The organism is Nitrincola iocasae (assembly GCF_008727795.1).
GTDB lineage: Bacteria > Pseudomonadota > Gammaproteobacteria > Pseudomonadales > Balneatricaceae > Nitrincola > Nitrincola iocasae.
Genome location: NZ_CP044222.1, coordinates 2,359,812 through 2,417,093, shown reverse-complemented (window position 1 = coordinate 2,417,093; position 57,282 = coordinate 2,359,812). Strand labels below are relative to the sequence as shown.

Genomic DNA, 57,282 nt, shown 5'->3' with positions numbered 1-57,282 from the left:
GCTGGAAAATGTTTCGCATGGCTATGGCGATAAGCGCTTAATTAATAATCTAAGCCTGAAAGTTCAACGTGGTGACCGTATTGGGCTGATCGGCCCGAATGGTGCCGGTAAAAGTACGCTGTTACGCATCCTGCTGGGTCAGTTGCAGCCTGATGCCGGTCAGGTGCGTATCGGCACCAAAATGGAAGTGGCCTACTTTGATCAGATGCGCGATACGCTGGATCTGGAAAAAACTGTGATTGATAATGTGTCGGGCGGACGTGAAAGCGTCGATGTACAGGGGCGCTCTCGACACATAATCAGCTATTTATCCGATTTTCTGTTTAGTGCTGAACGAGCCCGTACACCGATCAAAGCGCTATCTGGTGGTGAATGTAATCGCGTATTGCTGGCTCGATTATTCAGTAAGCCGGCGAATATGCTGGTATTAGATGAGCCCACTAATGACCTGGATGTTGAAACTCTGGAGTTACTTGAAGAAATACTGATGGACTTCAATGGCACCGTGCTGCTGGTCAGCCATGACCGTTCGTTTCTGGATAATGTGGTTACCAGCTCTTTGGTATTTGAGGGCAAGGGCCAGGTTAAAGAATATGTGGGTGGCTACAACGATTGGTTGCGTCAGCGTCAGCCAACGACAGCCGTGGTCGCACCTAAAGTAGCAACAGTTGAAACCAATCCCTCGTCAGTCAAGCAAGGTGGTGTTGTCAAGAAAACCGTGGCTCGTAAGCTCAGTTACAAGCTGCAACGCGAGCTGGATGCCTTGCCAGCTGAACTAGAGAATGCAGAAGCGGCATTGGAAACCATTCAACAGACTATTGCTGATCCGGATTTTTACAGCCGTGATAATGCCGAAGTCACCGAAACATTAGGCGCATTGCAGCAGCAGGAAGCCCGCGTTGAGGTGTTAATGGAGCGCTGGCTGGAATTGGAAGCGCTCCAAGAGGAAAGCTAGATCTTAGCTTTCTTTACTTTGAACCCGGATGGCCAGTACATCGCACCGTGCGCCATGCAACACACCATTAGCTGTGGAGCCGAGTAGCAAAGCCAGCCCATGGCGGCCATGACTGCCGACAATGATTAAGTCAGCTTCGGTTTCACTGGCCACGCGATGTATCTCAGATTCTGTGTGGCCAGTAACTATGTGGCGTCGACTGACTGGGTGGTCGATAGTGGCACAGAGATGGTTCAGTTTCTGCTCAGCATGTTCGTCGAGCTGTTCCTGAATTGTGGAAAGATCCATTGGAACGTCACCACCATAAGCGAAGGTGAGTGGTTCAACAACATGGATAATATCCAGGTCAGCCTGATACAAACGCGCCAGTTCAGCAGCTTTAGTGATCAGTTGTTCAGATTCGTCAGAAAGATCAATGGCTAGCAGTATGTGTGAATAGGTACTCATGACGGTGCCCTTTAATAAATTGATTTACATTAAGTATAGGATAACAGGATGGAATGGGTAATCTCTATAGCGGTTATATTGTCACTGATTGGCTCGATTATGTGGGTTCGCCCTAGTCCGCGTGAACATATGCTATCAAAAATTCGCTTGCATGCCCGCAAGTTGGGCTTTTCTGTACAAATTGCTCATCTGGAAACACCACGCGGTAAAGGGCAAATGGAACCGGAAAAAATCCGCGTGCCTGCGTATAGAATTCTACGCAGCGACCTGTCGCGTGATGAGCGTGACCAATGGAAAACCTGGCAGATTTTTAAAACAGAGAATGTATCTAATCAAGGGCTGCCAGCAGGCTGGTCCTGGAAACGAGGCGAATACCAACTAAGTGACATTGCCTGCGAGCAGATTGCCACGTTGATTCAGTCTTTACCAGTTGAGGTCATTGCGTTGGAGTCCACACCGGTTCATTTCAGTGTGTATTGGCGTGAAGCGGGTGGACCCGAACAACTGGATGCCATTCATGCTGCGCTACAGCCTATTTTAGCAGCCAGAATTTAATCAGGATAAAATATGCTATTACCTTCTCCCGGACGCTATCGTCACTACAAAGGGCATGAATATCAAGTGCTGGATTGTGCTCAGCATTCCGAAACTGAAGACTGGATGGTGATTTATCGTCCTTGCTATGGCGAGGGCGGACTTTGGGTCCGGCCAACTGCTATGTTCAATGAATCTGTCAGGACGGCTGACGGTGATGTTCAGCCACGCTTTCAGCGCATTGGGGACTGATACGGCCTAGTTGGGATCATTGAGATAGGCGTCAATAGAGTCTGCCAGCGCGCCTGGACCAAAATCGCGTTTAGGCTGCAGTTGGTCAATTAACTCTTGTACCGGTTTCAGTCTATCCTGTTTCTGACGTTGCGGTACGGCCGCTCTTACCAGAATTGCTTTGGCATGTTTGTAGTGTGACAAGGCGCCCAGTTTGTCACCCTGCTGCATCAGTGTACGTCCTTGAGTGATATGTGCATCGGCAACCATGGAAATATTCAGCCAGTAAAGCTCTTGCTGATAGGTATGGGCCAGTTGTGGCGTCATTTTGCCTTTATTGGCCATATCGATAATCAGTTTTTCAGCAAAATTTATATAAATCTGTGCTTTTCTGACCGCTCTGTCGTTATTGAATGGTTCTTGCTTGGGGCGCGTTCTATCGGTAGTGTCTTTGATTTTACTGACATCTGTCATGAGTTCAGAGTCGGGCGCAAGCACGCCGATCTCTTCAATCAGTGACAGCGCATGCTGGTTGAGCTTGTCAGTAATGTCTCCCCTGCAGTTGATCTCTTTCAGTACCGCCAGCGAATTAAGTGTATGTTCTGATTGCTCTTTTAGCCATTTTAGGCGGGCGTTGCGGGTTTCTTTGTATTTTTCTCTGGAGGTGATGACATAGTTCACCGACAAGGCAGCTAAGCCCAGTGCTGCAATCAGAAAAACGTAAATGAGGTTGTCACTCAGCATCAGCTTTGGCACTCTGGTATAGAGAAATCGTAAAAAAGCGCTTTTACAGAGCGATTTAGCTCTATTATGGCAACTTTTTTGTAAAGATAAACCGTATTGATAAGACAGTTTAACTTGACCCCGCTCAACTCAACACTTATATATGCACGATATTTTCCGGCGCACAGCGACATAAAGGAACAGATTCAATGGGTAAAACCCTCGTTATCGTGGAGTCACCGGCCAAGGCTCGCACTATCAATAAATACCTTGGTAGCCAGTATGTGGTGAAATCCAGTGTGGGTCATATTCGAGACCTGCCGACCAGCGGTAGTGGTGGCACTACCGATCCCAAAGAGCGTGCACGTTTGGCAGCGCAGACGCGCAAACTGTCTGATGAAGCCAAAGCGGCTTACAAGAAAACCAAAGCGCGGGAGCAATTGATCCGGCGTATGGGGATCGACCCTGAACAGGGATGGGCGGCTCGCTACGAAATTTTGCCGGGTAAAGAAAAGGTGGTAGATGAGCTGAAGAAGCTGGCCGCCAATGCTGATGAAATCTATCTGGCAACGGATTTGGACCGCGAAGGGGAAGCGATAGCCTGGCACTTGCGCGAAGCCATAGGTGGTGATGATAGTCGCTTTAAGCGGGTAGTCTTTAATGAAATAACCAAAAAAGCCATCAAGGAAGCTTTCAAAGAGCCAGGTGATCTGGCCATGAGTCGTGTTAATGCACAGCAGGCACGGCGTTTTCTTGATCGGGTGGTGGGTTATATGGTGTCGCCACTCTTGTGGGAAAAGGTGGCCCGGGGCTTGTCGGCTGGCCGTGTTCAGTCAGTTGCGGTACGCCTGGTGGTTGATCGTGAGCGTGAAATTCGTGCGTTTATTCCTGAAGAATACTGGGAAGTGTTCGCCTCTACGATCAGCGAAAGCGGTGAATCCCTGAGGCTGCAGGTGATGCGTCAGGGTGAAAAGGCTTTTCGCCCGACCTCCAAAGATGAAACCGACAAGCTGCTGGCGCTGCTGAAGAGCGCTGATTACCGTATTACCGGTCGGGAAGATCGTGCCACCAGCAGCAAACCGTCTGCACCCTTCATTACCTCGACACTGCAACAGGCCGCCAGTACCCGACTGGGTTTTGGGGTCAAGAAAACCATGATGATGGCGCAGCGCTTGTATGAAGCCGGCTATATCACTTACATGCGAACCGACTCAACCAACTTGAGCGAGGAAGCAGTCGCTACCTGTCGTGACTATATTCTGGATCAATTTGGTGAGCGTTACTTGCCGGAGCAGCCGATACGCTACAGCAGCAAAGAGGGCGCACAGGAAGCGCATGAGGCGATACGTCCCTCAGATGTTAATCAAACCGCCGATACACTGAGCGGTATGGAGTCTGATGCTGAGCGTCTGTATGACCTGATTCGGCGGCAATTCCTGGCCTGTCAGATGACGCCAGCACTCTATACCAGTACCCGGATTACCGTGCGCGCCAGTGATTTCGAGCTGGCTGTGAAAGGTCGAATTTTGCGGTTTGACGGTTATACACGGGTATTGCCAGCGCGCGGCAAAAATGATGAAGATGTGATTCTGCCAGACCTGAAAGAGGGCGATACCTTATCGTTGCAGGGGCTCGAGCCGAAACAGCACTTTACCCGTCCGTCTCCGCGCTATACCGAGGCAAGCCTGGTTAAAGAGTTGGAGAAACGCGGCATTGGTCGGCCTTCAACCTATGCGGCGATTATTTCCACTATTCAGGATCGTGGTTATGTCGAAGTCCAGGGGCGGCGTTTCTATGCCTGTAAAATGGGCGATATTGTGACAGAACGCCTGAGTGAAAGCTTTTCAGATCTAATGGACTATAGCTTCACCGCGCGAATGGAAGAATATCTGGATGAAGTCGCACGTGGCGATCTGGATTGGAAAGCCTTGCTGGACAAATTTTATAAAGACTTTGTCCAGGATCTGGAACAGGCTCAAGACCCGGAAGCGGGTATGCGCCCCAACGCCCCCACGCCGACTGATATCGATTGCCCGGATTGCGGCCGCAAGATGATGATTCGTACCGGTAGTACGGGGGTGTTTTTGGGTTGTTCCGGCTATTCGTTACCGCCTAAGGAGCGCTGCAAATGCACCATCAACCTGATTTCCGGTGATGAGGTGGTCAGTGCAGATGCCGATGAAGAGGCCGAGTCGCGTATACTGCGTAATAAGCACCGTTGTAAACTGTGTGGTACGGCGATGGACTCTTACTTGCTGGATGAAAAGCGCAAGTTGCATATTTGTGGTAACAACCCAGACTGTCCAGGTTATGAAGTGGAGCAGGGTAGCTTCAGGATCAAAGGCTACGATGGGCCTACCATTGAATGTGATAAATGCGGTTCTGATATGCAGTTAAAAACCGGTCGCTTCGGTAAGTTTTTTGGTTGCACCAATTCAGAATGTAAAAATACTCGTAAACTTTTACGTAGTGGTGAAGCGGCCCCGCCTAAAATGGATCCAGTTGCAATGCCTGAACTGCAGTGTGAGAAGGTGGATGACACCTACGTACTGAGAGATGGTGCCAGTGGCTTGTTTTTGGCTGCCAGTCAGTTTCCGAAAAAGCGTGAAACGCGTGCGCCTTTCGTCAGTGAGCTGTTACCGCATAAAGCCGAAATTGATCCAAAGTATCACTTTCTGTTAACCGCACCTGTTCAGGATGAGGAGGGTAACCCGACTATTGTTCGCTATAGCCGCAAAACCAAAGAACAGTATGTAATGACTGAGAAAGAAGGTAAAGCAACCGGTTGGCGTGCTTTTTACGACAGAGGCAATTGGACAGTCGAGCAAGCCAAAAAGCGTGTTTCCAAATCTTGATACAGCGATAGTCTTAAAGCAAATATCCCAGAGCAAACCCTGGAGGGGTTGATATGAGTGAAGTGTACCTGGCCCGTACTAACCAGAAGTTGAATTTTGCCAGATTGCATCTGGATGCGCTGAAGAATGCTCAGAATTCATCGGCCTGGAGTAAACATGCGTTAATTGAATCCTATCAGGAGTCGGTACTGTTTCATTTGTCATCTACTTACAGTGCGTTGTTGCGCGAAGTAGCTGAGCGTTACAGTGTGGAAACTGAGACTATTGTTGGCTTGGCAGATTTAGCTCTGGGGTTTGAAAAGGCTGGGTATGAATCGCCTGAGTTAAATGAATTGCAACAATTGGAAGCGCGTCAGGACAGCTGGCTGCATAAGTTGCTCAGAGCTTATGCTGCTTGCTGGATAGCTATAGATAAACGCGAACAGTCTTCGGCTTCTTCAAGTCTCTCAGAAATTCACGTGATGCAGGTTAATCCGGATCATGCTGAAGATCAGGATGTTTATACTGAGTATCAGGTCTGGCTGGGGAGCATGCGTCAGTTAGTTGATCGACTCAGAGAGGGTATGCAGGAGTGGTGAGCACTCCTGCAGTTTGACGCAAGTTTAGCTCTGTTGGCGAATAACACCCACACCGAGCCCTTCAATGATCAACTCGTCCTGAGTCAGGTCCAGCTCGATTGGACTGAACTCTTCGTTTTCAGCGATCAGGCTGACTTTGCTGCCCTCGCGCTGGAATCGCTTAACTGTCACTTCATCACCGATTCTGGCGACTACAACCTGGCCATTGCGTATCTCCTGGGTTTGGTGCACAGCCAGTAAATCACCGTCCATAATACCGATATTCTTCATGCTCATGCCGCGCACACGAAGCAGGTAGTTAGCCGGGGGATGGAAGAAATCCGGGGCAATATTGCAGCGCTCTTCGATATGCTCCAATGCCAGGATCGGCGAGCCTGCCGCTACAGAACCAACTAAGGGGAGGCCGGTTTCCTCTGGATCATTGATGGGTTCTTCAGGCAAGCGTATCCCTCGAGAGGTGTGCTGAATCATCTCTATCGCACCTTTTCGCTGCAAGGCTTTAAGGTGTTCTTCTGCTGCATTGGCGGACTTGAATCCCAGCTCGCGTGCGATTTCGGCGCGCGTGGGTGGGTAGCCAGTGGATTCGATATGGCGGCGAATACAGTCAAGTACTTGTGATTGACGCGCTGTAAGTTTCATTTTATAACCTGTTTTTGTGTACAGTAACTGCATTTTTGTACAGTATTGTCGCTACGTCAAGTCTGTTGTGTCTGATTGACGTAGATTTTGATAAAATAGATGGCTGAAATAACAGAGGATCTTCGCTTGCTGGAAGCGTCACTAAAAAAAGAGATACAAACAGCCTACAGTCGTTTTCTCGACAGTCGTGGGTTAAAAGCCCGTCCGGCACAGAAGCAGATGATTGCCGCTGTGGCTCGAGTGCTGGGGGCTATCCGTGCGGATGAGAAAGGCAAGCGGTTAGGTGAGTCCCATTTGATCGCTGTCGAGGCGGGTACAGGGACTGGCAAAACCATTGCTTACTTGCTGGCGGTGTTACCCATTGCCAAGCAGCGGGGCCTGAAACTGATTGTATCCACCGCCACTGTGGCGCTGCAGGAGCAACTCACCGACAAGGATCTGCCTGAACTGGAAAGCCATGCCGGATTGAGCTTCAGCTATAGTCTGGCCAAAGGTCGCGGGCGTTACCTCTGCCTCAATAAAGCTGAACAACTCCTGGACGATCAGGGGACGCAGGGTCAAATGGCGCTTTATGAAGACGAACAGGCGCGCGTTATCGAACCTGGCGTGGTGAATGCGGTCAGGGGATTAATGCAACAGTATGCTGAGGGCAAATGGGATGGTGATCGCGACCGACTGGATGCGGCACCCTCCGATGAAACCTGGGGGCATCTGACCAGTGACCATATGCAGTGCAGCAACCGCCGCTGCATCAATTTCAGTGTTTGCCCGTTTTATCGTGCACGTGAACAGATGGGTGATGCGGATCTCATCATTGCCAATCATGATCTGGTGCTGGCCGATCTTTCCCTCGGCGGGGGCGCCATTCTGCCGGAGCCATCCTCATCCTTGTATATTTTTGATGAAGGGCATCATCTTGCCGATAAGGCTGGCGGTCATTTTTCCTACAGTTTGCGCTTGAATGCCGCACTGCGTCTGATCGGCGGCATGGAGAAAAAACTGCAGCAGTTTGCCGGGCAGTGCTCTTCTGCGTATCTGGATGATCTGGTAGTCAAGCTGCATCAACCTGTTGCTGATCTGCTGCTGGCACTGGATGGCATGAAAAATCTGGCAGAAGCCCTACAATTTCAAGATGATCGAGGTCGTACCCCGAGAGTGCGCTTTGCCGGAGGTCGTCAGCCGGAATCCTGGTTGTCGCCTGCAAATGAAACTGCCCAGTGCAGTCAACGTATTCTGATGCAGCTGGAACAGTTGGCGGCGCTGCTTAAGGAAGCGTTGGAAGGCAATCTGGACGATATAGAACGCTCTCAGGCGGAAGCATTCTATCCACAGCTGGGCTTTCTGATCAATCGGTTACAGCAAATGCATTGGCTGGCGGGTAGTTTTGCTCGTCCGGATGAGCCAGGAGTGAGTCCTACTGCGCGCTGGGTAGTCTTGCAAGATACGCTGGCCGGGCGGGACTATGAGTGCTGCAGCAGTCCGGTCTCTGTGGCTGCAACGCTGCAGGAGCATCTTTGGGATGTATGTTTCGGCGCACTGGTTACGTCAGCCACACTGACAGCACTGGGGCGCTTTGATCGCCTGAAGGCCACGCTGGGACTGCCCGAGTCGACGCCCTGCGAACAGTTGGCCAGCCCATTTGATTATTTTAATTCAGCGGTTCTGGAAATACCGGTGATGCGCTCAGATCCCGGGCGGGCAAACGAGCATACCGATGAGGTGGCCGAGTATCTGAATCGCGAATTGCCAGGGATACAGGCTTCATTGATACTGTTCAGTTCGTGGAAGCAGATGCTCAGTGTGTTGGACCAATTAGATGCCTCCCTGAAAACGCGAGTGACGGCGCAGGGCAGCAGCTCCAAATCTGCCATGCTGCAACAACACCGGGAACGCATTGATGCCGGTCAGCCCAGCAGCTTGTTTGGTCTGGCCTCCTTCGCCGAAGGGGTCGATCTTCCCGGGGCGTATCTCACCGATGTGATTATTACCAAATTGCCCTTCAGTGTACCGGATGACCCGGTTGATGCCACTATGTCCGAATGGATTGAGCAGCAGGGTGGCAACCCGTTTGTTGAGTGGACGGTACCGGCAGCGTCGATGCGCTTGACCCAGGCGGTGGGAAGGTTATTGCGCACTGAGCAGGATCGTGGTCGGGTGGTGATTCTGGATCGCCGTTTGACCGGAAAATTTTATGGTCGTCAAATTCTGAATGCCTTGCCACCTTTCCGACAGGTGTTCTGACAGGGTAAGATATAGCAGCAATTGATCAGTAATCAAAAGGTACTCACTTGAATACAGAAGCACAGACACAGACTGAAACCCCAAACGAGCAGCCCTCAAGCGGTAATGCAGAACGCAAGCCGCGCCGCAAGCGTCGGGACAGTCGTGGCAATAGCCGCAAGAAAAGCTGGTCACCCAGTGAGTTTGTTGTGCCTGCTGTTGCCGACAAGAAACGTTTTCATGATTTCAATCTCCCTGATGATCTGATGCATGCTATCGCTGATCTTGGGTTTGAATATTGCACGCCGATACAGGCTGCCACGATTGAACAGGCGCTTGAAGGCAAGGATTTGATTGCCAAAGCGCAGACCGGGACTGGAAAAACTGCTTCCTTCCTGATGGGGATTATTACCGATTTGCTGGATTTCCCCTTGCCTGAGCCGCGTAAGCTGGCTGAACCTCGTGCACTGATTATCGCACCTACGCGAGAACTGGCGTTGCAGATTGCGGCTGATGCCGAAGGTCTGGTGCGTTATGCCGGTATGTCGGTGGTGTCGCTGGTTGGCGGTATGGACTTCGATAAGCAGCGTAAAGCCCTGGCAAAAGCCCCGGTCGATATTCTGGTAGCCACCCCCGGTCGCCTGATCGATTTTGTGCGTTCCAAAGATGTGGATCTTTACCATGTGGAAGTGCTGGTGCTGGATGAAGCCGACCGGATGCTGAGTATGGGCTTTATCCCGGATGTGCGCACAATTATTCGCCATACTCCGCGCAAAGGTCCGGAGCGTCAAACACTGTTATACAGTGCGACTTTCTCTGAAGAAATTATGCAACTGGCCCGGCAGTGGACAGTGGATCCGGTTCAGATCGAGATAGAATCCGAATCACAGGTCACCGATAACATCAGTCAGAAGGTGTTTCTGGTGTCGGCTGCAGACAAGTTCAAACTGTTGCGTAACTATCTGCGCATCAACAATGTTGAGCGGGCAATTGTGTTTTGTAACCGCCGCCATGAAGCCCGTGATCTGGCTGAGAAGCTGCGTCGTGATGGCGTCAAGTCGGCATTGATGTCCGGTGAGATTCCTCAGAACAAGCGGATGAAAACCATGGATGATTTCCGTAGCGGCAAAATTGAAGTGTTGGTCGCTACTGATGTGGCCGGGCGAGGTATTCATATTGATGGTGTCAGCCATGTGATCAACTATCAGTTACCGGAAGATCCGGATGACTATGTGCACCGCATCGGTCGTACGGGGCGCGCTGGTGCAAGTGGTACGTCCATCGCCTTTGCCTGTGAAAACGACTCGTTCATGATTCCGGAAGTTGAAGCTGGAACGGGGGTGAAACTGGAGTGTATTCACCCCGATGCCGCTCTGCTGGAAGATCTGTCTGCGCATCCGCCACAAGCTGAGAGTGCTGTACAGACTCAGGCAGAAATCCAGGATGACGTTGCTGCTGCAGATGAGGTTGAGGAGTCTGCGCAGGAGCTTAAACCTGAACAGCCAGAGCAGAAAGATCTACTCGCTGAAGTTAATATCCAAGGCGTATCAGATACCACTGATACCCAGCAGAAAAAGATGGATTAATGATGGAACAGCAGGATAAGCATCGCACGCGAAAAATCAGGAACCTGCTGGGCATTATTGTCAGTGCTTTATTTGCTGTAGTGGGTGTGGCCGGGTTTCAGCGTACTGGCGATCCGAAATTGTTATTGGCTTTTCTAGTCGTGGCAGTGTTGTCTTTTGGTATAATCAGCCTGGTATTCAGGCTGGTGGATCGCTTGCTTGATAGTCTGGACAAGCAGCATCGGAAATAAGCGTTTTACGGAAATTAGCGTTTTACGGAGAGTCACGTGAGTCAATCGACACATATCGCCGTCCTCGGGGGCGGAAGTTTTGGTACCGTGATCGCCAATATGGTAGCGGAGAAAGGTCTGCCAGTGCGTTTCTGGATGCGAGATGCCGCGCGTGCTGACCAGATTAATGCAGAGCGTTGTAACCCGCGCTATGTGCCTGATTATCCGTTAGCAGAAAGTCTTGAGGCCACCGCTGATCTGCAGTATGCCTTGCAAGGGGCTGAAGTGGTTTTTATCTCCATTCCCAGTCATGCCTTTCGCAGTGTATTGCGTCAGGCTGTAGAATGGTTAAATCCTGAGCAAATACTGGTTAGCACCACCAAGGGTATTGAAATGGAAAGCTTTAGCCTGATGAGTGAAATCATCACTGCTGAGGTACCTGGGGCGCGTATCGGGGTGCTCAGTGGCCCAAATCTGGCTAAAGAAATCGCCAAGCGCCAATTGACGGCTACGGTGATCGCCAGTCAGGATGAAGCCCTGCGTACCCGTATTCAGCAATTACTCCACAGTCCTTACTTTCGGGTATATGCCAGCACGGATACCTATGGTGTCGAACTCGGCGGTACCCTGAAAAATATTTATGCTATTGCTGCCGGTATGAGCGCCGCTCTAGGCATGGGCGAAAATACCAAAAGCATGCTGATGACCCGCTCCCTGGCAGAAATGAGCCGTTTTGCGGTTTCCATGGGTGCTAATCCCATGACGTTTTTAGGGTTGGCGGGTGTGGGTGACCTGATTGTGACCTGCATGTCTCCCCTGAGTCGTAATTACCGCGTGGGTTATGCACTGGGCGAGGGAAAAACTCTTGATGAAGCTGTCTCGGCACTGGGCGAGGTAGCTGAAGGGGTCAATACCCTGCGTCAGGTGCGTGACAAAGCCGCTGAGATGGATATCTATATGCCACTGGTCAGTGGTTTGTATGAGGTGGTTTTTACCGGCGCACCCGTTTCAGAAGTAGCGCGCAACATGATGGTTAATGTACAGAGCAGTGATGTGGAATTTGTCTTGCCCCGGCATGAATGTGCTGTTACCGGCACCCAAAAGACAGAAGTACAGTGATTCCCGCACAATACAGCTTTACCTTGCCTCACATGCAGCTGGCTGGTCAAAGTTGGGGTGACAAGCAAGCTGAGCCGGTTATTGCGCTGCATGGCTGGCTGGATAATGCTGCCAGTTTTAACTGGCTTGCTCCCAAACTCAGCAATTATCATATTGTTGCCCCGGATCTTGCTGGGCATGGCCGCTCTGATCATCGACCTGCAGCAACTCCGTATTACATTTGGGATAACCTGGCCGACCTGCTGGCACTGGCAGATCAGCAGGGCTTTGCCCACTTTCATCTGTTAGGCCATTCTATGGGCGCCGGTATCGCGACGCTGCTGGCGGCTATAGCACCGGATCGGGTGCGCTCACTAGTGTTGCTAGATGGTTTGGCACCTATGACTACAGCCGCAGAGCAAGCGCCGGCCCAGATGGCACAAGCCTTGCGACAGCGCAATCGAATCGGCAGCCGACACGTCAAGCATTATGCATCCTTTAATGATGCCGTAGTGGCCCGGGAGCGAAGTCGTTTCCCGGTTTCCCGAGCTGCTGCCGAAGCGTTAGTGGAGCGTGCTTTATCCCCGTCATCGGCCGGGTGGAAATGGCATACAGATCCCTGTTTGATTCTGCCATCTGTGCTAAGGTTAACAGAAGCACAAGTGTGTGAATTTCTTAAATTAATCAAAGTGCCAGTGCTGTTGTGTCTGGCGGAGCAGGGGATCGCGACCCCACAGACCCATAAACTGGCCGCTTGCATCGATTCTATACAGGTTGAACGTGTGCCCGGCAGCCATCATTTTCATATGGATGAAGAAAGTGTGGAGCCTCTGACCGCTCATATTCTTCGGCACCTGAACGCGTCAGCCAGTGGATACAGCGAAATAAATTAGGAGTTACCATGCACAATTGCTCAATCAGGATATTCGTACTCGTTATTGTGCTTATCAGTGGTTCGGCTATGGCAGCCGATCAGTTACCCGATTGGTTTGAACCCTATCCGCTCTCTACTCTTGAAAATGAGACAGAGCGAAATGTGCCTGACTACCTGCTTCCGCTGAGCCAGATTGCCCGTATTCAAGGTCTACTGAGAACTCAAAATGAGATGCGACTCAGTGGCGAGTTGATACGTCGTACATGGCAATTGGCTACCGGTAACACACCGGAGCAGGGCTTCGACCATGTTCGCGATCAACTGCTGCGTGCTGGTGCCTCGATACTCTACGAGTGCTCATCACGTCAGTGTGGTGCCAGCAATCTATGGGCAAATCAAGTATTTGCTTATGCCAATCTATTGGGTGTAGATAGCACGCAGAACTATCTTGCCGCTGAAATAGCCACAGGCCATATGGCGGTCTATAGCGTCAGGCGGGGTAATGGACGTGTGTACCTGCATGTCGATTATATCCATTCTGAAGAGATGGCTGCTCGCTCTGAGAACGATACGCACTGGCAAGAACGTCTTAAAAATCAGGGCTATGTGATCTTGCCTGACTGGCAGCTGTCCCGAGATGATCGGGTGCTTGAGCTACTGCAGCTTATGAGTGATCGTCCGACATGGCAGTTGCGTTTGGTTCTGCATCAGCGCGTGGCGAGTGGTGATACTGGCCTGACGGAAAGTAATGCTGAGGCACAGCAGTTGGAAGCATTGTTTCTGGATACCGGGGTAGATCGGGATCGAATCTCGGTCTATGGTGTCGGGGCATTGGTACCCTCTGTACTCGGTGAGCATGAATCAGTCCTAACCGTTATCCGTCTGCAGGACTGAAGCATGCCGAGTGTGTCCTTAGTGTTGGGTGCCGGTGGCGCGCGTGGCTACGCGCATATTGGGGTGATAAACCAACTGGTTTCACGCGGCTACGATATTGTTTCAATTTCAGGAAGTTCTATGGGTGCCCTGGTCGGTGGCATCTATGCCGCTGGCGGCTTGCAGGCTTACAGTGATTGGGTTAGCAAATTGCGTTGGATGGATGTGGTCCGTTTGCTGGATCTGCACTTTAGACGCGGTACTATTCGTGGCGATAAGGTGTTTCAGCACATAGAGAGCCTGATTGGCAATCCGGCCATCGAAGATCTGTCACTTCATTATACGGCGGTGGCTACCGATCTACGTGGCCAGAAGGAAGTTTGGTTTCAGAAGGGCTCTTTACTGGATGCTATTCGAGCCTCATCAGCCGTACCCGGGGTGTTTACACCGTTTAAGAAAGCCGGGCAGATCCTGGTTGATGGTGGGGTGTTAAATCCTTTACCCATCATACCCACGGTTGCAGTGAATGCCGATCTGATTCTGGCGGTTGACCTGAATGCCAGTGATGACGAAGTGTCTGATACAGTGATGCCTGGTATCAGACACTTACTCACAGACCGCAGTGCACGCACCATGAGTCGTATGGGTGTAGTCATGAGCTCTATGGAGGTTATGCTGGGGGCTTTGAGTCGTTACAAGGTGGCAGGCTACCCGCCCGACATGGTGATACATATTCCTAAATCATTAGCCGGGTTTCATGAGTTCCACCGTGCGGCGGAGTTGATTGATCTGGGTTGGCGTATCGCTGCCAAGCAGTTAGATCAGTTGGAAGCTCGCAACTATGACGATTTTGGCACAGAAGACAGATACAGTTGAGTCATTTGGGGCGTGCTTTCAGCAGTACATACACAGCCCCGGTACCACCTTCCTTAGGTTGTGCTGAGCAAAACGCTACTACATCACGCATCTGTCGTAACCAGTCATTGACACAAGACTTCAGCGTCGCGGGTTGGCCCGGCTGGGTAAATGCCTTGCCATGCACAATTAATACACAGCGTGCTTTATCTCGGGCGGCATCGCGGATAAAGCGGCTGACTTCGTCGCGCGCCTGATCAACGCTAAAACCGTGCAAGTCCAGCCCTTGTTCCCAGGGTATATGACCTTGACGCAAGCGTTTCAGCCGTCCTATCTGAACTCCAGGTATGGCGAACAACAGATCATCCTCTGATTCGACCAACTCGGTTGCTTCAGCTGACAGTCCGTCGATGAATTGCTCCGGCTCACGCGCTGCCATCAAGCGCCTGTAGGCTACCGATGCGTCACGCTGAGTGGTTTTTGGACCTAAATCTGCGCGTGTTTTTTCCAGGGGAGTAACCCCTTTCATTAATGTGGAAAAATCCAGATCATCTTGGTCATCGGGTGGTGGGGTAAACTCTGTCATGGTGTTTGGGTCATTATTTTATTAAGATTGGCGGCTGCTTGCATGTGAATGCTAAGCGATTAACTTGGCTTATGACAACAGGATATACAATATGTCCGGTAATACCATCGGAAAGCTTTTTACTCTGACTAGCTGTGGCGAAAGCCACGGGCCCGCTCTGGCTGCCATCGTAGATGGTTGTCCGCCGGGTATCCCGCTGACGGAGGCTGATCTGCAGCTGGATCTGGATCGCCGTAAGCCCGGGACTTCGCGCCATACTACACAACGGCGGGAGGCGGATCAGGTGCGCATACTTTCCGGTGTGTTTGAGGGGCGAACAACGGGTACACCTATCGGTTTATTGATCGAGAATACCGATCAGCGTTCCAAAGATTATTCCGATATAAAAGATACCTATCGACCGGCCCATGCTGATTATGTTTATGATCATAAATACGGCTTTCGTGACTACCGTGGTGGTGGTCGTTCGTCAGCGCGTGAGACCGCTATGCGTGTTGCGGCGGGCTCCATTGCCAAGCAGGTATTAGCTCAGCTTGGTGTCTCGGTTAGAGGCTATTTGTCTCAGCTAGGGCCCGTGTGTATTGATCCGGCGCGTTTCAGTTGGGATGAAGTGAGTCGCAATCCGTTTTTTTCGCCGGATGCCGATGCTGCAGAAGCTATGGCTGAATATATGGATGCCCTGCGCAAGGAGGGTAACTCTGTGGGGGCTAGAATTTCGGTTGTAGCGTCTGGCGTACCTGTAGGGCTCGGAGAGCCGGTCTTCGATCGTCTGGATGCCGAACTGGCACACGCGCTGATGAGCATCAACGCGGTTAAGGGGGTCGAAATAGGAGATGGATTTTCCGTTGTTAATCAAAAGGGTACTGAGCATCGGGATGAAATGACACCAGAAGGTTTTCTCTCTAACCACGCAGGTGGTATCCTTGGAGGTATATCAACCGGGCAGGATGTTATCGCCCATATTGCCTTGAAGCCGACTTCCAGCATGCGCTTGCCGGGGCTCAGCATCAATAACCGTGGTGAAGCCGTTGAGGTGGTTACCAAGGGACGGCACGATCCCTGTGTCGGTATTCGGGCAACGCCGATAGCCGAAGCCATGATGGCCATCACCCTGCTGGATCACTTGCTAAGGCATCGTGGCCAGAATGCCGATGTCAGAACGAGTTTGTTGACACTAAAGTAGGCCTATGAGCATTAAAGATATCAATGACACGCAGACGTATTTCAACACGCTGTCACAGCAGCGAAGCTGGCCTGTGGGTTCGGCTGTAACTCATCGCGATCGTAAAGATTTCTTTATTCGTCGTGATGATTATGAATTTGCCGGTAATCACCTGATTATAGACCTGTTTGGTGCGCAGATACTTGATAGCCTGGATCATATGGAAGAGGCTTTGAGAGAGGCTGTTGAAGCGGCGGGGGCAACGTTGCTGCATATTCATTTGCACCACTTTACCCCCAATGGTGGTATTTCCGGCGTGGCCGTATTGGCTGAGTCGCATATCAGCGTGCATACCTGGCCTGAACGGCAGTTTGCGGCGTTTGATGTGTTTATGTGCGGAGATGCCCAACCCGCTAAGACCCTGCCGGTGCTGGAGCGTTTCTTTACTCCGACGGGGGTGGATGTCAAAGAATTCATTCGTGGCCGTATGCCGCTGGATACCGCCGTTACTCCATGAAAGCTTTTACTGAAACCCTTAGTGATGGCTATGGCCAGACTTTAAGTATCGATACCTGTTTGTTTGAATTGCAAACCGACCATCAGCATCTGATTATTTTTCAAAATCGTTTTTTTGGTCGGGTCATGGCTCTTGACGGCATCGTGCAGACCACCGAGCGCGATGAGTTCATCTATCATGAAATGATGGTGCATGTCCCTGTACTCGCGCATGGGCAGGCTACAAGGGTATTGATTATAGGTGGCGGTGATGGCGGTATATTGCGCGAGGTACTCAAGCATCCGCAGGTTGAACAGGTGGTGCAGGTCGAAATAGATCAGGCGGTGATTGATCTATGCCAAGAATACTTGCCTGGACATTCAGCCGGGGCGTTTGATGATCCCCGTGCCGAGATAGTGATTGCCGACGGTGTTGCTTATGTCAATACTGCCACGCCAGCCCCTTTTGATGTAATCATATCCGACTGTACAGATCCGGTGGGCCCGGGTGAGGTGCTGTTTTCCAGTGAGTTCTATGCTGGTTGCAAGCGCTTGCTGAAACCCGGTGGCATTTTTGTGGCACAGAACGGGGTGGTGTTTATGCAGCCTGATGAGTTGCAGATGACCCGTCAGCGTCTGGGGCCTTATTTTACTGATCAGAGCTTTTATACTGTGTCCGTACCCACCTATGTCGGCGGTAATATGGCGTTGGCCTGGGGCTGTGATGATGCCGCTAAACGCTGGGTGGATGAAGCGGCACTGGCTGAGCGTTATCAGCGCGCTGGACTGACTTGCCGTTACTATACGCCAGCACTGCACCGAGCAGCGTTTGCCTTGCCAGCCTTTATGCAGGCCTTACTGTCCCCTGATGCTGCTATTTTTTAGTGCGCCATGTCTGTGTTTGGTGCATTTTATTAATAGATAAAATTTCTAATCATCTGAAAATAAAGACTTTTCAATCTTAACATCTCTGGTATGATTCGTGCTTGATTCTTACTACCCTAAGAATCTGTACCCTGGGCTTTCACAAGAAGCCGGGTACTTGAACCCTTATTGACCACAAGTCAGTATGCAAAAGAGGTTGTATCATGAGTACCACTCACCGCTGGCTCTCCTTGTTTGAGGGCTGTTTGCTCGTTGCACTGGGTGTGCATCTGTTAAATGCTGCCAATCTGCTTATTAGTGGTACGGCTGGGATCGGTATGATTCTTACGCAACTGACACCACTTTCCTTTGGTCAATTGTTCTTCCTGCTCAACCTGCCATTTTATCTACTTGCCTGGAATACACTGGGTATAGACTTCACTGTCAGAACATTTTTCAGTATCTCCATGCTTGCAGGTCTCTCTGAGCTGATGCGACTGTTTATTCATATAGATATAGATCCGCTGTTCTCTGCGCTATTGGGGGGAATGCTGGTTGGTTTTGGCCTGATTCTGCTGTTTCGTCACAATGCGTCACTCGGTGGCCTGAATATTCTTGCGCTTTATCTGGAGCGACGTCTGGGTGTTCATGCTAGTAAAACCACTCTGGCTGGTGATGCGCTGGTGCTACTGTTGGCCGTCATGGTAGTGGATATGACCAGTCTGATGTATTCATTGCTGGCATTTTTGACCTTGTGTTCAGTCGTGGGTCGCTACCATCGACCGCCCGAGTGGGCACGTGTCCAGGCGCACAGCTAAGGCTTATCATTCAGCTTACCTTCAGTCCTCCTCGCTATACTCAAGTGCTAATTCGGCTTGGAGATCTAGGATGAAAACATTACTGATACTGCTGTTGGCTGGTGTGGTGCTACCAGTATGGGCTTCACCACCGGATTTTACACCGGCAGGGCAGGAGCGTGGCCGGTCAGATGGGGCAAGGGAGCAGTCAGCACGCGAGTCTTCTTCACGGGGATCACAAGGTCGCGTGAGTGATAAAAGCAGGGATTCAGAAGGCTTGCTACCGGCCTTAACATCCACCGAAACAGAAGGGTTGATAGGCCGAGTACTGGAAGAGTATTTCGGTCTATCGGCTCCTGAGACACGTCAGGCCTATAATCAGCGTGCACTGCCGCCTGGGTTGCAACGCAAGCTTGACCGCGGTGGTAGCCTGCCACCAGGCTGGCAGAACAAGCTGGCACGAGGTGAGGTGTTGTCTGCGGATATTTACCGGCAGGGGGTGCGTTTACCCAATGATTATGGCCGCTACTCGCAAGATCAGCAGGATGAAACAGAATTGTTGCTGCTGGGGGATAAGATCGTTCGGGTAGTGCAAGGGCAGGGTACAATACTGGATGTGATTGATATCACCAGTGCTATTCTGCAGCCTCGCTAGGGTTGCGTGGGTAGATAGATACAAGGCGTAATTTCATATATCTAAATATTATAAATAAAATTATTGTTATAACCATTGTCTTAATATAATCTCTTCACCCATAGATAAATGCTTTTTATGCGTTTCTAGAATATGTGGAGATATTATGACACTGGTAAAAAACGTTAAGACGCTTGCCGCAGCCCTGACCCTGGGGTTTGCCGCTGCTCAGGCTCAGGCTGCCGATGACTCACTACTGAATTCTTCTTACGACATCGCTCGGGAGCTGTTTGCCAGCTATAACGAGCACTTTGCTGACTACTGGGAAGATAAAACCGGTAACAGCATTGAAATTCGTCAATCGCATGGTGGCTCTTCACGTCAGGCCCAGGCCATTATTCAGGGATTACGTGCCGATGTTGTAACCTACAATCAGGTCACTGATGTCGATATTCTGCATGAGCGCGGCAATTTGTTACCGGCAGATTGGCGCAGTCAGTTGCCCAATGCCAGTTCTCCCTATTACTCCACCATGGCGTATCTGGTGCGTAAAGGTAACCCCAAGGGTATCAGTAACTGGGACGATCTGGCGCGTGATGATGTCAGCACCATATTACCTAATCCCAAAACCTCCGGTAATGGTCGATACACGTATCTGGCAGCCTATGGTTATGCGCAGCAGGAGTTCGGCGATGATCAGGCAAAAATTGACGAATTTATTAAAACTTTTCTAAGCCGTGTGGCGGTATTTGATACCGGTGGCCGTGGCGCAACTACAACCTTTGTTGAGCGTGGCCTGGGTGACGCACTGCTGACCTTTGAGTCTGAAGTGAACAATATTCTGGCGCAATACCCAGAACAGGAATTTGAAGTAGTCGTGCCTAAAGTCAGCTTCTTGGCTGAGTTTCCGGTGGCTGTTGTCGAACAGCATGCTGAGCGCAATGGCAACACTGAACTGGCGCGTGCTTACCTGGAGGAACTCTATTCTGAAGACTCTCAGCGTCTGTTAGCCGGTTTTAACTATCGGGTACACAATGAGGTGGTGAAAGCTGAGTTTGCTGATCGTTTCCCTGAGTTGGAATTGCTGACAATCGAGCAGATCGCTGGTAGCTGGGAAAATGCTATGACAGAACACTTTGCCAGTGGTGGCAAACTGGATCAGCTGCAGCGTCGCTGAGTTGATTAAGGACTGACCGACAATGTCTACAACTGCAGCACCTTTCATCACTTTGACTCCCGGTAAGCGCGTCTTACCGGGCTTCGCGCTGAGTATGGGTATTTCATTACTGTTTATCAGCTTGGTATTGATGTTACCGATTACCGGATTACTGGTACAAACAGCTGGTATGTCCTGGCAAGAGTATTGGGGGGTAATCAGTGATCCACGAGTTGTAGCGTCTTACAAAGTGACACTTTGGGCTGCAGCTATTGCTTCACTGTTCAATGGTATGTTTGGCCTGCTGCTGGCCTGGGTGTTGGTGCGTTATGAGTTTCCGGGCAAGCGAATCGTTGATGCGTTAATGGATCTTCCCTTTGCATTGCCTACGGCTGTGGCCGGTATCACCTTGTCGGCCTTGTTTGCTGAAAATGGTTGGTATGGTTCGATTCTGGCTGAAGCAGGAATCAAGGTGGCCTATACCCCACTGGGTATTATAGTGGCGATGTCGTTTACCAGTCTGCCATTTGTGGTGCGGACGGTTCAGCCTGTGCTGGAAGATCTGGCGCCAGAGGACGAAGAAGCCGGGATTACTATCGGTGGATCTGATCTAACGGTCTTTCGCCGGGTGGTTTTTCCGACGCTCTGGCCAGCTTTGTTGACAGGAGTGGCTTTGTCATTTACGCGCAGCCTGGGAGAGTTCGGCGCGGTTATTTTTATTGCCGGGAATATGCCTTATGTCAGCGAGATCACCAGTCTGATGATCTTTATCCGTCTGCAGGAGTTTGATTATGCTGCAGCCAGTGCGATTGCCTCTGTGGTCTTGTTAGCGTCATTGATCCTGTTGTTTTTGATTAATATCTGGCAGGCGCATTATCTGCGCCGTATACACGGGCGGTAGACCTATGCGTACAGCATCACATCTGCGAGTCGGTGATCATCCTTGGGTTAAATGGTCATTGATACTGCTGGCTTTGAGTCTGGTGGGATTATTATTGGTGGTTCCGCTGGTAGCTATTTTTGCTCAAGCCTTTTCTGGTGGTATGGAAACCTATCTTGCCAACCTGACTGACTATTACACCCTCAGAGCGATAGGTTTAACTCTGTTTGTTGCCGCACTGACCGTGCCGATTAACCTGGTATTCGGGGTCTTTCTGGCCTGGTTGGTAACCCGGTTTGATTTTCCAGGGCGCAAGCTATTGATCACGCTGATTGATATTCCTTTTGCAGTATCACCAGTGGTCGCAGGTTTGCTGTACCTGCTGTTGTACGGTTCCAATGGCTGGTTGGGTGGCTGGTTGATGGATAAGGATATTCAACTGATGTTTTCCTGGCCGGGGATTCTGATGGTCACAGTGTTTGTGACCTGTCCTTTTGTTGCCCGAGAGCTGATTCCACTGATGCAGCAACAGGGGCGCGATGAAGAGGAAGCGGGTGTGACACTGGGTGCATCCGGTTGGCAGTTGTTCCGTCGTGTGACCTTGCCAAATATCCAATGGGCATTGATTTACGGTGTAGTGTTGACTAATGCACGCGCTGTTGGCGAGTTTGGTGCGGTATCCGTGGTGTCTGGCAATATTCGTGGGGAAACTAACACACTGCCTTTGCATGTGGAGTTGTTGTATCAGGATTATAACGCCGTGGGTGCGTTTACCAGCGCGTCTTTATTAGCCGGTATTGCCCTGTTGACCCTGGCTATAAAATCCTTTGTTGAGTGGCGTCAGATGCGTCAGAGAGCATTGCTGAGTGAGGTGGAAGCATGAGTATCCGGGTTGATAATATCAGCAAGCGTTTTGGTAAGTTTCAGGCGTTAGAGCCCTTGTCTCTGGAAATTCCAGATGGTGAGTTGATCGGCCTGCTTGGGCCATCTGGCTCAGGAAAAACAACGTTATTGCGTATTATAGCGGGCCTGGAAACTGCCGATAGCGGTAATATTTATTTTCATGGCGAAGATGTAACCCGTGTGCATGTACGTGATCGTCGTGTTGGTTTTGTGTTTCAGCACTATGCCTTGTTTCGCCATATGACAGTGGCTCAGAATATTGCGTTTGGACTGGAGGTGATGCCGAAAGCGCGTCGACCTGGTGCAGCTGAAATCAACAAGCGTGTGGCTAATCTATTGGAGATGGTGCAACTGGGACATCTGGCATCACGCTATCCGGCGCAATTGTCAGGTGGGCAAAAACAGCGCGTGGCTCTGGCTAGAGCACTGGCCATGCAACCTCAGGTGCTGCTACTGGATGAGCCTTTTGGAGCATTGGATGCAAAGGTGCGTAAGGATCTGCGCCGCTGGCTGCGCAATCTGCATGATGAGCTACATTTTACCAGTGTGTTTGTTACCCACGACCAGGAAGAAGCGCTGGAGCTATCAGACAAGGTGGTGGTGATGAGTGCCGGACGTATTGAGCAAGTAGATTCACCACAGCAGCTTTATGCTCAACCGGATAGTCGCTTTGTGCTGGGTTTTCTGGGGCATATTAATATACTTGAAGGGCGGATTAAATCAGCACGCATGCAGCAGGGCAAAGCCTGGATTGATCTGCCGGAAGCGGTAGCCGATTTACCTGAAGCGCAGTTTTATTTGCGGCCCCATGAGGTGCGTCTGCAAACTGAGCCTGCTGCTCATGCGCATTTACCGCTCAAGGTGAATGCAGTCAGTCTTATCGGTGCGGAAGTGCGGGTAGAGCTGGAAGCTGATGGCTGGAGCAGTCCAGAACCCTGGGAAGTGGGTATCAGTCATGCGCAATACAACAGTTGGCAGCCAATGCGTGGCGATCCGTGCTTCGCCGTGCCAGATGTGGGTCATCTGTTTACCCCAGCCAGCACTGAGCCGAGTCTGGTTCACTGGGATAAAAAAAAAGGTTCACTGGCTGAAGCTCCAGCGAACCTTCTGGTCAGAAGTGCCTGAGGTTAACCTCAGGCAAGCCTGAATCAAGCTATACCACTAGCGTTGGGCACTTGGCCCGGCTGGCGACTCGTTCAGATACACTGCCCATCAGATAGCCCTCAATATCACCATTGGTGCCGCGTGTTCCGACCACGATCAGGTCGACACCTTTTTCTTTGGCAAATTTAACAATGGTTTTTGATGGGCGTCCGCCTTTGACAAATGCGCGCACTTTAGTGGCACCCTTATCCTTGGCATGCTGCTTGGCATGATTGGCTACCTCGGTGGCAAATTCCTTGAGTGCTTCATCAGGAATTTGCACCTGGTCTGGTCGAACCATTGACAGAGATGCTTCAAACAGACTGTGGTGTTTGTAAACACACAACAGGTAGATCTCAGCATCGGTGATTTTTTGTATTTCGACAGCTTTGTCCAGTGCATTCAATGCACCTTCTGAACCATCTACTGCTACCAGTATTCTCTCAAACACAATGGCCTCCTTGGTTATCTAAAGGCAAGATCACGCAGGAAGAGAGCAATCTGCGGAAAGTAAATAATCAGTATTGCTGCCAAAACCAGCATGAATATAAAGGGTGGTGTACCCCGGATAACTTCCCAGTAAGGACGTTTGAAAATGGCGATGGCAGTGAAAATATCACAGCCAAACGGTGGTGTGGCGGAGCCTATGGCCACCATTAGCGTGATCAGTACCCCTACCAGTACCGGATCCAGTCCTGTTGATGCGATGGCTGGCGCAAAAATGGGTGTCAGCACCAGAATGACCACGATCGGGTCAACGAACATACAAGCAATAAAGAAGGCGATGGCGATGGCGAATAGCACGCCAATCGGACCGGCTTCATTAATTCCCAGGCCACCGAGAATGGTTTGAGGAATCTGTGCAAAAGAAATAATCCAGGAAAAGCCGTTACCCACAGCCACCAGAATAAACACGACAGCTGTAATCAGGCCGGTGGATTTGGCAATTTTGTAGATATCCATTGCTTTCAGGGATCTGAACACAATAAATTCCAGAATCACCGCATAGAGTACACAGGCTGCAGCAGCTTCGGTTGGGCTGAAAATACCGCCATAGATCCCCCCGACGATGATGACCGGAAAACCTAGCGGCCACAGGGCTTCCTGGATGGATACCATGCGTTCTTTCCAGGTACATTTGGGCTCAGTTGGTACTTTGTGTATATAGGCGTAGGCGATACAGTACGCCGAGAACATGGCCAGAATCAACAAACCGGGCCCTACGCCTGCGATAAACAGCTCACCGATCGATGTGCCGGAAATGACCCCGTAGATTATCATGCCGATACTCGGTGGAATCAGAAAGGCGATATCACTGGAGTTGATAATCAGTGCAAGGGTAAAAGAATCTTTGTAACCCGCTTTGAGCATTTTCGGACGTAAGGGTGAACCTACCGCAACCACCGTTGCCTGTGTTGAACCGGAAACGGCCCCGAACAAGGTGCAAGAAGCCGCTGTACTGACGGCAAGTCCACCTTTGATATGACCGATAAACGACATTACCATGTTGATCAGTCGGTTTGCTGACTGTCCTCGGGTCATCACATCAGCCGCAAGAATAAACATGGGAACAGCAATTAATGCGGTAGGACGAATCCCCCCCATCATCTGCTGAATCATGATATTCATCTGACCGAAGCCATCAAATGTCATATAAAAACCGACCAGTGCCGCCATAATCAGCGGTATCATCATCGGAAAGCCCAGCATCAACAGAATGATCATTGTTGCCAGCATATAAGTAATCATAACCTTATCCTTCTGTCATGCTGTTTATACTTCAGTTTCAGTTTCTTCGTAACCATCGACGACATGCGTGGACAGATAGACATCACGAGAAAAAATATTCTTGATACCGGTCAAGAAATACTGAATGCCTGTGATAATAAAGCCAACCGGCACCCATACATACATCAGGTAGAGGGGGATACCCATGGTGGGTAATACTCGTCCAGTGCTGTAAATGCTATGGATGTAGGTAAAGGAGAAGTAACACAGAAAAAACATTGTGCCGGAGGTCACAAACGCGATGATAATCATCAGAATGCGCCGGGCCGAGGTCGGCAGAGCATCATAGAGGGCCGACATGCGGATATGTCGACCATGCCGGGCAGCGTATCCGATGCCGGCAAAGGTGATTAATACGATCAGAATGCGGTTTACTTCTTCGGAAAAAAACAGGCTTTCGCCAATTACAACACGTCCGACAATATTGGCAACTGTGTTCAGTGCCATCAACAGTACACCAACCGCTAGAATAATAGCTTCTACACGACTGATGCCTGAATCGATAACACCCAGAAGGCCGGGCAGGCCGGAAGTGTGGTTATCAGGAAGGTCGTCCTTCATGCGGGTATCCTCTTGCTGTGATCAGGTCGGCTGCCTGAGATAAAAGGTGCAGAGGGATGAGAGTGCCCCCTCTGCACCAATTCACATGAAGTCGGATTATTGAGCTTTGTAAGGCTCAAGATCCTCTTTAAACTGCTGCAGCAGTTCCTGTCCACTTTCACCGGTCATTTCGATGAAGCGTTCTTCAACGCTAGGGGCTTTATCCATGAAGGCTTGGCGCTCTTCGTCAGTCAGGCGGGTCACCGTAACTTCAGAGCTGGCTTCAAGGATTTTATCCAGCATCTCTTCACTCAGGCCTGGGACATATTCAGTAATGTGGTCAAAGGCATGCTCAGAGGCATCACGGACCAGCTGTTGATCTTCAGCAGACAAACCATTGAAGAAGTCCTGATTGGCCATCAGTGCTGTGGTGAACTGGCCATGACCGGTAAAGATCAGGTTAGGGGACACCTCATACAGACCGCCGGACTGAATCCAGAAAATCGGGTTTTCCTGACCCTGGATAATGTTGGTTTGCAGGCCGCCATAGACTTCGCCCCACGGCAGGGGTGTCGGTGTTGCACCAAATGCACGATAGGTCTCGGAGAGCAGTGGGTTGGTCATGGTACGGATATTTTTGCCGTGAAAGTCTTCAGGTGTGCGGACGGGGGTGTCAGCAGTGACTACCATTTCACCTTCCGGGTACATCTTCAACAGCTCCAGGCCCTGCTCAGCATAGAGTTCAGGAAACATTTCATTGATGGCTGCGCTGGTGCGGAAGAAGTCGACGATATCTTCATCATTGACAGGCAAGAGGTAAGGAATGAAGAAGATTTGTGCTTCAGGGATCAAAGAGCCTGTGAATCCGGGAGACTGATTGACAAACTGCAGTATACCCATTTGAGTCTGTTCCATGATGTCATCTGACTCACCCAGTTCGCCAAAACGGAAAACTTGAACGGTATTGTCAGAATTCTCTTCTATATATTCCTTGAATTTGTATGCAAAGACATCTTGCACATCACCTTCAAATTCTTCGTGAGCATAGCGCCAGTTAGCGGCTTCAGCTGCTGTACTGAAACCCACCACGCCGGTCATTAATACACCCGCAACAGCGGTACTCAGTATGTTTTTCAGGGTCATCATTTGTTCCTCTTTTGCTTTTTTTGGTGTGATATCCGATCACGCTCAGAAGTGCTGTATTATCCTCATCTTAGGTTGTTACTATTTCAGCGTGGCAAATCAGCGCCCAAACTGCAAGTTGCCTGAGGTTAAAGATATTAGAATGCGAGGAATGAATTCCTTTATTCATTCATAACTTATTGTTGTATATATGAAAATATTTTTTAGATTTTATTTTATGTTATTGATTACTAAGAGTGATAACTCACATTGCTCAGGAAAGCATGTATGAGCCAGTCATTACCTTACTTTCGGCTTTCCGGTTTTTATTTGTTCTATTTTGCTTTATTGGGCACGCTAGTACCCTACTGGAGCCTCTACCTGCAATCCTTCAGTTTGACTTCCCAGACTATTGGGCTGTTGATGGCTATGTTGCACCTGTCCCGAGTTGTCGCACCGAATATTTGGGGATGGATCGCCGATAAAAGCGGTCATCGAATCCGGGTGGTGCGTTACGGGGCTTTTTTAACCTGGGTAATTTTCATTGCTATTTTCTGGCAGACTTCTGCTTTGGGTATTGGGGTGGTCATGCTGCTGTTCAGCTTTTTCTGGAATGCAGTGTTGCCGCAGTTCGAAGTGTTGACACTGCAGCACCTGGCAGCGTCTCGTGATCGTTACAGCCAGATACGTTTATGGGGCTCTGTCGGCTTTATTCTGGCGGTTGTTGGCACGGGGGTGATACTGGATCGGGTGGACATTCGCTGGTTACCCATGGTCGCACTGATGCTGATGATTCTGATCTGGCTCAATACCCTGCTGATTACTGCTCCACTTGTAGAATCCACTCGACGACAAGATGATCGCAGTTTGTGGAGTATCGTGAAAACACCTCAGGTGATGGTGTTCTTGCTGATTTTTTTCCTGGTACAGTTCAGTCATGGGCCTTACTACACCTTCTACAGTGTTATGCTGCAGGATCTGGGATACAGTCGTGGCAGAATTGGCCAGCTATGGGCGGTGGGGGTGATCGCTGAAGTTCTTTTATTCATGTTGATCCCGCGACTTTTTCAGCGCTTTACCCTGCGTCACATTATGCTGTTGAGCTTGTTGCTCTGTTCACTACGCTGGATGTTGATTGCATTTTACCCTGATCAGTCTGGCGTCTTGTGGTTCGCTCAACTGCTACATGCCGCCAGTTTTGGGAGTTTGCATGCGGTTGGCATTGCGTTGGTCTACCATTATTTTAGCCCTGCTACACAGGGACGGGGGCAAGCGTTGTTTGCCAGCGCCGGTTTTGGTGCGGGTGGAGCCGCAGGGGCGATGCTGTCTGGAGTATTCTGGGATGCGTGGGGCGGCCAGGGTACTTTTCTGGCGGCGGCACTGATTAGCATGCTGGCTATAGTCATGGCTCTGGGCTGGATATTTCCCGAGAAGGTCAAGCGGCTGGATTAGCATTGGGCAGTTGTTATATCCTAGGGGCAGTCAACACCTGCCAATCATCCATAGAGGTTAGCCATGAAGTTCAGTATTGATGTTGAAATGACACCGCAGGAACTCCGTGAAAGCCTGGGGCTTCCGGATGTATCCTCTCTTCATGATGAGATGATTGACACCATTCGCGAACGCATGCAACAGGGGGTCGAAGGTTATGACCCAATGACCCTGTTCAAGCCGTTCATGACTTCCGGTATGGGAACGGTTGATGGGTTTCAAAAGCTGATGTTCAGCTTGATGAACCAATATACGCGTTCTAAAAATAAAGACGGATCTGAGGAATGAAAGATTAATGAGCACAAAACAGAAAACTAATGGTGTGCGTATTCTTAGAAAGTATACTAACCGTCGCTTGTACGACACTTCACGCAGTTGCTACGTGACCTTGGAGGATGTTAAAGAGTTAGTGCTCAACTCGGAGCCTTTTCAAGTGCTGGACTCCAAGTCAGGCCAGGATTTGACCCGTAATATTTTAATGCAGATTATCAGTGAACAGGAAGCTGAAGGGCATGGCACCCTGTTAACAAATCAGGTGCTGCAGCAATTGATCCGTTTCTACGGTGATAGCATGCAGGGGATGATGAGTCAGTATCTGGAGCAGAGTATTGGCGCTTTTCTGGAGCATCAGGATCTGATTCGTGACCAGATGCAGAATATGATAGGTGCCGCAAATCCGCTGACTATGATGAATCGAATTGCAGACCAAAATCTGGCTATGTGGAAAATGTTCAGTCCGGGTGTTAATCCCGATGGAACACCGATGCAAAACCCGAAAAGACCAGATGCTAGTACAACTGAAACGGATAAGTCGTCCCGCAGTACGGCGAGTCGTCGGGATGAGCCTAAGACTCGTTAAGCCTATGGTCCAAATCAGATTGCAGCCAGTTGCTGATCGCATCTACCAGCTGGCTGCCGGTTCGACTACTGACAAACAGGCCTATATGGCCTGTTTTTATCTCTTTTTCCCGGTATAGCTGACTGTTGGTTTTGCCTTTGAGCGCTTTTGATGATGAGGGTGGCACCAAGTGATCATGGCTGGCATAAATATTCAGCAGCGGCTGGGTGATGCGACTTAAATCAACGGGCTGATTACCGATCTTAAGGTTGTTGTTGACTAGTTTGTTCTGCTGAAAAAAATCCTTGATGAATTCACTGAAAGCAGCCCCTGCCTGGTCCGGACTGTCGTAAATCCATTTCTCCATACTCAGAAAAGCCCGTGCGCTGGCTTCATCACTGAGTGTCACCGGCAAGTCCAGGTTTTTTTGCAGTCCCAGCCGCATCGGCATGAGTGAGTTGTAGGTTTCATTCAGCAGGGCACCGGGAATATTACCGTAGGTGCTTACGGCCAGATCGGCATCCACATGCCGGGCCAGTTTACTCAGAGTGAAGTCGTCGGTAGCAAAATCAACCGGAGTTACCAGGGTGATTAACCGTGCAATCTTGTCTGGGTGCAAGGCTGTGTAGCAGAGGCTAAACGTGCCACCCTGGCAAATTCCCATCAGGTTAATGCGCTCCTGACTGGCATGCTGGCTGGCCGCATCGATACACTGGTCTAGGTAGTGGTTAATATAATCATCCAGATCCAGAAACCGGTCTGATGCGTCGGGATACCCCCAATCGACCAGGTAGACACCCACACCGCGTTGTAATAGTTTTTGCAGCATGGATCGTTCCGGTGTCAGGTCAATCATGTAAGGCCGGTTTACCAGGGCGTAGCAAATGACTATGGGGGGCAGGTTGGGCTGCACAGTTGCAGGCTGGTAATAGTTCAGCCGTACTTTGTCCAGTTGAAAGATTGTCTCACAGGGAGTCTGTCCGGTTTCAACCGGCGGCATACGCTTTAGCAGTTGGTAGCTGTCTATTAATTGCTGATTAAAGCTGATGATTTCTTGTTTCAGCTGTTTTGGATCCAGCTTGATGCGGCTCATCGGCGCTCTCTCTGCAGGGTATCGATAGCATTTTTAAGCTGATCTAACTCATCCCGGAGTCCGCTGGACTCAGCCTGTGAACGTTCCAGGTACCGAAGTTGTTTACTCAGTCGATGTATCTTCTCAAACGCCAGGTTTAGTGAGGCTTCCGTGGCAATGCCATAGAGTTTCAGTTGCTGGTTGCGTTGTTCCTGAAACCACAGTCGAAGCTGCATCAGCGTGTTGCTGATACGGCCATGGGCCAGTTGGTAGTCGTCTGTCGCCAGTTGCTCTGCATAGCTGGCTTCATAAGCCTCTACCCAGAGGTGGTGTAGCGTCTTCAGGTTGCTGATAACCTCATTTTTGGCTTCGATCTGCTCTGACAGGCGGTTTAGTGCGCGGGTGTTGATCTGGGCATAATGTGCTGAATAGTGTTGCAGAGCTTGCTGGTGTGCGTTGATAAGGTGACTTGATTCACGCAGGGCCTTTTGTTGATTGAACGGCAGCTCTGTCGCTGAGGCTTCCAGAAGACTGCGCATCCCCTTCATCCAGGGGTGGTCTATAAATTGCTCATCATTAAAACTGTGGGTGCGCAGCAAAGCTCCCAACTGTTCTGGCAGTTGCCAGCGTTTGACGACCCAGTCTTCGGTCAGTCGGCTGATGTGCTGGTGAAAATCGGTGAAAAAACTGGCCAGTTCAGGGGGAGTGCCCTGTTGGCTTTGAGAGACCAGGTGACCAGCAAAACGGGTAAATTCAACAGACTCCTGCGTCATTACGGCAAGAAGCTCCGCATGTTGCTCCGGAAGGTGTTGCCAGCCGGTCTGCTGAAGTTGTTGCATCAGCTCAGTCCAGTCGGGCAGTTCAGTACCTTCCACTTGGGTCGGGTACAGCTTAAGCCAGCGCCGGATCGTTGCTTGCAGGTCGTCTGTCACAAAAGGCTCCATCTGCCTGGCGGTGTTTTGAAGGGTGATAGTAATACACCCAGCCTCTATTATGAAACAGCTACGGTGTATTATGAAGTAATCAATCTCAAGCTAATGTGTGTCAGCACACAGTCTGAGTAGAGCTACCATCTGCTGTGCTGCGTTAGAGAGCGTACGGTCGCGATGATAGATATAGCCCAGCGGCCGGTGAACCGGTTCGGCTTCCAGATCCAGACGTTTTAACTGGCTGTCTATCATGGTTTCCGGCAGCAGGCTCCAGCCGAGTCCGATGGATACCATCATTTTGATCGTATCCAGATAATTGGTACTCATCCCCAGGTTAGGCTCCAATTGCCAGGCTGACATCTGCTGACGAACCAGTTGATGGGTAAAGGTATCCGGGCGTGGCAACAGGCCACTGTAGGTATTTAACTCAGCCAGGGTGACGGAGGGTTTATCCGCCAGCGGATGTTGTGCTGATACCACATAAAAAAGTCGATCATCCCAGATTTGTACGCTACAGATGCGCGGATCGGCTTTTGGGGCCAGGGTAATCAGTGCCAGCTCGATATCACCTTTCAATACGCTCTCATAGGCGATTTCAGATTCATCAAAGCGTAAGTCTAACTCGACCAGCGGAAACTGCCGGGTGAAGGCTTTTAGTAGCGGAGGCAAGCGGTGCAAGCTGATATGATGGCTAGCCGCAAATGAGAGGCGGCCGGCTACCTGTAGGGTCAGATTGCTGACCAGTGTTTCAGCATCCTTAAGCGCCATGAGAATTTCATGGGCCTTGGGGAGGAGTTGCCGGCCGGCTTCAGTCAGGCTGATATGCCGTCCTATTCGGTCAAACAGGCGACAGTGTAGTTGCTGTTCCAGCAAGGCGATACGTTTGCTGATGGCCGACTGGGTCAGAAACAGACGATCAGCGGCTTCTGAAAAAGAACCTGCTTCGGCTACCATAACAAAAGCCTTCAGGCTGTGGGTGTCCATAGTGGCTTACTCAAGGCTGAAAAAAATCATTGTATTCCTTTTTGGAATGGAATGAATAAAAAATATGAATTTGTTTATTGTGTTGGACTCTTTTACCATGCTGTCTATTAGATAAAAAACCTGTCCGGAGATTAACGCTATGACTGGCAAAACCCTGTATGACAAATTGTGGGACGACCACCTCGTAAGTGAAAATACGGATGGTAGCGCCTTGTTGTATATCGACCGTCACTTGCTGCATGAGGTGACCTCACCTCAGGCATTTGAAGGTTTGCGTCTGGCTGGGCGTAAACCCTGGCGCCTCGATACCAATTTGGCAACACCAGATCATAACGTCCAGACAACTGATCGCTCAGGAGGGGTGGAGTCTATTGTAGATCCTATTTCACGTATTCAGGTGAAAACCCTGGATGAGAACTGTGACAGTTTTGGCATTACCGAATTTAAAATGAACGATCCGAGACAGGGTATCGTGCATGTAGTCGGGCCGGAGCAGGGCGCAACCCTGCCAGGTATGACTGTGGTCTGTGGGGATTCACACACTGCAACGCACGGTGCTTTTGCAGCCTTGGCACATGGCATAGGCACTTCCGAAGTTGAGCATGTATTAGCCACTCAGTGTCTGATTGCTAAAAAAATGAAAAATATGCTGGTGCGTGTCAATGGCCGTTTGGGCCAGGGCGTCACCGCTAAAGATGTGGTGTTGCATATTATTGGTGTTATCGGCACCGCGGGTGGTACAGGCTACGCGATAGAGTTTGGTGGTGAGGCGATTCGTGGTATCTCCATGGAAGGTCGCATGACTATCTGTAACATGGCCATTGAAGCGGGCGCGCGAGTGGGTTTGATCGCGGTCGATGACATTACTGTGGATTATATTAAAGGCCGACCGTTTGCACCCAAAGACGCGCATTGGCCGATGGCCGTTGAGGCCTGGCGTAATCTGGTGTCTGATGCGGATGCTGAGTTTGATCAGATAGTCGAAATTCAGGCGGCTGATATTGAGCCGCAGGTTACCTGGGGGACCTCACCAGAGATGGTGGCCTCTGTGCGTGCCTTGGTGCCGGATCCCGCCAGTATGAGCGATCCAGTTAAGCGCGAAGGCACTGAACGTGCCTTGCACTACATGGGCTTGAAGGCCAATCAAAAAATTACCGATATTCAATTGGATCGGGTATTTATCGGTTCTTGTACCAACTCGCGTATTGAAGATCTGCGTGAAGCCGCTGCGGTGGTCAAGGGCAAAAAGGTCGCTGCAACTCTGAAACAGGCACTGGTCGTTCCCGGTTCCGGTCTGGTGAAATTGCAGGCTGAGCAAGAGGGTTTGGACCAGGTATTTATTGAGGCGGGATTAGAGTGGCGAGAGCCAGGGTGTTCCATGTGTCTGGCAATGAACCCAGACAAGTTGGGTGCCGGTGAGCATTGTGCGTCAACCTCCAACCGTAATTTTGAAGGCCGTCAGGGCTTCGGGGGGCGGACCCATCTGGTGAGTCCTGCCATGGCTGCGGCGGCCGCGATAGCCGGCCATTTTGTTGATATCCGTGAATTCATCAGTGCCTGATCAGGAGAGAGATAATGAGAAAATTTACTGTACATCAGGGTATCGTGGCTCCGCTTGATCGTGCCAATGTCGATACGGATATGATTATTCCTAAACAATTTCTGAAATCTATCAAACGCTCTGGCTTTGGCCCGAATCTGTTTGATGAGCTACGCTACCTGGATGAAGGGCAGCCAGATCAGGATTGCAGCCAGCGTCCGTTGAATCCGGATTTTGTGTTAAATAAACCTCGTTATCAGGGCTGCAGCATTTTGCTGGCGCGAAAAAACTTTGGCTGTGGTTCCAGTCGTGAGCACGCGCCCTGGGCGCTGGAAGACTTTGGGATACGGGCGATTATTGCACCAAGCTATGCTGATATCTTCTTCAATAACAGCTTTAAAAACGGACTGTTACCGATAATTCTTGAAGAATCACTTATTGATGAGCTGTTTGATGAAGTGGCAGCCAACCAGGGATATCAACTGGAGATAGATCTGGAAAACCAGCGGGTCATCAAGCCTAATGGTGAGGCATTATCCTTTGATATAGATGCGTTTCGTAAACACTGCTTGTTGAATGGTCTGGATGATATAGGTTTGACGCTAGAGCAGGGTGACGCCATCGCATCCTATGAGAAAAAGCGTCGTGAATCGGCACCCTGGCTGTTCTGCTAACCTAGTAATTAATTGATTCAAGGTATTGTTAAATGACAAAAAAAATATTGATTTTGCCAGGTGATGGTATAGGTCCAGAGATTGTTGCTGAAGCTCGTAAAGTATTAGAGAAGGTTAATGAACAGCTTTCTTTAGGGTTGGTGTTAACTGAGGCGCTGGTGGGTGGTGCGGCAATCGATGCGACTGGTTTGCCCTTGCCAGAAGACACACTGACGGCTGCTCGTGAGGCCGATGCTATTTTGCTGGGGGCTGTTGGTGGGCCTCAGTGGGATACCAATCCGGACTTCCAGATACGTCCTGAGAAAGGCTTGTTAGGTATCCGTGCTCAGTTAGGCTTGTTTGGTAATCTACGCCCGGCCATTCTGTATCCGCAATTGGCACATGCGTCCACGCTGAAGCCTGAAGTGGTTTCGGGTCTGGATATTCTGATTGTACGTGAACTGACTGGCGGTATTTATTTTGGTCAGCCGCGAGGCTATCGTACCAAGGAAAATGGCGTGCGCGAAGGCTATAACACCTATGTGTATGACGAAAATGAAATACGTCGCATCGGCCGTGTAGCCTTTGAAGCGGCTCGTGCCCGTAATAAAAAGCTCTGTTCCGTTGATAAAGCCAATGTGCTGGAAGTTACCGTGCTCTGGCGTGAGGTGATGAACGAGCTGGCGGTCGACTATCCGGACGTAGAGCTTAGCCATATGTATGTTGATAATGCCGCCATGCAATTAGTGCGTGCACCTAAACAGTTCGATGTTGTGGTTACTGGTAATATGTTCGGCGATATTCTGTCGGATGCGGCGGCGATGCTGACTGGTTCCATCGGTATGCTGCCATCGGCTTCTTTGGATGCCAACAACAAGGGTATGTATGAGCCTTGCCACGGTTCTGCACCGGATATTGCCGGTCAGGGTATCGCAAACCCGTTGGCAACCATTCTCTCAGCCGCTATGATGTTACGTTACTCTCTTGATTCAGCCGCGGCAGCCGATAAGATCGAAGCGGCTGTCAGTCAGGTGCTGGATCAGTCGTTGCGTACCGCTGACATTATTTCAGAAGGTATGACGCGAGTAAGTACCTCCGAGATGGGTGACGCCGTAGTGGCTGCACTCAGCTGATCAGAGCGTTGCGAGAAGGGAGGCGTCTTAACTGACATCTTCGGTTATTCTGTTGTTTTTTAATTTATATGATATTTGGGGGCACGAATGAGACGTGTAGGGTTTGTTGGCTGGCGTGGTATGGTCGGTTCAGTACTGATGCAAAGAATGCAGGAAGAGCGGGATTTCGATCATATCGCTGAGCCGGTGTTCTTCACCACATCCCAGGCTGGAAAGCCTGGACCGGATATCGGCAAAAGCATTCCTGCACTCAAAGATGCCCGTGATATTACCGAGTTGCAGCAGATGGATGCGATCATCTCCTGCCAGGGGGGGGATTACACCACTGAAGTCTATGCCAAGCTGCGTGAGGCTGGCTGGAAAGGCTACTGGATAGATGCCGCCTCTACGTTACGTATGGCCGATGACAGTATCATCGTGCTTGATCCGGTTAATCAGAACGTCATAGAGCAAGGGCTGACCAAAGGCATTAAAACCTATGTCGGTGGTAACTGCACGGTTTCGCTGATGTTGATGGGGTTAGGCGGACTGTTTCGCGAAAACCTGGTTGAATGGGTCAGCTCCATGACTTATCAGGCGGCGTCTGGCGCTGGCGCACAGAATATGCGTGAGCTAATCAGTCAGATGGGGCAGATTGAGTCTTCGGTGAGTAGCGAGTTGGCTGATCCAGCGTCTGCCATTCTGGATATTGATCGTAAGGTTGTCGAAGCGATGCGTAGCGATGCTTTTAAAACCGATAATTTTGGTGTGCCTTTGGCAGGCTCGTTGATTCCCTGGATCGATAAGGCTGTTGAAGCCGGGCAGAGCAAAGAAGAGTGGAAAGGTTTTGTTGAGACCAATAAAATCCTGGGCTGTTCAGATAACCCGATTGCCATCGATGGTACCTGTGTGCGTATCGGTGCGATGCGTTGTCATAGTCAGGCCTTTACTATCAAGCTGAAGCAGGATGTACCCCTGGATGAGATTGAATCCATCATCGCTTCGGCGAATGATTGGGTTAAACTGGTACCAAATGAGCGTGAAGTGACTATGCGTGAGCTCAGTCCTACCCAGGTGACTGGTACCCTGAGTGTACCTGTTGGTCGCCTGCGTAAGATGAGAATGGGCCCGGATTATCTGAATGCCTTCAGCGTCGGTGATCAGTTGCTCTGGGGTGCAGCCGAGCCGTTGCGTCGTATGCTGAGAATTCTGATGCAGCATCAGTAAGCTTTTCAGGTATGATATCCAGCCCGGCGCCGCAAGGTCTGTCGGGCTGTTTTGTTTCAGATGACAGGTTAAGGTCATGCTGTGCGTTTTAACCGGAGATGAGTGCGTTTATGTCAGTTGTTGTTGCGGTAACCGGTGTCTCTACCCTGTTGGGTGAGAACCTGCTTGAAATTCTTGAAAGTCGGGCCTTCCCCGTCGCGCGTCTGGTACTTACCGATCCTGGCGAGGTTACGGGTCGCAGCGTAATGTTTTCGGGGCATGCCACCCGTGTGGTTTCGGCCGACACAGCTGACTTCTCAGGTGTGGAACTGGTATTTAATTGCCAACCAGATGCCTTGCCTGAGCAATTTTCAGTCAGTCAGTTGTCTGCGAACGTCTGTGTGATAGATCTTTGTCCAGACATTGATGTTGCACAAACGGCCGCCTGTATTGTTCCCGAGGTCAACTCAGAGTTAATCGGCTCTGGTCGCAGTGGCTACTATGTTTCTCCTCTACCTGCAGTGGTGGCCGCCGCCGCTGTGTTAGCCTCGTTACATCAGCGCTTCAAACTCTTGCGCCTGAATATCATTAGTCTGAGCTCCGTGGCCGAGGCGGGTAAAAAAGGTGTTGAAGCCCTGGCGTCAGAAACGGCAAAGCTGCTGAATGGTCGGGATGCTGAAGCGGATTTCTTTGGTCAGCAGATTGCCTTTAACCTGTTACCGCTGACTGGCCAGGTGACGGCATCCGGTGCCACAGATAGTGAAACACAAATCAGCACTCAATTGCGTCGGGTGCTTGATGATGAGCAGTTGGAAGTTGCGGTTAGCAGTCTGCAGTTACCACTTTTTTATGGACAAAATGTCGTTTTACATGCGGAGTGTCAATTTCCTGTAGATTTAAATGAGGCACAATCTCTGTTGAGTCAAGCGCCGGGAGTGAGCTGCATTGCTGATCAGATATGCTCTGCAGTAGCCGATGCTGCAGGCAAGGACGAGGTATTTGTGTCGCGACTGAGAACCGAGCCGGATAATAATTGTGGAGTGATGCTGTTCGCCGTTACAGATAGTATGCGCAAAGGCGGTGCTCTCAATGCGATACAGATTGCCGAGCAGGTGTTTACTCAGCTTGACCATTGAAGGGGTTATACATAATACTTGGTATACTTATTTTGGATAAGCAACTTCCTGTTTTGCTGGAACAATCAGTAAGGTTGCGGATCAAGAGGGAAAACAGATGCTGCGTAAACTTGCCTTAAGCCTCGCGATAGCCGGGGTGCTTGGAGTACCTAATGCAAATGCCCTGGGGCTCGGTGAGATAAATATAAGCTCGGCGCTGAATGAGCCACTTAATGCAGAGATTCGGCTGATGCAGGTGAGGGACCTCTCTCCCTTGCAGATTCAACCACGTATGGCTGATGCAGATGAGTTTTCCATTGCCGGTCTCAGCAAGTCTCGTTTTCTTAATGATGTTCGCTTCCAGGTCCAGGTCGCCCCTGATGGGGCAGGTGTCATCCGGATGACTTCGACTGAGCCAGTCAGAGAGCCTTTCCTCAATTTTTTGGTTGAAGTGAATTGGCCAAACGGTCGCCTGGTCAGAGAATACACGGTACTGCTTGATCCACCCTTATTTGATCCTGCGCCTGTGCAAGGGCAGATGCAGCCGGCCGTTTCTTCAGCTCCAGCCGCCGTTGCCCCTTCCACGCCAGTCAGATCGTCAGCAGCACCCCGTACGCTACCGACTACCGCTAATCAGATCCATGTGGGTGCCAACGATACCCTGTGGGTGCTTGCAAATCGTTACCGCCCAGATAGCTCCATTACACCACAACAGATGATGGTAGCCTTACAGCGCCATAACCCGCAAACCTTCCCAACCGCTAACATTAATGTAATGCGTGCCGGAACGGTTATGGATATTCCTTCGGTTGAGCTCATTCGCGCACTTTCTCCTGCTGAGGCTACCGCCGAGGTAGCTCGCCAGACTGAGGCTTGGCGGCAAGGGCGGAATCAGCCAGCTACACCTCAGCCAACACCGGCGCCAGAGCCAGAAACGGACGAGGTCACTGCAGAGGACGTTGTAGAAGCCCCGGTTGAGAGTGAAGCTGAATCTGAAGCGGAGGCTACTGATGCAGAAGCCTCAACTGAAACGGCTGAGGCGCTTGCGGATGCAGAGCTGCGTATAGTCACGCCGGAAGCGGATGACGTCGATACGGAAGAAGAGTCTCCGGTTGCCGGTGATATGGCGTCACGTGAAGAGGCCGTGCTCAGTTCAGAAGTTGCTGATGGCTTGTTGCAGCGCAGTGAAGATCTGGATAGTCGCCTGATGGTTACGCAGGAGACGGTAGACAAAATTGAACGAGAAAATCGCGATCTGAATGAAAGACTGGATGCAATCCAGGAGCAGTTGGTATTGATGCAGCGTATGCTGGAACTCAAGGAACAGCAGATTGCCGCTTTGCAGACTGTTGAGCCAGAGCCGCCGTCTGAAGGGTTGGCGGATAAGCTGACAAGTTTGCCAGTTGTAGGTGGTCTGGCCGCCGCTCTGGTAGCCGCTCTGGTTGCGTTGTTTCTGTCAAGGCGGCGCCGTGATAAGACGCCTAAGCCAATGTTTACGGCGCCAGAGGGAGCAGCGACAGGGGATGCGGGAGCAGTAGCTCTGGCGGCCGGTACGGCAGCAACGGCTGTGGTGGCAGAAGAAAAACAAGCAGATAGACCTGAGTCAGAAGCTGAGAAAGTCGAAGAGGACGCGTCTCCTGTAATAGATGATGCGACGGATGATTTCTCGGATCTGGACCTGGATCTGGACCTGGATCTAGAACTGAATGAAGACGATGACACGCGCGTTGTCGATGAAGAGTATGATCTGTCGGCTGAAAATGACTTTGATGATCTGCTGGGTGAAACTGAACTGGGTGATGAGCCTGCTACAGAAGAACCTGAAGCCAAACCCGAAGCTGAAACTGAATCACTTGTAGAACAAGGCGATGAAGATGAACTGTTGGATGATCTGCTTAACTATGAAGAACCTGACGTGCGAACTGACAGTGTTGAGCCTTCTGACGATGATAACAATGATGACTTAGGCTCTCTTGATGATCTGCTGATGAGTGACGAAGTTGCTACAGATGAAGAGCAAGATGAACCTGAGGCGCCTGTCCGAGATGATAGTGATGAACTCGACTTTATTTTGAACGAACCTGAAGCTGCTGATGCAGTTGAGGCAAGCGACCAGCCTGAGTCTACAGCCGATGACGATCTTGACTCTCTGCTGGGATCCATGGAAATTGAAGAAGTTGAAACGGATGCGGCCTCCTCGGAAGTCAAAAAGCCAGGTGAAGTGGTTGAGGATGAGTTAACAGCCAACATTGCTCATGATCTGGAAACGGGGCTGGATGCTGAACTTGAGGATATGCTGAGCAGTACAGATGAGGATATTGCTCTGGAAGAATCTCAGTCTACCGATGAAGCGATCGATATGCTTGATGGTCTCAATCTACTTGATGGTGCGGATGAGAATGAAACCAAGCTGGATCTGGCGCGAGCTTATCTGGAGATGGACGATGCCGAGGGCGCACGTGAAATCCTGGGTGAAATTCTCGGTGAAGGTAACGACAAGCAAAAAGAAGAAGCACAGAAATTGCTGGATAGTCTGAGTTGAGATATTGATTGAATGCTGGAAAATCCACCTTTATCAGGGGCGACAAATGTCGCCCCTTATCGTTATGCTGCCGCTGTAGAGTATTCTGGTGCGGCTTACCATGGTTGGCAAAAACAACGTCATGATCTCGTACCCTGTATCCAGGGAAGAGTGGAGGGTGCTTTGTCCCGGGTGGCAGATCATCCTGTCGACGTGATCTGTGCCGGACGCACGGATGCCGGTGTCAGTGCCTGTTATCAGGTGATCCATTTTGATGCACAGGTACAGCGACCTGAGCGCGCATGGTTGATGGGTGGAAATACCTATTTACCTGAGGATATCGCGTTGCTTTGGGTTAAACCTGTCAGCACGGATTTCCATGCACGTTTCTCGGCACAGGCAAGGCGTTACCGCTATATTATTTATTCTGCAGCGGTTAAGCCTGGTGTGCTAGCAAAAGGCATCACCTGGACCTGGAAAGTACTGGATGAGGTTAAAATGCAGCAAGCGGCTGAGGCGCTGATAGGTGAGCATGATTTTACTTCGTACCGGGCGGTTGCCTGCCAGGCAAGGAATCCGGTGCGTCAGGTGCAGCATCTGAAAGTATATCGACAAGGGCAGTTGTTGGTTATCGATATTAAGGCAAATGCGTTTTTACACCATATGGTGCGTAATATTGCCGGGGTTTTGATGAAAATTGGTGCTGGGGAGGCGCCGGTAGGCTGGGCAAGGGACGTGTTGAATGCCCGTGATCGTCGTCAGGGTGGGGTGACGGCATCACCCTTTGGGTTGTATTTTGTGGATGTAGACTACGCGACAGAATTTTCTTTACCTAAAGCCGTACCAGGACCTTTTTTCCTGTCTCCAGCAGACTGACGCCGCAACTCGGCTCTGTTATCATAGTGAGCTCGGTGATTGCTTGGGGTGGGTATGCGAACACGAATTAAAATTTGCGGTATTACTCGGCTGGAAGATGCCTGCTGTGCTGCATCCCTGGGTGCTGATGCATTGGGTTTTGTATTTTATTCGCCCAGCCCTCGCAATATATCAGCCGAACAAGCGGCTGGAATCGTAGCGCAGCTACCGGCTTTCGTAACATCGACTGCTCTGTTTGTAGACGCGGAGCGTACAGAAATAGACAAAGTCCTGACCCTGACTGGTATCGATTTGCTGCAGTTCCATGGCGACGAAGATCCGGTATTTTGTGAAAGCTTCAACCGACCTTATATCAAAGCACTGCGTGTCAGGAACGATACTGACATAGCGGCTGAAATGGCGCGTTATCCCAGTGCCAGAGGTATTCTGCTGGATGCTTATGTGCCAGGGCAACCTGGTGGGACCGGGATGACCTTTGATTGGCAGCGTATTCCTGCCGAACTGCAACAGCGCATAGTGCTGGCAGGTGGGTTGCAGCCAGATAATGTGGCGACTGCGATTGCGCAAGTTAGACCACTAGCGGTGGATGTGAGTGGTGGTGTTGAAGCAACCAAGGGTATTAAAGATAGCGAAAAAATCAGACGCTTTATTAATGAGGTGAACCGTGTCAATTCAAACTGATCAGTCTGCAAAGCAGACCTACCCTGATGCTCGTGGACACTTTGGCCCTTACGGGGGGCGTTTTGTGTCGGAAACTCTGATTGGCGCTCTGGAAGAGCTGGAAGGGGTGTATGAAAAGTTATGGGCTGATCCGGCATTTAAAGCCGAATTTGATCGGGATCTGGCCCATTATGTTGGCCGCCCATCACCCCTGTATCACGCTGAACGCCTTTCCCGTGAAGTCGGTGGTGCACAGATCTATCTGAAGCGCGAAGATTTGAACCATACCGGCGCGCACAAGGTGAATAACACCATAGGCCAGGCGTTGCTGGCCAAATTTATGGGTAAGCCACGGGTGATTGCCGAAACCGGAGCCGGACAGCACGGGGTTGCTTCCGCCACGGTTGCGGCGCGTCTTGGTCTGGAATGTAAAGTCTATATGGGCGCCGATGATATCAAGCGTCAGGCGCTGAATGTCTACCGTATGCGCCTGTTGGGAGCTGAAGTGATTCCGGTAACATCCGGTACACGTACCCTGAAAGATGCCATGAATGAGGCGATGCGTGATTGGGTCACCAATGTAGATAACACCTTCTACATCATCGGCACGGCCGCGGGACCGCACCCCTATCCTAAGCTGGTGCGTGATTTTCAATGCGTTATTGGCCGCGAAGCGCGCAGTCAGTGTCTGGATCAGACCGGGCGTCTGCCGGATGTGATTATTGCCTGTGTTGGCGGTGGATCGAATGCGATCGGTCTGTTTCACCCCTTTATCGAAGATACCTCAGTACGCATGATCGGTGTAGAGGCCGGCGGACATGGTCTGGCTACCGGTCAGCATGCAGCCCCGCTAAGCGATGGTCGCCCGGGTGTGTTGCACGGAATGCGGACTTACCTGATGGAAGATGATGCCGGTCAGATTTTACCGACCCATTCGGTATCAGCAGGCCTGGATTATCCCGGCGTGGGACCTGAACATGCCTGGTTAAAAGATACTGGCCGTGCCGAATATGTGGCAATAGATGACAAGGAAGCACTGGATGCTTTTCGCACTCTGACCCAGGTTGAGGGTATAATGCCCGCCTTGGAAAGCAGTCATGCTATTGCTTATGCGATGAAGCTTGCCAAAACCCTGGATAAGGATCAGAACATTATTGTTAATCTGTCCGGCCGGGGTGATAAGGATATTCATACCGTTGCCGAGCTGGATGGCATAACGATCTGACAGGATACCGGAAACCGATGAGTCGATTACAAAAACGTTTTGAAAACTTGCGTGCCAGTGGTCGCAAAGCGCTGATTCCTTTTGTTACAGCGGGTGATCCGAATCCTGATGTAACCCTGCCGCTGATGCATGCCCTGGTGAAAGCCGGTGCTGATGTTATTGAGCTGGGAGTGCCTTTTTCAGATCCAATGGCCGATGGTCCGGTGATTCAGTTAGCCTGTGAGCGTGCGCTGGTGCATGGCGTGCGTTTGCTGGATGTTATCGCCATGGTGGCTGAATTCAGAAAAACAGATACTGACACACCTGTGGTGCTGATGGGATATCTGAATCCGATTGAAGCCATAGGCTATGAGAATTTTGCTGACCATGCGGTCGCCGCCGGTGTGGATGGTGTATTAACTGTCGATCTGCCACCCGAAGAATCGCATGACACCAGTCGTATGTTTACTGAAAAAGGGCTGGATACCATCTATTTGATGTCGCCAGCCACCTCGGATGCACGTTTGCGCCAGATTTGCGCCTTGGGCAGCGGTTATCTGTATTATGTTTCAGTTAAGGGTGTAACTGGCTCGGCGGCACTGAATGTTGGTGAAGTTGCTGCTAAAATAGATCACGTCAGAAGTATGACTGATATCCCCTTGGCAGTGGGCTTCGGTATTCGTGACCCTGAGTCAGCAAAAGCCATAGCCTCCGTGTCAGATGGGGTGATTGTCGGTAGTGTGCTGGTTAACCGGATTGCTGAGCTGGCCGAAACACCGGAACAGATACCTGAACAGGTTGGCCAGTTGATTGCGGCAATGCGATCAGCCATGGATGCCTGAAACCAAATTTAAAACCGGAAATGTGATTAACGATGAGTAGCTGGCTGGATAAAATTGTTCCTTCTCTGGTAAAACGCACAGAACGTAGACACAGCAGTGTGCCTGAAGGACTGTGGGAAAAGTGTCCCAAGTGTGATTCTGTACTTTACAAGCCGGAACTGGATAAAAATCTGAACGTCTGCCCGAAATGTGACCACCACATGCGCATTGGTGCCCGACGTCGTCTGGATCTGTTCCTTGATCCCGATAACCGTGCTGAAATTGGTGCAGAGGTGTTGCCGGTTGATCGTCTTAAGTTCAGGGATTCGAAAAAGTACAAAGACCGCCTGACCGCTGCCGAAAAAGACACCGGCGAAACCGATGCACTGGTCGCCATGCGTGGTACTTTGGAAGGCTCACCCGTTGTGGCTGTGGCCTTTGAGTTCCGTTTTATGGGCGGCTCTATGGGCGCAGTGGTTGGTGAGCGCTTCGTTCGTGCGGCTCATCTGGCATTGGAAGAGCGCATACCACTGATTTGCTTTTCCGCGTCAGGCGGCGCACGTATGCAGGAAGCACTGATTTCGCTGATGCAGATGGCTAAAACCAGTGCCGCATTGGAAAAAATGCGTCAGGCTGGTGTGCCCTATATCTCAGTGCTAACCGATCCGGTGTATGGGGGAGTTTCGGCAAGTCTGGCGATGTTGGGTGATCTGAATATAGCTGAGCCTAATGCGCTGATCGGTTTTGCCGGTCCTCGAGTGATCGAACAGACCGTGCGTGAAAAGTTGCCTGAAGGGTTTCAGCGCAGTGAGTTTCTGTTGGAGCATGGTCAGGTGGATATGATCATTAAGCGCAGTGAAATGCGCACCCGTCTGGCCTCTTTGCTGGGTAAATTGACCGGTGTTTCAACCGCGTGCCTGATACCAGCTAACGCTGACCAGCCAGTCGCTGAAAAGCCAGAACTCTGATTCGGGGCGTCGGCGTGTCACAACTACAACCCACCACTGATGCCAGTCTGGATCAGTGGTTAAGCTATATTGAAGCCTGTCATCCAGCCGAAATCGAACTGGGTCTTGAACGTATGCGTCAAGTTGCTGGTCGGTTACCCCTCGATCTTAGTGGTAGCTTTAAGGTTGTTGTGGCGGGTACTAATGGCAAAGGCACCAGTATTCGTATGCTAGAGTCGATCCTGCAACAGGCGGGATTGAAGGTCGGCACTTACACTTCACCGCATTTTCTGCGCTACAACGAACGCATAACCCTGTGTGGACAAGCGGTAGACGACGCGTTGATCTGCGCGGCATTTGTACAGGTGGAAGCGGCACGCCAAGGGGTGCCGCTGACCTATTTTGAATATGGCACTCTCGCCGCGCTGATCATTTTCAGTGACACTGTACCGGATGTGCTGTTGCTGGAGATAGGGTTGGGTGGGCGACTGGATTCGGTGAATCTGGTGGATGCGGATGTCGCGCTGGTAACCACCATTGCCCTGGATCATACCGATTGGCTAGGGCCGGATCGTGAATCGATAGGTTTTGAAAAAGCAGGTATTTTTCGTGCAGGTTGTCTGGCTGTGTGTGGTGATCCGCATCCCCCTGCGAGCTTGTTGAAGCATGCTGCCAAGCTGTCTGTTGATCTGCGAACTAACGGACAGGCCTACCATTACAGCCTGGATGCGGACAGTCTCTGGACCTGGCAGGGGCAGGACCTGGCAGGGCACACCCAGGTGTTGTCATTGTTGCCGCGCCCAAGTTTGCCTGTACAGAATGCGGCGGCTGTATTGCAGGTGTTGCAGTTGATGCCTTTTACCATTGACAAGCAACAGCTGTCAGCGGGTCTGATCAATGCGCAATTAACTGGTCGAATGCAGACTGCATGCTTGGCCGGTTTCCCTTGTATCCTGGACGTGGCGCATAACGCGGAAGCGGCTACCTATCTGGCGAGCAGGCTGAGTCAGCAAGCCGTGTCACCCACGCACCTGTTATTGGGAATGTTGGCTGACAAAGATATGCTGAGTGTTTGTGAAGCCCTGCTGCCAGTTGTTGACCACTGGCACCTGGCTACACTGAGTAACCCCAGAGGTGCCAGTGCTGCTCAACTGAAACAGATACTCAACAAGCTTGGTGTCGCTTCTACATCAATGGCAGAATATGGCAGTGTCGATACAGCGCTGACAGCGTTGCCGTCACAACTCACCGCTGCATCGCGTTTGGTGATAGCTGGCTCTTTTTTTACAGTAACGGATGCGTTAAAAACAGTTGAGTGGAGCGATGGACATCAGGGATAATTTAAAACAGCGTTTGATTGGCGCCGTGGTTCTACTGTTAATAGGTATTGCGTTTTTTCCATTGGTTTTCAATGCGGCGGGCTATGAAGAGCGTAAGTTAGAATCTCGTATTCCAGCCGCTCCCGAAGTGGCCCGGGTGGTGCAGACTGAGATGCCGCCTCCTGTCAAAATTGAACAGACTCCAGTTGCACCGGTTACAGAAACTCCGGTGGTGTCTGCACCGGTTGCCGAAATAACTGAATCACTGGAAGCGTTGCGTCCCAGTCTAAATCCTGCTGAAGAAGCGCCGACACTGGATGCTGATCAGGTTCCCGCAGCCTGGGCATTGCAGTTAGCCAGTTTTCGCCAGGAATCCAATGCCCGTGAGCTGAGGGCGCGACTTATCGATGCTGGATACCGCGTCTATATTCGTCATGGTGAAGATGTGGTTAGGGTCTTTGTCGGACCGGAGATGCAACGTGGGCGCCTGGAAGAACTGAAGCTGCTACTGCAACAGGAATATGGTTTGGAAGGCATGATTGTGCGGTTTACCACGCAATAGTCAAACAATGAATACAGGCTGGGTTGAAGGCGCTTGATAATGAACTGGGCAGATTGGGTCATTTTGGCAATTGTACTCATTTCATCGGTGATGAGTTTACGCCGCGGTTTTATCCGCGAAGCTGTCTCATTGATAACTTGGGTGGCTGCTTTTATTGTCGGCCGTCTATTTTATCAAGTACTGGCAGAGATCATTGCAGGTTATTTTGATGCCGCTCCATCAGTGCACCAGTTGGTAGCATTTCTTATTTTGTTTATCGCGACGTTGATCGTTGGTAATTTGATTGGCAGTCTGATCAGTTCGCTGGTCAAAATAACTGGCCTTTCTGCCACTGACCGCGTTCTGGGCGTGGGGTTCGGGGCTTTGCGCGGCGGTCTGGTCGTTGTGATTATGCTGGTGTTGTTGAAAATGACCCCAGCTACACAGGATCCTTGGTGGAATGACTCCGTGTTGATTCCACATTTTTTGGTTATGGAAACCTGGTCACGGGATATGGCCAGAGATGTTGGACAGATGATCTGGAGCGCAGGAAGCTGATATTCAGTAAACCTAACAAATTATCACCTCAGAGGTTGAATTCATGTGCGGTATAGTTGGCATTTTTGCCAGAAGCTACGTTAACCAGACTCTTTTTGATGCCTTGACTGTGTTGCAGCACCGTGGGCAGGATGCGGCAGGTATCGTTACATCTGAAGGAAATCGCTTTTTCATGCGTAAGGATAACGGCCTGGTCAACGAAGTGTTTCGGACTCGCCACATGAAGCGGCTGGTGGGCAACCTGGGCATAGGGCATGTGCGTTATCCGACAGCTGGCAGCTCCAGTTCGGCTGAAGCTCAGCCTTTTTATGTTAACTCTCCTTATGGTATAGCGCTGGCACACAATGGCAATCTGACCAATGCTGAGCAGCTGGCTGATGATATTTTTCGTGCCGATCTGCGCCACATCAATACCACTTCTGATTCTGAAGTGTTGCTCAATGTGTTTGCGCATGAGTTGCAGCAACTGGGTAAACTGAACCCTTCGCCTGAGGATATTTTTGCGGCAGTAGCCAAAGTGCATCAGCGTTGTCAGGGTGGCTATGCGGTTGTGGCGATTATTACTGGCTACGGCGTGCTGGCATTCCGTGATCCGCATGGTATTCGTCCGTTGGTCTATGGCCAGCGTATAGTGAATGGTCAGGCTGAATACATGGTCGCCTCAGAGAGTGTTGCTTTGGATACCTCCGGATTTGCAAAGGTCCGCGATATTGTTCCGGGTGAAGCCATTTTTATTGATCGTGATGGTGGCTTGCACCTGCAACAGTGTACGCAGCAGCAGATGCTGGCTCCGTGTTTGTTTGAGTATGTATACCTGGCACGGCCTGACTCCATTATTGATGGGGTATCGGTGCATGAATCCCGCATGCTGATGGGGGTGCGTCTGGCAGAAAAGGTTCTGAAAGAGATGCCCAATCACGATATCGATGTGGTCATTCCGATTCCGGATACCAGCCGCACGTCAGCCTTGGAGATGGCCCATACCCTGGGTGTTACCTTTCGTGAAGGTTTTATCAAGAATCGCTATATTGGCCGCACCTTTATTATGCCGGGACAGACTCAGCGCAAAAAATCGGTGCGTCAGAAGTTGAACCCCATCGCCAGTGAATTTAAAGATAAGGTGGTGATGCTGGTCGACGACTCAATTGTGCGCGGTACAACTTCCAAGCAGATCATTGAAATGGCGCGTGATGCCGGAGCCCGCAAGGTGTATTTTGCCTCAGCGGCACCCGAAGTGCGTTTTCCCAATGTCTATGGTATCGATATGCCCACGGCTTCTGAATTGGTTGCCCATGGGCGCACGGCTAAAGAAGTTGGAGACTATATCGGTTGTGACTGGATGCTTTATCAGGACCTGGATGACCTGAAATCCTGTGTTACACAGTTGAACCCAGCGATTACAGCCTTCGATACCTGTGTGTTTGATGGTCAGTATGTCACAGGTACGGTGGACCGGGCCTATCTGGATCGTCTTGAGCAAAAACGTAGTGATGATGCCAAAAATCCGCTGAATAACGCCGATCCTGATGCCGATATCGACAGTGATACATCAGCCGATCTGCACACCCGAATAGAATGAGGAGCTGTTAATGTCTAAGGGATTTGAGCGTAATGAGCGTATCCAGTTTTCTCGCCAAGACTGCGCACTGGATACACTCGCCGTACGTGCCGGTCAGTGGCGAACCGATGAAGGTGAACATGGAGACCCCATCTTCACCACATCCAGCTTTGTGTTTTCCAGTGCCCGTGAAGCCGCCGCGCGTTTCGGTGGTGAGGAGCCAGGCAATATTTATTCCCGTTTTACTAACCCGACGGTGCGTGCTTTTGAACAGCGTATTGCCGCGATGGAAGGCGGGGAGCGTGCTGTTGCTACAGCCTCGGGTATGGCGGCAATCCTGAGTCTTGGGTTGGCCTTGCTGAAATGTGGTGATCATGTCGTCTGTTCACGCAGCGTATTTGGTTCTACTGTTTCGCTGTTCGATAAGTACTTCAGTCGTGCTGGTATTCAGACCAGTTTTGTCGACCCGACGGACCTGAGCGCCTGGAAAACAACGATTCGACCCGAGACTCGCTTGCTGTTTCTGGAGACACCTTCCAACCCGCTGGCAGAACTGACGGATATAGCCGCGGTGGCAGAAATTGCCCATGTACATAATGCCTTATTGGTGGTGGATAACTGCTTTTTGACTCCGGCATTGCAACGTCCATTAGCGCTGGGCGCGGATGTGGTGATGCATTCAGCCACCAAGTACCTTGACGGGCAAGGACGCTGTGTTGGTGGTGTGTTGGTTGGGCGTGATAAAGAGATGGAAGAGGTATTCGGATTTATCCGTACCGGTGGCAGTTGCATGAGTCCGTTTAATGCCTGGGTATTTATGAAGGGGCTGGAAACCCTGCCGTTGCGCATGCGCGCGCACAGTGAAAGTGCTCTAACTCTGGCGCATTGGCTACAGCAGCAGCCAGGTATACGTAAAGTCTATTACTCCGGCTTACCAGATCATCCACAGCATGCGCTGGCCTGTCGTCAGCAGCAAGGCTTTGGTGGTGTGCTGGCTTTTGAAGTTGACGGTGATCGTGATGCTGCCTGGCGTTTTATTGATGCCACTGAGGTGGTGTCTATAACCGGTAATTTGGGCGATGTTAAAACCACTATTACCCATCCGGATACGACTACGCATGGACGTATGACGGCAGCCGAAAAAGCCCAGGCCGGTATCCGCGATAACCTGATCCGTCTCTCCGTGGGTCTGGAGTCGGTTAAAGATCTGCAGGATGATCTGCGCAGAGGGTTGGCAGCACTTTGACAAACGCTGTGCTATGAGCCGTTTATACCTGGCACCCATGGAAGGCGTGCTGGATTATACGCTGCGCGATCTACTCACCTCTGTACCGGGCATAGACCAATGTGTCACCGAGTTTATCCGGGTGACAGATAGACTGCTGCCTTCCACCGTTTTTTACCGTATGGCTCCTGAGCTGCATCAACAGGGTTGCACTCGTTCGGGAGTTCCTGTGTATTTGCAATTGCTCGGTAATCACCCGTCACTCATGGCTGATAATGCCGCCAAAGCGGCAGAGTTGGGTGCTCCTGGCATCGATCTGAACTTTGGTTGTCCAGCCAAAACGGTGAATAAAAGTCGTGGGGGCGCGGTGCTGTTAACCGAGCCTGATCTGTTGCATGAGATCGTTGCCGCGGTACGTCGAACGGTTCCCGCCAGTATTCCTGTGACGGCTAAAATGCGCCTGGGCTATGTGGATAAAGCCTTGGCGATAGAAAATGCGCAGGCCATCGAAGCTGCCGGTGCATCAACCTTGACGATACATGCCAGAACTAAACTGGAAGGTTATAAACCGCCCGCACACTGGGAGTGGATAGCGCGTATCCGTGAACAGGTGACGCTGCATCTGGTGGCTAATGGTGAAGTCTGGAATGCTGAAGATTATCAGCGCTGCCGACATGTTTCAGGCTGCGATGATGTGATGCTGGGGCGCGGTATACTGAGTAACCCTTTCCTGGCAGAGACCTTGTCTGGCCAGGCTGCAGCCATGTCCCACGCTGATGCCTGGCAGCGGCTCTTACCGATGTTAGAGACTTATCACCGCCAGGTGATTGATAAAGTATCTGAGCGTCATGTTCATGGACGCATCAAGCAATGGTTAAACATGCTGCAGTGGTACTTTCCCCAGGCTCAGACGCTATTCGCCGAGATACGCTGTGAACGTGATCCGCTAGTGATATTGCAGCACATTATACAGCAGCAGATGCTGATGGCTTAAGTGAGCTGAGCGCGGGGGATCATTCACTCTCAAGCAGACGTCGTTGCTGCTCAAGTTGTTGCTGCTCTTGCCATGCCTCATACATTTCTTCATCACTGGGTTGGGTGATTGCCGAATACCAAACGGGTGAAGTTCCGAGTAAAAATCCGGTGACGGCCAGAGCAATGCCCAGCGTCTTGAGTTTTGGTTTGATCGACAGGCCGACCAACACAATAATCACACCGATAAAGTGCAGCACATAGGTGCTGAATGAAGACAATTCCATGGTGAAAAATCCTTAACTGCGTTCGCGGGATGACAGAAAATCTTCAATATCATTAGTGATTTTAACATCGGTTCGCGGTGCGGGAATAGTAAAGTCGTACACTTGTTGCCATTCAGTCGAGTCGGGAGTGCGTTCCCACACAGTTCCGGCGTTATACTGCACCAGTTCGGGTAGGGCAGGGTCCAACTGGCAAATTTTTTCCAAAGGTACAGGGATCAAATTTAGCTGTTCATCGGTCAGGAACTCTTCGGTTTCGTAACCGGTAAACATGCGCCAACCGGTATCATTTAAGTGTTCGGGTACCGTTTTATACATAAAACGTACAGGTAGTTTTTCATCAAATACCAATTTTGAAACCAGCGCCAGAAAACCATTCTTGGTTTGAGCGGTTTCATAGCCCGGTTCTGGTGCTGTATCAGGATTCAGGGGTTTCATAGAGTCCTCATTATATAAAAAACCCCGGCAAAAGCCGGGGTCTCGGTATGGCTCAACGCTTAGTTTAGCGTCAGACCGCGGCTGTTGGAATCACAGAAGCGGCTTTATCAACATACTTTTCCATCTGATCGAAGTTCAGGTAGCGGTAAATTTCACCGGCCATACTATCGATTTTGTTGGCATAGGCCATGTACTCATCAACGCTCGGAAGTTTACCTTCCAGTGCGGCAACAGCGGCCAATTCAGCCGATGCCAGATAGACATTAGCACCATTACCCAGACGGTTAGGGAAGTTGCGCGTTGAGGTGGACACAACAGTCGCCTTGTCAGCCACACGTGCCTGGTTACCCATACACAGTGAGCAGCCCGGCATTTCCATACGTGCTCCAGCTTTACCAAAGATGCTGTAGTAGCCTTCTTCAGTTAACTGTGCCTGATCCATCTTGGTCGGTGGCGAGATCCACATCCGGGTCGGGATAGTCTTACCTGAGGCTTCCAGTAATTTACCTGCTGCACGGAAGTGACCGATGTTGGTCATACAGGAGCCGATAAATACTTCGTCGATTTTATCTCCGGCAACATCAGACAGCAGACGGGCATCGTCAGGGTCGTTTGGTGCGCAGAGGATAGGCTCTTTGATTTCAGCCAGATCGATTTCAATTACGGTGTGGTAATCAGCATCTTTGTCGGCACGCATCAATGATGGGTTAGCCAGCCACTCTTCCATGCCTTTGATACGACGCTCGATGGTGCGTGTATCACCGTAGCCTTCAGACTGCATCCATTTCAGCATGACGATGTTAGAGCGCAGGTATTCAGCTACTGAATCTTCAGACATGTTGATGGTGCAGCCAGCCGCTGAACGCTCAGCTGATGCATCCGATAGTTCAAACGCCTGCTCAACGGTCAGATCTTCCAAGCCTTCAATTTCTAAGATACGGCCAGAGAAAACGTTTTTCTTGCCGGCTTTGGCAACGGTCAGGTGACCTTCTTTGATGGCATAGTAAGGAATAGCATGTACCAGATCACGCAGGGTGATACCGGCATTACGCTTACCTTTGAAACGCACCAGAACTGACTCAGGCATGTCCAGAGGCATCACACCGGTTGCCGCCGCAAATGCCACCAGGCCGGAACCTGCAGGGAAAGAGATCCCCAGCGGGAAGCGGGTGTGAGAATCGCCACCGGTACCGACTGTGTCAGGTAGCAGCATACGGTTCAGCCAGGAGTGAATAATACCGTCACCTGGGCGCAACGCAACACCACCACGATTCATAATGAAATCAGGTAACGTGTGGTGTGTACTCACATCAACGGGCTTAGGATAAGCTGCTGTGTGGCAGAATGACTGCATAACCAGGTCTGCAGAGAAACCTAAACAGGCCAGATCTTTCAGTTCATCGCGGGTCATAGGACCGGTGGTGTCCTGTGAGCCAACGGTAGTCATTCGAGGTTCGCAGGAGGTGCCAGGACGTATGCCGTCAACACCACAGGCTTTACCGACCATTTTCTGTGCAAGCGTAAAGCCTTTGCTGGACTCGGCTGGCTGCTCTGGGGTGCGGAACAGGTCAACCGGGGGCAAACCGAGAACTTCACGAGCTTTCTGGGTCAGACCGCGACCAATGATCAAAGGAATACGGCCACCGGCACGTACTTCATCCAGCAGCATCTGGGTTTTCAGTTCAAAACGGCACAGCTCTTCACCGGTTTCATGGTTTTTGGCCACACCTTCATAAGGATAGATGTCGACGACATCACCCATATTCATTTTTTCCACATCCATTTCGATCGGCAGGGCGCCAGCATCTTCCATGGTATTGTAGAAAATCGGTGCAATCTTTCCGCCAAAGCAGAAGCCGCCTGCACGCTTGTTGGGGATGTTTGGCATATCATCACCAAAGAACCACAGTACGGAGTTAGTAGCCGACTTGCGTGACGAGCCAGTACCTACTACGTCACCGACGTAAGCGACCGGGAAGCCTTTGGCTTTAACCGCTTCAATCTGTTTCAACGGACCGGTAACACCTGGATCTACCGGCTCAATACCTTCACGTTCCATTTTCAGCATGGCATTGGCATGCAGTGGAATATCCGGACGTGACCAGGCATCAGGGGCGGGTGACAGATCATCGGTATTGGTTTCACCAGGAACTTTGAATACAGTTACCGTGATTTTTTCAGGCACTTCTGGCTTGGAGGTAAACCACTCGCCAGCGGCCCAGGAGGCCATCACGTCTTTAGCAAAACTGTTGCCAGCGTCGGCTTTCTCCTGAACATCATGGAATGCATCAAACATCAGCAAGGTATGCGACAGTGCTTTGGCAGCAATAGCGGCCAGCTTGTCGTTATCCAGTGCAGCAATCAGCGGCTGGATGTTATAGCCACCGAGCATGGTGCCCAGCAGTTCAACGGCTTTTTCTGGTGTGATCAGAGGCGATGTTGCTTCGCCCTTGGCGATGGCATCGAGAAATCCGGCCTTAACATAAGCGGCCTGGTCCACCCCTGCAGGTACACGATTGCTCAACAGATCAAGAAGGAACTCTTCCTCACCTGCTGGTGGGTTTTTCACCAGCTCAACCAGCGCGGCAGTCTGCTCTGGATCCAGTGGTTTGGGTGGGATGCCTTCTAAGGCACGTTCTTCTACATGTTTACGGTAAGCTTCAAGCACGATATAGCCCTCATCTGTTGTCACTACCGAACATCGGCAAAGCATCAGCCGATGTCGTTTCGAATTTGTTATCGAATGGTGATTGGCGCTGTGAATTCTAGCTTATAGGGGGGGTAAAGTTAAGTTTTGTCGACAATCTATGGGTTATACTTTGGATAAAGATGACGGCAGAAAAGCCTGTTTTGAGTCTGCAAGTTGACGCGAATCAAGTAAATGTTGATATATGATTGCAAGGTTTTCTGGTGGTGCGTATAAATAGATTTAGCGTTATTACGTCCATGAGGCTGTAGACATGAATACACTAAATGTACCTGTATCTGATTCTGACAGATTTGCTGAAAAGTTGCAGATCTGTTTTGAGCTGCAAAAGAGCCGTTCGCTGATTTGTGAACATGCCGATTCAGAGCTAGGATTGTGTTATTCGTCACGTTATATCAGCGCGGTGCCTAAACACCTGAGAACCCATATACGTAGGATCTATTTTGCTATACGTAAAGGCGATTCTGGACGACTGACTGGCGCGCTTATTGACTTGTTTCTGGTATTGCGTGGAAAAGGCCGTGCTTTGGTTAATCGAGTAATTGATCAGGCAGAACCCTTATTGGATAAATCAACTTTGAGCGCTTTGAGAAAATTTGCGGATACGTCTGACTTTCGTTTTATCCGCAACCTGCCGTTGCAGTACTCAGTACTGGTGAATGGCAGCTTGTCCATATCACCACAATGCTTTAATCCTGCTCAGTTTGAAGAATGTGCATAAGGAACTCTGTCCGTGGCGATTCAACAACCATATAAAATCGGGCTATCGGGCTTTGGTCAATCAGAGCAAACCATGCTGGAGCTTTTTTTCAATAGCCGGCATCAAAAAGTGTTTGATCTGACTCAGCCTGATAAAGCTGATGTGTTGCTGGTGGATCTGTCCGGTACAACCGGTGAAATGCAGTATTTGAAATTGCTGCGACAGCACCCCGCTTGTGCCGGACTTCCTGGCATTGCCCTGACTGAAGGGGGGGATGTGCCTCAAGGTTTCATCGAGCTGAAGCGCCCACTGACGTTGAATGGTCTGTCTGCTGAACTCGAAAATTTGACTCGTTTGTTGCAGCGGGATGATCCAGTAGCACCGGTGGCATCAGATAGAGATACCGTATTTGCCGAATGGCAGGCGCGCAAGCAGGCGGGTTTGGATGCAATGCGGAAATGGAATAAAGGCAAGCAGCTGTCTGATTCAGGCAAGACCTTGTTTCCTTTGGATCGTCATGGTGTGCAAGAAGTTATATCAAAAGCACATTTGGTGATGGCGCACCGTCGCCACGAAAATACAGAGAAAACTACGCCAACAGCTGCCGTGAATGAACCAACTGAAGCGATCGATACCCGTGTTGCTGAAACACCAGTGGCGGCAAAACCAGGTATGAAGCCAGCTGTTGAGCAGATCACTGAAAAAGTGGAAGAAAAACGTCCTGATCAAGACAGTACCAATGATTATTGCGGTCATCTCCCGGATCAGGATCTGAATGAGCCCAGTGGATTACGGCGTGTGCGTTTCAATATGGAAAGTAGTCTGTTGCCTTGGGTGGTTCTGGCCGTTAAAACGGGTCGTCAGAGTAAACAGGCACAACAGGTATCTGGTTTACCGGGTGTATTGATTTATCTGCCAGAGGCTGACTGCTTTTACTGTGATTTGGATGCCGACCTATTGCTACATATGGCCAGAGCAAGATTTGGTCTGGATGAGCTTTTTCTGACAAGGTTGGAGCCTTCAACCTATGTGCTTGGTGAAAGCAGTCGGCATATTGCGGCTGAACAGTTGTTATGGAAGCTGGCGTTACTGACTTCCCGTGGTCGTATTCCGGAAACTATCGATCTTAATAAACCGGTTCAACTCATACGCAAACCGGATTTTTCTGTGTTTGAGTTGACGCCACATGCCAGAACGCTGGCGGAACTTTGGTTCAGCAAACGCCTCAGTCCTCGGCAAATGCTATCTGAGTTGGCTGTGCCGCAACGTTATGTATTTACTTTTTTAGTGGCAGCGGATGCTGTTGGATTTTTTAACCCTTAGCAGCGATGGTCTGCACCCCATCTGGAATGAAATCGGAGTTCGACTGTGAATCAAGACCAGAGTGAAGTTACAGAGTTTTTTCAGGTGACCCCCAGTGGCTCGTACTATGCGACCTTGAGTCCGGAAGTGGATGAGCGTCGAGCTTTGTTGTTACAGCTCCTCAGTGCGGACACACATGTGCCTTACTTCCCGGCAGTACTGAAAAAATTGACGGGCTATAGTGAAAAAGAGGCCCAGGAGTTAATGAGCTGGCTGATGGAAAGAGGTTTTCTGCAGCTCACCACGGAACCTGAAGCGGTGCCGGCTGGTTCAATCGAGCAACTGCTGCCAGAGTATCTGCCGCAGTTGGCAGAGGGGCGCGTGCTGCTCGCTGATGAGCAAGGCTTCTGTCTGGGGCAGTCAGGTTATGCTGATGAAGAAGCTGAAGCCCTGGCAGCACTGTCTGCTGACATAGTATTGATGCACGAACGCCATCAACGTCTGCTGCGGGAACACCTGGGTTTCAATAGTGTATCTTGGGGGCTGCTGGATGCAGCAGGCCACAGTGAACTGGGCTTCTGGACTCTACATGTGGGTCATCAGAAGTTTCTATTGGTTCTGGAGGGGATGCCAACACTGAACCGTCAGTCCTTTGTCAATCTGCTTTCGGTGCTTATGCGCCGTTATCTGGATTACTGAAATAAACGGAAAAATTCAACTGCGACATTTGTGCTAACGGCGTAAAGGAGATAACGATGCGCTCAGAAATGCTTACTTCCATTCTTAATGATCTGAACAGTACTTCGGCTGAGATTGAAGCATCTGCGGTGATTTCTACGGATGGTCTGATGATCGATTCAATGCTACCTGCGTCTATGGACGAAGATAGTGTAGGTGCCATGAGTGCAGCAATGCTGTCATTGGGTGAACGTACTGCTCAGGAATTGGCACGTGGGGAGCTG

The 57,282-nt window shown here is 50.6% G+C and carries 59 protein-coding genes (2 of these 59 running past the window's edge); 45 read left to right on the top strand and 14 right to left on the bottom strand.

Features of this window, described 5'->3' with window-relative positions:
• Positions 1-955, top strand: the 3' portion of a protein-coding gene (locus F5I99_RS11165; RefSeq protein WP_151056031.1) for an ATP-binding cassette domain-containing protein. 950 nt of this gene lie to the left of the window's left edge; 955 of the gene's 1,905 nt are visible here — the last part of the coding sequence; the start codon falls outside the window, past its left edge; its stop codon occupies positions 953-955.
• 3 nt (positions 956-958) lie between these two features.
• Here F5I99_RS11165 and F5I99_RS11160 read toward each other — a convergent pair whose 3' ends face one another.
• Positions 959-1,402 (bottom strand): universal stress protein, encoded by a 444-nt coding sequence (locus F5I99_RS11160; RefSeq protein WP_151056029.1) that lies wholly within the window; start codon positions 1,400-1,402, stop codon positions 959-961.
• A 48-nt stretch (positions 1,403-1,450) separates the two neighbouring features.
• Here F5I99_RS11160 and F5I99_RS11155 point away from each other — a divergent pair, with 48 nt between their 5' ends.
• Positions 1,451-1,957, top strand: coding sequence for a hypothetical protein (locus F5I99_RS11155; protein ID WP_151056027.1), 507 nt, complete (start codon positions 1,451-1,453; stop codon positions 1,955-1,957).
• A gap of 12 nt (positions 1,958-1,969) precedes the next feature.
• Positions 1,970-2,188 (top strand): DUF1653 domain-containing protein, encoded by a 219-nt coding sequence (locus F5I99_RS11150; protein ID WP_151056025.1) that lies wholly within the window; start codon positions 1,970-1,972, stop codon positions 2,186-2,188.
• Positions 2,189-2,194: 6 nt separating this feature from the next.
• On the opposite strand, the gene F5I99_RS11145 is transcribed toward F5I99_RS11150, so the two are convergent.
• Complete coding sequence (locus F5I99_RS11145; RefSeq protein ID WP_151056023.1) at positions 2,195-2,911, bottom strand: DNA topoisomerase I; 717 nt, start codon at positions 2,909-2,911, stop codon at positions 2,195-2,197.
• A gap of 188 nt (positions 2,912-3,099) precedes the next feature.
• Between F5I99_RS11145 and topA the strand changes: the two genes are divergently transcribed.
• Together topA and F5I99_RS11135 are read left to right on the top strand one after the other, a co-directional pair.
• Positions 3,100-5,745 carry a type I DNA topoisomerase gene (gene topA / locus F5I99_RS11140; protein ID WP_151056021.1) on the top strand — a complete coding sequence of 882 codons (2,646 nt, stop codon included), beginning with the start codon at positions 3,100-3,102 and terminating at the stop codon, positions 5,743-5,745.
• Positions 5,746-5,798: 53 nt separating this feature from the next.
• Positions 5,799-6,323, top strand: a complete 525-nt coding sequence (locus F5I99_RS11135) for a DUF6586 family protein (RefSeq protein WP_151056020.1) — start codon at positions 5,799-5,801, stop codon at positions 6,321-6,323.
• 24 nt (positions 6,324-6,347) lie between these two features.
• On the opposite strand, the gene lexA is transcribed toward F5I99_RS11135, so the two are convergent.
• A complete protein-coding gene (lexA, locus tag F5I99_RS11130) occupies positions 6,348-6,962 on the bottom strand; it encodes a transcriptional repressor LexA (RefSeq protein WP_151056018.1) in 615 nt (204 codons plus the stop codon).
• A gap of 99 nt (positions 6,963-7,061) precedes the next feature.
• Between lexA and dinG the strand changes: the two genes are divergently transcribed.
• The 7 genes from dinG to F5I99_RS11095 are packed head-to-tail and all read left to right on the top strand — an operon-like array spanning position 7,062 to position 14,698.
• Entirely contained in the window at positions 7,062-9,203 is a 2,142-nt protein-coding gene (gene dinG / locus F5I99_RS11125; RefSeq protein WP_225307381.1) for an ATP-dependent DNA helicase DinG, read from the top strand.
• A 47-nt stretch (positions 9,204-9,250) separates the two neighbouring features.
• A complete protein-coding gene (rhlB, locus tag F5I99_RS11120; RefSeq protein ID WP_151056016.1) occupies positions 9,251-10,768 on the top strand; it encodes an ATP-dependent RNA helicase RhlB in 1,518 nt (505 codons plus the stop codon).
• Entirely contained in the window at positions 10,768-10,998 is a 231-nt protein-coding gene (locus F5I99_RS11115; RefSeq protein ID WP_151056014.1) for a hypothetical protein, read from the top strand. The genes rhlB and F5I99_RS11115 overlap by 1 nt, the downstream gene beginning before the upstream one ends.
• A 36-nt stretch (positions 10,999-11,034) precedes the next feature.
• A complete protein-coding gene (locus tag F5I99_RS11110; RefSeq protein ID WP_151056012.1) occupies positions 11,035-12,096 on the top strand; it encodes an NAD(P)H-dependent glycerol-3-phosphate dehydrogenase in 1,062 nt (353 codons plus the stop codon).
• Positions 12,093-12,968 carry an alpha/beta fold hydrolase gene (locus F5I99_RS11105; RefSeq protein WP_225307380.1) on the top strand — a complete coding sequence of 292 codons (876 nt, stop codon included), beginning with the start codon at positions 12,093-12,095 and terminating at the stop codon, positions 12,966-12,968. The genes F5I99_RS11110 and F5I99_RS11105 overlap by 4 nt, the downstream gene beginning before the upstream one ends.
• Positions 12,969-12,976: 8 nt before the next feature.
• Positions 12,977-13,843, top strand: a complete 867-nt coding sequence (locus F5I99_RS11100; RefSeq protein WP_151056010.1) for a DUF4892 domain-containing protein — start codon at positions 12,977-12,979, stop codon at positions 13,841-13,843.
• A 3-nt stretch (positions 13,844-13,846) separates the two neighbouring features.
• Positions 13,847-14,698: a patatin-like phospholipase family protein gene (locus tag F5I99_RS11095; RefSeq protein ID WP_151056008.1), complete on the top strand. Its 852-nt coding sequence runs from the start codon at positions 13,847-13,849 to the stop codon at positions 14,696-14,698.
• A gap of 1 nt (position 14,699) precedes the next feature.
• Here the strand turns inward: F5I99_RS11095 and F5I99_RS11090 are convergent, their stop codons facing one another.
• A complete protein-coding gene (locus tag F5I99_RS11090; protein ID WP_151056006.1) occupies positions 14,700-15,263 on the bottom strand; it encodes a Smr/MutS family protein in 564 nt (187 codons plus the stop codon).
• Between the two features lie 91 nt (positions 15,264-15,354).
• On the opposite strand from F5I99_RS11090, the gene aroC reads away from it, so the two are divergent.
• The 9 genes from aroC (at position 15,355) to F5I99_RS11045 (ending at position 23,279) form a co-directional block, all read left to right on the top strand.
• Positions 15,355-16,446, top strand: a complete 1,092-nt coding sequence (aroC, locus tag F5I99_RS11085; protein ID WP_151056004.1) for a chorismate synthase — start codon at positions 15,355-15,357, stop codon at positions 16,444-16,446.
• 4 nt (positions 16,447-16,450) lie between these two features.
• Positions 16,451-16,942: an adenosylmethionine decarboxylase gene (speD, locus tag F5I99_RS11080; RefSeq protein WP_151056002.1), complete on the top strand. Its 492-nt coding sequence runs from the start codon at positions 16,451-16,453 to the stop codon at positions 16,940-16,942.
• Complete coding sequence (speE, locus tag F5I99_RS11075) at positions 16,939-17,805, top strand: polyamine aminopropyltransferase (RefSeq protein WP_151056000.1); 867 nt, start codon at positions 16,939-16,941, stop codon at positions 17,803-17,805. Before speD ends, speE begins: the two co-directional genes overlap by 4 nt.
• A gap of 203 nt (positions 17,806-18,008) precedes the next feature.
• Positions 18,009-18,602 carry a YitT family protein gene (locus tag F5I99_RS11070; RefSeq protein WP_151055999.1) on the top strand — a complete coding sequence of 198 codons (594 nt, stop codon included), beginning with the start codon at positions 18,009-18,011 and terminating at the stop codon, positions 18,600-18,602.
• Between the two features lie 70 nt (positions 18,603-18,672).
• Positions 18,673-19,236, top strand: coding sequence for a hypothetical protein (locus F5I99_RS11065; protein WP_151055997.1), 564 nt, complete (start codon positions 18,673-18,675; stop codon positions 19,234-19,236).
• 145 nt (positions 19,237-19,381) lie between these two features.
• Complete coding sequence (gene cysP / locus F5I99_RS11060; protein WP_151055995.1) at positions 19,382-20,392, top strand: thiosulfate ABC transporter substrate-binding protein CysP; 1,011 nt, start codon at positions 19,382-19,384, stop codon at positions 20,390-20,392.
• 22 nt (positions 20,393-20,414) lie between these two features.
• Positions 20,415-21,272, top strand: a complete 858-nt coding sequence (gene cysT, locus F5I99_RS11055) for a sulfate/thiosulfate ABC transporter permease CysT (protein WP_151055993.1) — start codon at positions 20,415-20,417, stop codon at positions 21,270-21,272.
• Positions 21,273-21,276: 4 nt separating this feature from the next.
• Entirely contained in the window at positions 21,277-22,134 is an 858-nt protein-coding gene (gene cysW, locus F5I99_RS11050) for a sulfate ABC transporter permease subunit CysW (protein WP_151055991.1), read from the top strand.
• Positions 22,131-23,279 carry a sulfate/molybdate ABC transporter ATP-binding protein gene (locus F5I99_RS11045; RefSeq protein WP_151055989.1) on the top strand — a complete coding sequence of 383 codons (1,149 nt, stop codon included), beginning with the start codon at positions 22,131-22,133 and terminating at the stop codon, positions 23,277-23,279. The genes cysW and F5I99_RS11045 overlap by 4 nt, the downstream gene beginning before the upstream one ends.
• A 28-nt stretch (positions 23,280-23,307) precedes the next feature.
• On the opposite strand, the gene F5I99_RS11040 is transcribed toward F5I99_RS11045, so the two are convergent.
• The 4 genes from F5I99_RS11040 to F5I99_RS11025 form a co-directional block, all read right to left on the bottom strand.
• Positions 23,308-23,748, bottom strand: coding sequence for a universal stress protein (locus F5I99_RS11040; protein WP_151055987.1), 441 nt, complete (start codon positions 23,746-23,748; stop codon positions 23,308-23,310).
• A gap of 14 nt (positions 23,749-23,762) precedes the next feature.
• Positions 23,763-25,046: a TRAP transporter large permease gene (locus F5I99_RS11035; RefSeq protein ID WP_151055985.1), complete on the bottom strand. Its 1,284-nt coding sequence runs from the start codon at positions 25,044-25,046 to the stop codon at positions 23,763-23,765.
• A gap of 24 nt (positions 25,047-25,070) precedes the next feature.
• Positions 25,071-25,646 carry a TRAP transporter small permease gene (locus F5I99_RS11030; RefSeq protein ID WP_151055983.1) on the bottom strand — a complete coding sequence of 192 codons (576 nt, stop codon included), beginning with the start codon at positions 25,644-25,646 and terminating at the stop codon, positions 25,071-25,073.
• 96 nt (positions 25,647-25,742) lie between these two features.
• Positions 25,743-26,768 carry a TRAP transporter substrate-binding protein gene (locus tag F5I99_RS11025; protein ID WP_151059113.1) on the bottom strand — a complete coding sequence of 342 codons (1,026 nt, stop codon included), beginning with the start codon at positions 26,766-26,768 and terminating at the stop codon, positions 25,743-25,745.
• Between the two features lie 267 nt (positions 26,769-27,035).
• Here F5I99_RS11025 and F5I99_RS11020 point away from each other — a divergent pair, with 267 nt between their 5' ends.
• The 3 genes from F5I99_RS11020 to phaR all read left to right on the top strand — a co-directional run bounded on the left by F5I99_RS11020 (position 27,036) and on the right by phaR (position 29,097).
• Complete coding sequence (locus tag F5I99_RS11020; protein WP_151055981.1) at positions 27,036-28,199, top strand: MFS transporter; 1,164 nt, start codon at positions 27,036-27,038, stop codon at positions 28,197-28,199.
• 63 nt (positions 28,200-28,262) lie between these two features.
• The gene (locus tag F5I99_RS11015; protein ID WP_151055979.1) at positions 28,263-28,526 is read left to right on the top strand and encodes a DUF6489 family protein; all 264 of its coding nucleotides are present in this window, start codon (positions 28,263-28,265) and stop codon (positions 28,524-28,526) included.
• A gap of 7 nt (positions 28,527-28,533) precedes the next feature.
• Positions 28,534-29,097, top strand: a complete 564-nt coding sequence (phaR, locus tag F5I99_RS11010) for a polyhydroxyalkanoate synthesis repressor PhaR (protein ID WP_225307378.1) — start codon at positions 28,534-28,536, stop codon at positions 29,095-29,097.
• On the opposite strand, the gene phaC is transcribed toward phaR, so the two are convergent.
• The 3 genes from phaC to F5I99_RS10995 all read right to left on the bottom strand — a co-directional run bounded on the left by phaC (position 29,084) and on the right by F5I99_RS10995 (position 32,061).
• Positions 29,084-30,169 carry a class III poly(R)-hydroxyalkanoic acid synthase subunit PhaC gene (gene phaC, locus F5I99_RS11005; protein WP_151055977.1) on the bottom strand — a complete coding sequence of 362 codons (1,086 nt, stop codon included), beginning with the start codon at positions 30,167-30,169 and terminating at the stop codon, positions 29,084-29,086. The genes phaR and phaC overlap by 14 nt on opposite strands.
• A complete protein-coding gene (locus F5I99_RS11000; protein WP_191905838.1) occupies positions 30,166-31,080 on the bottom strand; it encodes a poly(R)-hydroxyalkanoic acid synthase subunit PhaE in 915 nt (304 codons plus the stop codon). The genes phaC and F5I99_RS11000 overlap by 4 nt, the downstream gene beginning before the upstream one ends.
• Before the next feature lie 102 nt (positions 31,081-31,182).
• The gene (locus F5I99_RS10995; protein ID WP_151055973.1) at positions 31,183-32,061 is read right to left on the bottom strand and encodes a LysR family transcriptional regulator; all 879 of its coding nucleotides are present in this window, start codon (positions 32,059-32,061) and stop codon (positions 31,183-31,185) included.
• 139 nt (positions 32,062-32,200) lie between these two features.
• Between F5I99_RS10995 and leuC the strand changes: the two genes are divergently transcribed.
• From leuC to F5I99_RS10910, 17 genes are all read left to right on the top strand, one after another.
• The gene (gene leuC, locus F5I99_RS10990; protein ID WP_151055971.1) at positions 32,201-33,622 is read left to right on the top strand and encodes a 3-isopropylmalate dehydratase large subunit; all 1,422 of its coding nucleotides are present in this window, start codon (positions 32,201-32,203) and stop codon (positions 33,620-33,622) included.
• A gap of 14 nt (positions 33,623-33,636) precedes the next feature.
• Positions 33,637-34,275 (top strand): 3-isopropylmalate dehydratase small subunit, encoded by a 639-nt coding sequence (leuD, locus tag F5I99_RS10985; protein WP_151055969.1) that lies wholly within the window; start codon positions 33,637-33,639, stop codon positions 34,273-34,275.
• Positions 34,276-34,307: 32 nt separating this feature from the next.
• Positions 34,308-35,387: a 3-isopropylmalate dehydrogenase gene (gene leuB / locus F5I99_RS10980; RefSeq protein ID WP_151055967.1), complete on the top strand. Its 1,080-nt coding sequence runs from the start codon at positions 34,308-34,310 to the stop codon at positions 35,385-35,387.
• Between the two features lie 87 nt (positions 35,388-35,474).
• A complete protein-coding gene (asd, locus tag F5I99_RS10975) occupies positions 35,475-36,593 on the top strand; it encodes an aspartate-semialdehyde dehydrogenase (RefSeq protein WP_151055965.1) in 1,119 nt (372 codons plus the stop codon).
• A 110-nt stretch (positions 36,594-36,703) separates the two neighbouring features.
• Entirely contained in the window at positions 36,704-37,708 is a 1,005-nt protein-coding gene (locus tag F5I99_RS10970; protein ID WP_191905837.1) for an Asd/ArgC dimerization domain-containing protein, read from the top strand.
• Positions 37,709-37,805: 97 nt separating this feature from the next.
• Positions 37,806-40,229 (top strand): FimV/HubP family polar landmark protein, encoded by a 2,424-nt coding sequence (locus F5I99_RS10965; protein WP_151055961.1) that lies wholly within the window; start codon positions 37,806-37,808, stop codon positions 40,227-40,229.
• A 12-nt stretch (positions 40,230-40,241) separates the two neighbouring features.
• Positions 40,242-41,084 carry a tRNA pseudouridine(38-40) synthase TruA gene (gene truA, locus F5I99_RS10960; RefSeq protein ID WP_151055959.1) on the top strand — a complete coding sequence of 281 codons (843 nt, stop codon included), beginning with the start codon at positions 40,242-40,244 and terminating at the stop codon, positions 41,082-41,084.
• Between the two features lie 54 nt (positions 41,085-41,138).
• Positions 41,139-41,765, top strand: a complete 627-nt coding sequence (locus F5I99_RS10955) for a phosphoribosylanthranilate isomerase (protein WP_151055957.1) — start codon at positions 41,139-41,141, stop codon at positions 41,763-41,765.
• The gene (gene trpB / locus F5I99_RS10950; protein ID WP_151055955.1) at positions 41,749-42,969 is read left to right on the top strand and encodes a tryptophan synthase subunit beta; all 1,221 of its coding nucleotides are present in this window, start codon (positions 41,749-41,751) and stop codon (positions 42,967-42,969) included. The genes F5I99_RS10955 and trpB overlap by 17 nt, the downstream gene beginning before the upstream one ends.
• Positions 42,970-42,986: 17 nt before the next feature.
• The gene (gene trpA, locus F5I99_RS10945; RefSeq protein ID WP_151055953.1) at positions 42,987-43,790 is read left to right on the top strand and encodes a tryptophan synthase subunit alpha; all 804 of its coding nucleotides are present in this window, start codon (positions 42,987-42,989) and stop codon (positions 43,788-43,790) included.
• A 32-nt stretch (positions 43,791-43,822) separates the two neighbouring features.
• A complete protein-coding gene (accD, locus tag F5I99_RS10940; RefSeq protein ID WP_151055951.1) occupies positions 43,823-44,737 on the top strand; it encodes an acetyl-CoA carboxylase, carboxyltransferase subunit beta in 915 nt (304 codons plus the stop codon).
• Between the two features lie 14 nt (positions 44,738-44,751).
• The gene (gene folC, locus F5I99_RS10935) at positions 44,752-46,056 is read left to right on the top strand and encodes a bifunctional tetrahydrofolate synthase/dihydrofolate synthase (RefSeq protein ID WP_151055948.1); all 1,305 of its coding nucleotides are present in this window, start codon (positions 44,752-44,754) and stop codon (positions 46,054-46,056) included.
• A complete protein-coding gene (locus F5I99_RS10930) occupies positions 46,040-46,597 on the top strand; it encodes an SPOR domain-containing protein (protein WP_151055946.1) in 558 nt (185 codons plus the stop codon). Before folC ends, F5I99_RS10930 begins: the two co-directional genes overlap by 17 nt.
• A 39-nt stretch (positions 46,598-46,636) precedes the next feature.
• Positions 46,637-47,134 carry a CvpA family protein gene (locus F5I99_RS10925; protein ID WP_151055944.1) on the top strand — a complete coding sequence of 166 codons (498 nt, stop codon included), beginning with the start codon at positions 46,637-46,639 and terminating at the stop codon, positions 47,132-47,134.
• Positions 47,135-47,177: 43 nt separating this feature from the next.
• Complete coding sequence (gene purF, locus F5I99_RS10920) at positions 47,178-48,713, top strand: amidophosphoribosyltransferase (RefSeq protein WP_151055942.1); 1,536 nt, start codon at positions 47,178-47,180, stop codon at positions 48,711-48,713.
• A 10-nt stretch (positions 48,714-48,723) separates the two neighbouring features.
• The gene (locus F5I99_RS10915) at positions 48,724-49,938 is read left to right on the top strand and encodes an O-succinylhomoserine sulfhydrylase (RefSeq protein WP_151055940.1); all 1,215 of its coding nucleotides are present in this window, start codon (positions 48,724-48,726) and stop codon (positions 49,936-49,938) included.
• 13 nt (positions 49,939-49,951) lie between these two features.
• The gene (locus F5I99_RS10910; RefSeq protein ID WP_225307377.1) at positions 49,952-50,911 is read left to right on the top strand and encodes a tRNA dihydrouridine synthase; all 960 of its coding nucleotides are present in this window, start codon (positions 49,952-49,954) and stop codon (positions 50,909-50,911) included.
• 19 nt (positions 50,912-50,930) lie between these two features.
• On the opposite strand, the gene F5I99_RS10905 is transcribed toward F5I99_RS10910, so the two are convergent.
• The 3 genes from F5I99_RS10905 to acnB all read right to left on the bottom strand — a co-directional run bounded on the left by F5I99_RS10905 (position 50,931) and on the right by acnB (position 54,279).
• Positions 50,931-51,176 (bottom strand): hypothetical protein, encoded by a 246-nt coding sequence (locus tag F5I99_RS10905; RefSeq protein ID WP_151055938.1) that lies wholly within the window; start codon positions 51,174-51,176, stop codon positions 50,931-50,933.
• A gap of 12 nt (positions 51,177-51,188) precedes the next feature.
• On the bottom strand, positions 51,189-51,611 hold the full coding sequence (locus tag F5I99_RS10900) for a DUF2185 domain-containing protein (RefSeq protein ID WP_151055936.1): 423 nt from the start codon (positions 51,609-51,611) through the stop codon (positions 51,189-51,191).
• 70 nt (positions 51,612-51,681) lie between these two features.
• Positions 51,682-54,279: a bifunctional aconitate hydratase 2/2-methylisocitrate dehydratase gene (acnB, locus tag F5I99_RS10895; RefSeq protein WP_151059106.1), complete on the bottom strand. Its 2,598-nt coding sequence runs from the start codon at positions 54,277-54,279 to the stop codon at positions 51,682-51,684.
• 292 nt (positions 54,280-54,571) lie between these two features.
• Here acnB and F5I99_RS10890 point away from each other — a divergent pair, with 292 nt between their 5' ends.
• The 4 genes in view from F5I99_RS10890 to F5I99_RS10875 are tightly spaced (at most 56 nt apart) and all read left to right on the top strand, a layout consistent with a single transcriptional unit that may run on beyond the window.
• Complete coding sequence (locus F5I99_RS10890; protein ID WP_151055934.1) at positions 54,572-55,039, top strand: hypothetical protein; 468 nt, start codon at positions 54,572-54,574, stop codon at positions 55,037-55,039.
• 12 nt (positions 55,040-55,051) lie between these two features.
• Positions 55,052-56,341 (top strand): hypothetical protein, encoded by a 1,290-nt coding sequence (locus tag F5I99_RS10885; protein ID WP_151055932.1) that lies wholly within the window; start codon positions 55,052-55,054, stop codon positions 56,339-56,341.
• A gap of 45 nt (positions 56,342-56,386) precedes the next feature.
• Positions 56,387-57,019, top strand: coding sequence for a hypothetical protein (locus F5I99_RS10880; RefSeq protein ID WP_225307376.1), 633 nt, complete (start codon positions 56,387-56,389; stop codon positions 57,017-57,019).
• 56 nt (positions 57,020-57,075) lie between these two features.
• On the top strand, positions 57,076-57,282 hold the 5' portion of the coding sequence (locus tag F5I99_RS10875; protein WP_036521896.1) for a roadblock/LC7 domain-containing protein. Its footprint extends 156 nt past the window's final position; only the first 207 of its 363 coding nucleotides appear in the window; its start codon is at positions 57,076-57,078; its stop codon lies off the right edge, out of view.

Coding starts and splice junctions, on each gene's coding strand:
- F5I99_RS11160 (WP_151056029.1), bottom strand. CDS start 1,402: ATGAGTACCTATTCACACATACTGCTAGCCATTGATCTTTCTGACGAA.
- F5I99_RS11155 (WP_151056027.1), top strand. CDS start 1,451: ATGGAATGGGTAATCTCTATAGCGGTTATATTGTCACTGATTGGCTCG.
- F5I99_RS11150 (WP_151056025.1), top strand. CDS start 1,970: ATGCTATTACCTTCTCCCGGACGCTATCGTCACTACAAAGGGCATGAA.
- F5I99_RS11145 (WP_151056023.1), bottom strand. CDS start 2,911: ATGCTGAGTGACAACCTCATTTACGTTTTTCTGATTGCAGCACTGGGC.
- topA (WP_151056021.1), top strand. CDS start 3,100: ATGGGTAAAACCCTCGTTATCGTGGAGTCACCGGCCAAGGCTCGCACT.
- F5I99_RS11135 (WP_151056020.1), top strand. CDS start 5,799: ATGAGTGAAGTGTACCTGGCCCGTACTAACCAGAAGTTGAATTTTGCC.
- lexA (WP_151056018.1), bottom strand. CDS start 6,962: ATGAAACTTACAGCGCGTCAATCACAAGTACTTGACTGTATTCGCCGC.
- dinG (WP_225307381.1), top strand. CDS start 7,062: ATGGCTGAAATAACAGAGGATCTTCGCTTGCTGGAAGCGTCACTAAAA.
- F5I99_RS11115 (WP_151056014.1), top strand. CDS start 10,768: ATGATGGAACAGCAGGATAAGCATCGCACGCGAAAAATCAGGAACCTG.
- F5I99_RS11100 (WP_151056010.1), top strand. CDS start 12,977: ATGCACAATTGCTCAATCAGGATATTCGTACTCGTTATTGTGCTTATC.
- F5I99_RS11095 (WP_151056008.1), top strand. CDS start 13,847: ATGCCGAGTGTGTCCTTAGTGTTGGGTGCCGGTGGCGCGCGTGGCTAC.
- F5I99_RS11090 (WP_151056006.1), bottom strand. CDS start 15,263: ATGACAGAGTTTACCCCACCACCCGATGACCAAGATGATCTGGATTTT.
- aroC (WP_151056004.1), top strand. CDS start 15,355: ATGTCCGGTAATACCATCGGAAAGCTTTTTACTCTGACTAGCTGTGGC.
- speD (WP_151056002.1), top strand. CDS start 16,451: ATGAGCATTAAAGATATCAATGACACGCAGACGTATTTCAACACGCTG.
- speE (WP_151056000.1), top strand. CDS start 16,939: ATGAAAGCTTTTACTGAAACCCTTAGTGATGGCTATGGCCAGACTTTA.
- F5I99_RS11070 (WP_151055999.1), top strand. CDS start 18,009: ATGAGTACCACTCACCGCTGGCTCTCCTTGTTTGAGGGCTGTTTGCTC.
- F5I99_RS11065 (WP_151055997.1), top strand. CDS start 18,673: ATGAAAACATTACTGATACTGCTGTTGGCTGGTGTGGTGCTACCAGTA.
- cysP (WP_151055995.1), top strand. CDS start 19,382: ATGACACTGGTAAAAAACGTTAAGACGCTTGCCGCAGCCCTGACCCTG.
- cysT (WP_151055993.1), top strand. CDS start 20,415: ATGTCTACAACTGCAGCACCTTTCATCACTTTGACTCCCGGTAAGCGC.
- cysW (WP_151055991.1), top strand. CDS start 21,277: ATGCGTACAGCATCACATCTGCGAGTCGGTGATCATCCTTGGGTTAAA.
- F5I99_RS11045 (WP_151055989.1), top strand. CDS start 22,131: ATGAGTATCCGGGTTGATAATATCAGCAAGCGTTTTGGTAAGTTTCAG.
- F5I99_RS11035 (WP_151055985.1), bottom strand. CDS start 25,046: ATGATTACTTATATGCTGGCAACAATGATCATTCTGTTGATGCTGGGC.
- F5I99_RS11030 (WP_151055983.1), bottom strand. CDS start 25,646: ATGAAGGACGACCTTCCTGATAACCACACTTCCGGCCTGCCCGGCCTT.
- F5I99_RS11025 (WP_151059113.1), bottom strand. CDS start 26,768: ATGACCCTGAAAAACATACTGAGTACCGCTGTTGCGGGTGTATTAATG.
- F5I99_RS11020 (WP_151055981.1), top strand. CDS start 27,036: ATGAGCCAGTCATTACCTTACTTTCGGCTTTCCGGTTTTTATTTGTTC.
- F5I99_RS11015 (WP_151055979.1), top strand. CDS start 28,263: ATGAAGTTCAGTATTGATGTTGAAATGACACCGCAGGAACTCCGTGAA.
- phaR (WP_225307378.1), top strand. CDS start 28,534: ATGAGCACAAAACAGAAAACTAATGGTGTGCGTATTCTTAGAAAGTAT.
- phaC (WP_151055977.1), bottom strand. CDS start 30,169: ATGAGCCGCATCAAGCTGGATCCAAAACAGCTGAAACAAGAAATCATC.
- F5I99_RS10995 (WP_151055973.1), bottom strand. CDS start 32,061: ATGGACACCCACAGCCTGAAGGCTTTTGTTATGGTAGCCGAAGCAGGT.
- leuC (WP_151055971.1), top strand. CDS start 32,201: ATGACTGGCAAAACCCTGTATGACAAATTGTGGGACGACCACCTCGTA.
- leuD (WP_151055969.1), top strand. CDS start 33,637: ATGAGAAAATTTACTGTACATCAGGGTATCGTGGCTCCGCTTGATCGT.
- leuB (WP_151055967.1), top strand. CDS start 34,308: ATGACAAAAAAAATATTGATTTTGCCAGGTGATGGTATAGGTCCAGAG.
- asd (WP_151055965.1), top strand. CDS start 35,475: ATGAGACGTGTAGGGTTTGTTGGCTGGCGTGGTATGGTCGGTTCAGTA.
- F5I99_RS10970 (WP_191905837.1), top strand. CDS start 36,704: ATGTCAGTTGTTGTTGCGGTAACCGGTGTCTCTACCCTGTTGGGTGAG.
- F5I99_RS10965 (WP_151055961.1), top strand. CDS start 37,806: ATGCTGCGTAAACTTGCCTTAAGCCTCGCGATAGCCGGGGTGCTTGGA.
- truA (WP_151055959.1), top strand. CDS start 40,242: ATGCTGGAAAATCCACCTTTATCAGGGGCGACAAATGTCGCCCCTTAT.
- F5I99_RS10955 (WP_151055957.1), top strand. CDS start 41,139: ATGCGAACACGAATTAAAATTTGCGGTATTACTCGGCTGGAAGATGCC.
- trpA (WP_151055953.1), top strand. CDS start 42,987: ATGAGTCGATTACAAAAACGTTTTGAAAACTTGCGTGCCAGTGGTCGC.
- accD (WP_151055951.1), top strand. CDS start 43,823: ATGAGTAGCTGGCTGGATAAAATTGTTCCTTCTCTGGTAAAACGCACA.
- F5I99_RS10930 (WP_151055946.1), top strand. CDS start 46,040: ATGGACATCAGGGATAATTTAAAACAGCGTTTGATTGGCGCCGTGGTT.
- F5I99_RS10925 (WP_151055944.1), top strand. CDS start 46,637: ATGAACTGGGCAGATTGGGTCATTTTGGCAATTGTACTCATTTCATCG.
- purF (WP_151055942.1), top strand. CDS start 47,178: ATGTGCGGTATAGTTGGCATTTTTGCCAGAAGCTACGTTAACCAGACT.
- F5I99_RS10915 (WP_151055940.1), top strand. CDS start 48,724: ATGTCTAAGGGATTTGAGCGTAATGAGCGTATCCAGTTTTCTCGCCAA.
- F5I99_RS10910 (WP_225307377.1), top strand. CDS start 49,952: ATGAGCCGTTTATACCTGGCACCCATGGAAGGCGTGCTGGATTATACG.
- F5I99_RS10905 (WP_151055938.1), bottom strand. CDS start 51,176: ATGGAATTGTCTTCATTCAGCACCTATGTGCTGCACTTTATCGGTGTG.
- F5I99_RS10900 (WP_151055936.1), bottom strand. CDS start 51,611: ATGAAACCCCTGAATCCTGATACAGCACCAGAACCGGGCTATGAAACC.
- F5I99_RS10890 (WP_151055934.1), top strand. CDS start 54,572: ATGAATACACTAAATGTACCTGTATCTGATTCTGACAGATTTGCTGAA.